Origin of the sequence: Thioalkalicoccus limnaeus (genome assembly GCF_041197575.1) — a bacterium.
GTDB classification, from domain to species: domain Bacteria; phylum Pseudomonadota; class Gammaproteobacteria; order Chromatiales; family Chromatiaceae; genus Thioalkalicoccus; species Thioalkalicoccus limnaeus.
Genome location: NZ_JBDKXB010000003.1, coordinates 114,415 through 172,085, shown reverse-complemented (window position 1 = coordinate 172,085; position 57,671 = coordinate 114,415). Strand labels below are relative to the sequence as shown.

The 57,671-nt window shown below is 66.1% G+C and carries 43 protein-coding genes (1 of these 43 running past the window's edge); 15 read left to right on the top strand and 28 right to left on the bottom strand.

Translation table 11 applies throughout. From position 1 onward, the window contains the following. Positions 1-107 precede the first annotated feature (107 nt). The 4 genes from ABC977_RS03750 to ABC977_RS03735 all read right to left on the bottom strand — a co-directional run bounded on the left by ABC977_RS03750 (position 108) and on the right by ABC977_RS03735 (position 6,365). Positions 108-1,646 (bottom strand): hypothetical protein, encoded by a 1,539-nt coding sequence (locus ABC977_RS03750; RefSeq protein WP_369665899.1) that lies wholly within the window; start codon positions 1,644-1,646, stop codon positions 108-110. A gap of 6 nt (positions 1,647-1,652) precedes the next feature. Beyond that, on the bottom strand, positions 1,653-2,375 hold the full coding sequence (locus ABC977_RS03745; protein WP_369665898.1) for an alpha/beta hydrolase family protein: 723 nt from the start codon (positions 2,373-2,375) through the stop codon (positions 1,653-1,655). 241 nt (positions 2,376-2,616) lie between these two features. Further along, positions 2,617-5,511 (bottom strand): putative bifunctional diguanylate cyclase/phosphodiesterase, encoded by a 2,895-nt coding sequence (locus ABC977_RS03740; RefSeq protein ID WP_369665897.1) that lies wholly within the window; start codon positions 5,509-5,511, stop codon positions 2,617-2,619. After that, complete coding sequence (locus ABC977_RS03735; RefSeq protein WP_369665896.1) at positions 5,508-6,365, bottom strand: transporter substrate-binding domain-containing protein; 858 nt, start codon at positions 6,363-6,365, stop codon at positions 5,508-5,510. Before ABC977_RS03735 ends, ABC977_RS03740 begins: the two co-directional genes overlap by 4 nt. 499 nt (positions 6,366-6,864) lie before the next feature. Here ABC977_RS03735 and ABC977_RS03730 point away from each other — a divergent pair, with 499 nt between their 5' ends. From ABC977_RS03730 to hybE, 5 genes are read left to right on the top strand one after another with little or no spacing between them, the layout of a single operon-like run. Then, on the top strand, positions 6,865-9,633 hold the full coding sequence (locus tag ABC977_RS03730; RefSeq protein WP_369665895.1) for a molybdopterin-dependent oxidoreductase: 2,769 nt from the start codon (positions 6,865-6,867) through the stop codon (positions 9,631-9,633). 15 nt (positions 9,634-9,648) lie between these two features. Continuing rightward, complete coding sequence (locus ABC977_RS03725) at positions 9,649-10,266, top strand: 4Fe-4S dicluster domain-containing protein (protein WP_369665894.1); 618 nt, start codon at positions 9,649-9,651, stop codon at positions 10,264-10,266. 1 nt (position 10,267) lies between these two features. Next, on the top strand, positions 10,268-11,227 hold the full coding sequence (gene nrfD / locus ABC977_RS03720; protein ID WP_369665893.1) for an NrfD/PsrC family molybdoenzyme membrane anchor subunit: 960 nt from the start codon (positions 10,268-10,270) through the stop codon (positions 11,225-11,227). A 49-nt stretch (positions 11,228-11,276) separates the two neighbouring features. Then, positions 11,277-11,861 carry a TorD/DmsD family molecular chaperone gene (locus ABC977_RS03715; RefSeq protein WP_369665892.1) on the top strand — a complete coding sequence of 195 codons (585 nt, stop codon included), beginning with the start codon at positions 11,277-11,279 and terminating at the stop codon, positions 11,859-11,861. Beyond that, a complete protein-coding gene (hybE, locus tag ABC977_RS03710) occupies positions 11,854-12,423 on the top strand; it encodes a [NiFe]-hydrogenase assembly chaperone HybE (protein WP_369665891.1) in 570 nt (189 codons plus the stop codon). Before ABC977_RS03715 ends, hybE begins: the two co-directional genes overlap by 8 nt. A gap of 200 nt (positions 12,424-12,623) precedes the next feature. On the opposite strand, the gene ABC977_RS03705 is transcribed toward hybE, so the two are convergent. The 8 genes from ABC977_RS03705 to fabI all read right to left on the bottom strand — a co-directional run bounded on the left by ABC977_RS03705 (position 12,624) and on the right by fabI (position 24,268). Beyond that, positions 12,624-14,570 carry a hypothetical protein gene (locus tag ABC977_RS03705; protein ID WP_369665890.1) on the bottom strand — a complete coding sequence of 649 codons (1,947 nt, stop codon included), beginning with the start codon at positions 14,568-14,570 and terminating at the stop codon, positions 12,624-12,626. Then, positions 14,561-17,224: a hypothetical protein gene (locus tag ABC977_RS03700; RefSeq protein ID WP_369665889.1), complete on the bottom strand. Its 2,664-nt coding sequence runs from the start codon at positions 17,222-17,224 to the stop codon at positions 14,561-14,563. The genes ABC977_RS03705 and ABC977_RS03700 overlap by 10 nt, the downstream gene beginning before the upstream one ends. A gap of 5 nt (positions 17,225-17,229) precedes the next feature. Then, entirely contained in the window at positions 17,230-19,470 is a 2,241-nt protein-coding gene (locus tag ABC977_RS03695) for an AAA family ATPase (RefSeq protein WP_369665888.1), read from the bottom strand. Between the two features lie 180 nt (positions 19,471-19,650). Beyond that, positions 19,651-20,091, bottom strand: a complete 441-nt coding sequence (locus ABC977_RS03690) for a type II toxin-antitoxin system VapC family toxin (protein ID WP_369665887.1) — start codon at positions 20,089-20,091, stop codon at positions 19,651-19,653. 12 nt (positions 20,092-20,103) lie between these two features. Beyond that, on the bottom strand, positions 20,104-20,337 hold the full coding sequence (locus ABC977_RS03685; protein WP_369665886.1) for an antitoxin: 234 nt from the start codon (positions 20,335-20,337) through the stop codon (positions 20,104-20,106). Positions 20,338-20,864: 527 nt separating this feature from the next. Next, positions 20,865-22,067, bottom strand: coding sequence for an acetate/propionate family kinase (locus ABC977_RS03680; RefSeq protein WP_369665885.1), 1,203 nt, complete (start codon positions 22,065-22,067; stop codon positions 20,865-20,867). Beyond that, a complete protein-coding gene (locus ABC977_RS03675) occupies positions 22,064-23,473 on the bottom strand; it encodes a bifunctional enoyl-CoA hydratase/phosphate acetyltransferase (protein WP_369665884.1) in 1,410 nt (469 codons plus the stop codon). Before ABC977_RS03675 ends, ABC977_RS03680 begins: the two co-directional genes overlap by 4 nt. 3 nt (positions 23,474-23,476) lie before the next feature. Beyond that, positions 23,477-24,268, bottom strand: coding sequence for an enoyl-ACP reductase FabI (fabI, locus tag ABC977_RS03670; RefSeq protein ID WP_369665883.1), 792 nt, complete (start codon positions 24,266-24,268; stop codon positions 23,477-23,479). Between fabI and ABC977_RS03665 the strand changes: the two genes are divergently transcribed. Further along, positions 24,183-24,872, top strand: a complete 690-nt coding sequence (locus ABC977_RS03665) for a cysteine-rich CWC family protein (protein WP_369665882.1) — start codon at positions 24,183-24,185, stop codon at positions 24,870-24,872. The two genes, fabI and ABC977_RS03665, sit on opposite strands and share 86 nt — an antisense overlap. A 198-nt stretch (positions 24,873-25,070) precedes the next feature. Continuing rightward, on the top strand, positions 25,071-26,717 hold the full coding sequence (gene ggt / locus ABC977_RS03660; RefSeq protein ID WP_439849154.1) for a gamma-glutamyltransferase: 1,647 nt from the start codon (positions 25,071-25,073) through the stop codon (positions 26,715-26,717). A 333-nt stretch (positions 26,718-27,050) separates the two neighbouring features. Here the strand turns inward: ggt and ABC977_RS03655 are convergent, their stop codons facing one another. The 5 genes from ABC977_RS03655 to ABC977_RS03635 all read right to left on the bottom strand — a co-directional run bounded on the left by ABC977_RS03655 (position 27,051) and on the right by ABC977_RS03635 (position 32,967). Continuing rightward, positions 27,051-29,054 carry a BCCT family transporter gene (locus ABC977_RS03655; RefSeq protein ID WP_369665880.1) on the bottom strand — a complete coding sequence of 668 codons (2,004 nt, stop codon included), beginning with the start codon at positions 29,052-29,054 and terminating at the stop codon, positions 27,051-27,053. 214 nt (positions 29,055-29,268) lie between these two features. Continuing rightward, the gene (locus ABC977_RS03650) at positions 29,269-30,300 is read right to left on the bottom strand and encodes an ABC transporter permease (RefSeq protein ID WP_369665879.1); all 1,032 of its coding nucleotides are present in this window, start codon (positions 30,298-30,300) and stop codon (positions 29,269-29,271) included. A 3-nt stretch (positions 30,301-30,303) separates the two neighbouring features. Then, complete coding sequence (locus ABC977_RS03645) at positions 30,304-31,185, bottom strand: ABC transporter ATP-binding protein (RefSeq protein ID WP_369665878.1); 882 nt, start codon at positions 31,183-31,185, stop codon at positions 30,304-30,306. Positions 31,186-31,301: 116 nt separating this feature from the next. Then, positions 31,302-31,733 (bottom strand): MaoC family dehydratase, encoded by a 432-nt coding sequence (locus ABC977_RS03640; RefSeq protein ID WP_369665877.1) that lies wholly within the window; start codon positions 31,731-31,733, stop codon positions 31,302-31,304. Between the two features lie 175 nt (positions 31,734-31,908). Then, a complete protein-coding gene (locus tag ABC977_RS03635; RefSeq protein WP_369665876.1) occupies positions 31,909-32,967 on the bottom strand; it encodes a CobW family GTP-binding protein in 1,059 nt (352 codons plus the stop codon). Between the two features lie 208 nt (positions 32,968-33,175). On the opposite strand from ABC977_RS03635, the gene ABC977_RS03630 reads away from it, so the two are divergent. Continuing rightward, positions 33,176-33,871, top strand: a complete 696-nt coding sequence (locus ABC977_RS03630) for a cytochrome b/b6 domain-containing protein (protein WP_369665875.1) — start codon at positions 33,176-33,178, stop codon at positions 33,869-33,871. A 76-nt stretch (positions 33,872-33,947) separates the two neighbouring features. On the opposite strand, the gene ABC977_RS03625 is transcribed toward ABC977_RS03630, so the two are convergent. Then, positions 33,948-34,409, bottom strand: a complete 462-nt coding sequence (locus ABC977_RS03625) for a c-type cytochrome (protein ID WP_369665874.1) — start codon at positions 34,407-34,409, stop codon at positions 33,948-33,950. Between the two features lie 265 nt (positions 34,410-34,674). Between ABC977_RS03625 and ABC977_RS03620 the strand changes: the two genes are divergently transcribed. After that, on the top strand, positions 34,675-35,625 hold the full coding sequence (locus tag ABC977_RS03620) for a 2-dehydropantoate 2-reductase (protein WP_369665873.1): 951 nt from the start codon (positions 34,675-34,677) through the stop codon (positions 35,623-35,625). Between the two features lie 87 nt (positions 35,626-35,712). On the opposite strand, the gene ABC977_RS03615 is transcribed toward ABC977_RS03620, so the two are convergent. From ABC977_RS03615 to ABC977_RS03595, 5 genes are all read right to left on the bottom strand, one after another. Then, complete coding sequence (locus tag ABC977_RS03615; RefSeq protein ID WP_369665872.1) at positions 35,713-35,991, bottom strand: segregation and condensation protein A; 279 nt, start codon at positions 35,989-35,991, stop codon at positions 35,713-35,715. 78 nt (positions 35,992-36,069) lie between these two features. Further along, complete coding sequence (gene ligA, locus ABC977_RS03610; protein WP_369665871.1) at positions 36,070-38,136, bottom strand: NAD-dependent DNA ligase LigA; 2,067 nt, start codon at positions 38,134-38,136, stop codon at positions 36,070-36,072. Beyond that, the gene (locus ABC977_RS03605) at positions 38,133-38,912 is read right to left on the bottom strand and encodes a cell division protein ZipA C-terminal FtsZ-binding domain-containing protein (RefSeq protein WP_369665870.1); all 780 of its coding nucleotides are present in this window, start codon (positions 38,910-38,912) and stop codon (positions 38,133-38,135) included. Before ABC977_RS03605 ends, ligA begins: the two co-directional genes overlap by 4 nt. A gap of 70 nt (positions 38,913-38,982) precedes the next feature. Next, positions 38,983-42,492, bottom strand: coding sequence for a chromosome segregation protein SMC (gene smc, locus ABC977_RS03600; protein WP_369665869.1), 3,510 nt, complete (start codon positions 42,490-42,492; stop codon positions 38,983-38,985). A 358-nt stretch (positions 42,493-42,850) separates the two neighbouring features. Then, the gene (locus tag ABC977_RS03595; RefSeq protein ID WP_369665868.1) at positions 42,851-44,659 is read right to left on the bottom strand and encodes an autotransporter domain-containing protein; all 1,809 of its coding nucleotides are present in this window, start codon (positions 44,657-44,659) and stop codon (positions 42,851-42,853) included. A gap of 402 nt (positions 44,660-45,061) precedes the next feature. On the opposite strand from ABC977_RS03595, the gene ppk2 reads away from it, so the two are divergent. The 6 genes from ppk2 to ABC977_RS03565 all read left to right on the top strand — a co-directional run bounded on the left by ppk2 (position 45,062) and on the right by ABC977_RS03565 (position 50,673). Next, positions 45,062-45,862: a polyphosphate kinase 2 gene (gene ppk2, locus ABC977_RS03590; protein WP_369665867.1), complete on the top strand. Its 801-nt coding sequence runs from the start codon at positions 45,062-45,064 to the stop codon at positions 45,860-45,862. A 355-nt stretch (positions 45,863-46,217) separates the two neighbouring features. Then, a complete protein-coding gene (locus ABC977_RS03585) occupies positions 46,218-46,859 on the top strand; it encodes an FAD-binding oxidoreductase (RefSeq protein WP_369665866.1) in 642 nt (213 codons plus the stop codon). A gap of 213 nt (positions 46,860-47,072) precedes the next feature. Continuing rightward, complete coding sequence (gene katG, locus ABC977_RS03580; protein ID WP_369665865.1) at positions 47,073-49,238, top strand: catalase/peroxidase HPI; 2,166 nt, start codon at positions 47,073-47,075, stop codon at positions 49,236-49,238. Positions 49,239-49,415: 177 nt separating this feature from the next. Then, the gene (locus ABC977_RS03575; protein WP_369665864.1) at positions 49,416-49,868 is read left to right on the top strand and encodes a hypothetical protein; all 453 of its coding nucleotides are present in this window, start codon (positions 49,416-49,418) and stop codon (positions 49,866-49,868) included. Further along, entirely contained in the window at positions 49,853-50,161 is a 309-nt protein-coding gene (locus ABC977_RS03570) for a hypothetical protein (RefSeq protein ID WP_369665863.1), read from the top strand. Before ABC977_RS03575 ends, ABC977_RS03570 begins: the two co-directional genes overlap by 16 nt. A gap of 221 nt (positions 50,162-50,382) precedes the next feature. Continuing rightward, a complete protein-coding gene (locus tag ABC977_RS03565) occupies positions 50,383-50,673 on the top strand; it encodes a hypothetical protein (protein WP_369665862.1) in 291 nt (96 codons plus the stop codon). A gap of 338 nt (positions 50,674-51,011) precedes the next feature. Here the strand turns inward: ABC977_RS03565 and ABC977_RS03560 are convergent, their stop codons facing one another. The 5 genes from ABC977_RS03560 to ABC977_RS03540 all read right to left on the bottom strand — a co-directional run. After that, positions 51,012-51,512 (bottom strand): FecR family protein, encoded by a 501-nt coding sequence (locus ABC977_RS03560; RefSeq protein ID WP_369665861.1) that lies wholly within the window; start codon positions 51,510-51,512, stop codon positions 51,012-51,014. 172 nt (positions 51,513-51,684) lie between these two features. Continuing rightward, positions 51,685-53,076 carry a tetratricopeptide repeat protein gene (locus ABC977_RS03555; protein ID WP_369665860.1) on the bottom strand — a complete coding sequence of 464 codons (1,392 nt, stop codon included), beginning with the start codon at positions 53,074-53,076 and terminating at the stop codon, positions 51,685-51,687. Next, the gene (locus ABC977_RS03550) at positions 53,057-54,616 is read right to left on the bottom strand and encodes a DnaJ domain-containing protein (RefSeq protein WP_369665859.1); all 1,560 of its coding nucleotides are present in this window, start codon (positions 54,614-54,616) and stop codon (positions 53,057-53,059) included. Before ABC977_RS03550 ends, ABC977_RS03555 begins: the two co-directional genes overlap by 20 nt. 12 nt (positions 54,617-54,628) lie before the next feature. After that, positions 54,629-56,950, bottom strand: coding sequence for a GumC family protein (locus ABC977_RS03545; RefSeq protein WP_369665858.1), 2,322 nt, complete (start codon positions 56,948-56,950; stop codon positions 54,629-54,631). 74 nt (positions 56,951-57,024) lie between these two features. Beyond that, positions 57,025-57,671, bottom strand: partial view of a polysaccharide biosynthesis/export family protein gene (locus ABC977_RS03540; protein WP_369665857.1) — the 3' portion only. 133 nt of this gene lie beyond the right edge of the window; 647 of the gene's 780 nt are visible here — the last part of the coding sequence; the start codon falls outside the window, past its right edge; the stop codon is at positions 57,025-57,027.

Here is a 57,671-nt window from a genome sequence, read left to right as displayed (position 1 = left end):
CGCTGCGCCCCTCTTTCGACCCTCGGAGTCCGACCGAGTGCCGAATCGGGCACGGCCGCGACAGCCAGACCCGGCGAGGCAGCCGGCGCCTCCGGCCGCGCCCCCGATCAATGGACCCCGGCGACCGGCTGCATCTCGATATCGCACACGCCACCCACCTGGGCGGTGGCCGCCCGCGGTGCGCCCTGGCAATCCTCGCCGCGATCCCGGATCTGGCAGGTCAGGGTCAGCGGTCGACCGGCGGTCAGCCAGGGGGGCGTGCGCCGATACCGGCCCACCTCGCGGAAACCGCAACCGCTCGGGGTACCGTAAGGCGCGCAGCCGCTCGAACCGCGCAATTGAACCTTGCGCTCGTCGACGATAAAGCCCGGGTAGTTATCCTGAAGACTCACCCGGTCGCGATCGCCGACCTGCTCGAACAGGAACTCCTGAAACGGGTAGCCGCCGGCGGTCTTGTGGCCGACCTGGATCCGGGTGTTCGCGATCAGCGCGAAATCCGACCCCTTGCGCGCGACGGCGCCGGACATGTATTCGACGCGGTCATGGTGCGGAAAACACTTGCCCATCGCCGGCGGATGGTAGTAGTGGCGCAGGCTCGCCAGATCGTTCAGCGGAACGCCCGGGAAGACCTCGCGCAGATCCTGATCCGACCCGTAGAGGATGCGCTCCGCGTCACCCACGCTCTGGCCATAGATGGCCTGTAACCTCCGGTAGTAGCCGGCGCGGGCGTCACTACCGGCACTCAAGTCCTCGCGCAAGAAGCAGGCCGTCAAACCGGAGACCTGGGTCAGGAACTCGTCCCAGATGTTGTACTGGCTGACCGACGAGGAGGCGCCCTGGAAATCGCCAGGAAAACGGCAGCCTTGACGCGACAAGCACTGGCCGCGCGCACGGTTGCGGATCGACAGCACGATGACATTGCGTTCGCAGGCACCATAGGCACTGCAGCCGCGGTCGAGATGACCCTCGAAGATCGCGGTGCGCATCGCGTAGTCGAGGTGCTTGGCACGAGCCAAGGTCTCCTGCGCCCAACGGCTGCGGTGCTCGGCGATGAACGCGTCCCAGGCCCGCTCGAGGGCTTGACGACGCCCCATCAGCTCGTGATTGGCGCGATCGCAGTGCGGTGAATGATGGAAGGTGCGCACGATCTGGTCCAACTCGGTGCCCGCGGTGGCCCGCGGTGTGCCGGCCGAGCGGCCGGCGACCGGAGCGAAGAACGGGGCCTTGTTCAACGCATACAGCTTGCGGACATCGATCACATAGCGCGCATCGGGGCCACAGTGGTGATTGGCGACCAGCCGACCCCGCTGCGCCGCGACCGCCTCGCGGAATCGCTCGGTCGCGGCCGCGGTCGCGTGGCGCGCATCGATGACGACCTCGAAGCCGACGAACGGCGTGCCACTGGCGTCGGTCAGCGGGCGGCCATCGCGGATCACGAGACAAGGGATCACCGAACTGCCCTGCGCCAGGGCTCCGGCCGGGTTGACCGCCCCATCGCGCGCGAAGGACTCGATCCGGTAATAGGGGATCTCGCGCGGCCCGTTGAATTCGTACAGCGTCATCACAGGCGTCGCTGGGATCCTGGCCCAGACGGCCGATGACGCAAGCGACAAGAACAACAACAGCATCAATCCAATCTTTTTCATCGAAGACTACTCTCGACGGGAAGCGACATAGCGACTGGCCCAGGCCGCGATGACCTCGGCGACATATTCGGCATCGGCCGGCTTGGTGATCAAATGATCGGCTTCGTCCAGGGACACGAAACTCTTCGGGTGCCTCGCGGCCTCGAAGATAAGCCGGGCGTGTTCGATCGACACGATCGCATCGGCCGGTGAATGAAAAACGAGCAGCGGACGGCGCAGCCGTACCAGATCGGAGCGCAGGTTCTTCTCGGCGATGTCCGCGACGAACTGACTCGTGATCGTGAAATGGCGGCCGGCCAGATGCACGATCGCCTCGCCCTCCTCGGCGATGGTCGCCAGACTGTCCTGGAACAGATGCTGGATATGGCCGGGGTCGCTCGGTGCCGCGATCGTCACGACGCCACGACACTCGGGGATCGATTTGGCGGCGGCGATCACGGCGGCCCCGCCGAGGCTGTGACCGATCAGAAGCTCCGGGGGATGGCCGGCACGGCGCAGATGGTCGGCCGCGGCGACCAAATCGGCGACATTCGACGAGAAGTTCGTGTTCTCGAAATCCCCTTCGCTGTTGCCAAGACCCGTGAAATCGAACCGCAGCACCGCGATATCGCGCGCCGCGAGCACCCGCGCGATCCGGGTCGCGGCCCCGATCGTCTTAGAACAGGTGAAGCAATGCGCGAACAGCGCAAAGGCCCGAGGCCGGGCCGGGCGTTCGAGCAAACCGGCCAACCGCTCTCCCTGAGGATTGGAAAAATCGAACCTTTGCTGAACCGCTGGCGGCGACATGGTCATCCCCCAATGAAGGCCCCGCGACCGGGCCGCGGCAACGACCTCGCCGCACCGAGCCCAACGCGCAGCGAGGCGCCCATGATCCCATATCGGGCGCCCGCGTGCCTCGAAAACGCCCGTGCTCCGCGCCCGGTGACCGACCGGAAACGGGGCCGACCGATGAGGCGGTGGACCTCTCCGGTCAGGCCCCCCGTGGACTACCCGGATCGGCACCCGCCGCCGCGCCCTTCAGGGGTGCGAGGAAGCGCAGCACGAACTCGTCGGCCGGGACCGGCCGGCTGAACAGGAACCCCTGATAGGCGCCGCACCCACGCGCGCCGAGGAAGGCACGCTGGGCCTCGCTCTCGACGCCTTCGGCCAGAACGTGCAGGCCGAGGTTCTGAGCCATCGCGATGATGGTCGCCGCCAATTGGACGCTGCTGCGATCGTCCGGGATATCCTTGATGAAACTGCGGTCGATCTTCAACTTGTCGATCGGGAAGCGTTTCAGATAGGCCAACGACGAATAGCCGGTCCCGAAGTCGTCGATCGACAGATTGAGCCCCAAGTCCTTCAACGCGAGCAGGAGCCGCTCGGCCTCATCGCCGCGCATGATCAGGCCGGACTCGGTCACCTCGAGCTCCAGGTGGGACGGCGGGAAGCCGGTCTCATCGAGCGTTCGGCGCACCTGAGCGGCGACGCGGCCGCTGCGGACCTCGGTCGCGGACAGGTTGACGGCCAGTACCCCGAGCAGGTGACCGTCATCGAGCCATTGCCGACCCTGACTACAGACGGTGCGTTGCACCCAATCGCCGAGGGGCATGATCAATCCGGTCTCCTCCATGATCGGGATGAAGTCTCCGGGACCGACCACCGTTTCGCCATTCGCTCTCAGGCGCACCAGCGCCTCGGCGCCCAGCACGCGGTTGTCGGCGAGGTTGACGAGAGGCTGGTAGTGCACCTCGAACTGCTCGTGTTTCAGGGCTCGCCGCAAGCGGCCTTCCAACGAAAGCCGGCTACTCGCGGCCAGCGTGAAGGCGTGGGAATAGTAGCGGTGCGTGCCACGCCCCGACCTCTTGGCCTCGTGCATCGCGGCTTCGGCATAGCGAAACAGCTCAGCCGCATCCTGGCTGTCATCCGGGAACAGGGCGATTCCGATGCTCGCCTGGACGAAGACCTCCGCGCCGGTCGACAGCGTGAAAGGGCTGGCCAGCGCCGCGATCAACCGGGCGGCGGCCTGGCCCGGCTCCTCGCCGGTGGCGACCTCCTCGAGCAGGACGACGAACTCGTCGCCCCCCTGGCGGCCCAAGGTGTCGTGGCTTCGCAACTGGCCCTGCAGGCGGCGCGCGACGGCCACCAGCAGCTCATCACCGGCAGCCGGCCCAAGCCCGTCGTTGATCATCTTGAAATGATCGAGATCGGCCAACAGGATCGCGCGCCGCCGACGATCCCGCTGGGCTTGAACGAGCGCGTGCTCGAGCCGGGAACGGATCAATGCGCGATTCGGCAAGTCGGTCAAGGGGTCGAAATGGGTCAAGCTCGCGATACGGTCGGTCGCGGACTTCAGTTCCGTCAGATCCGTGATGACCCAGACATAGTGACCGGTCGCCCCTTCCGATCCATGCACGGTGTCGATCGTCACGAAGAGCGACAGGTTCCCACCATCGCCCCTGCGACTCGCTATCTCGCCCTGCCAAGAGCCGGTGCGCGTCAGCTCCGCTTGAAGCGCGCGGCAGAGACGATCATCCTGGATCTCGGAGCTCCACAGATCCGGCCTGCGGCCGACGATCTCGCCCTCGCGACGACCGGACAGGTGCTCGAAGGCACGATTGGCCGAGACGATCGTGTGACCGCGGTCCGTGATCAGGACCGCGTCCCGCGTGCTTTCGAGGGCCGCAGCGAGCAAGGCGATCCGCTCGGCCTGAACCTTCCGCTCCAGGTCGAGCTCGAACTGGGTCACCGCATAGGAAAGATTGGCGCCGATCGCGCTCAGTTGGCGCCGTTCCTCGCGCTCGTCGACGACCCACGAGGCCGCGGCCAGATGCAGCACGCCTCGCCAGCCATCCCGTCCCACCAGGGGGATCGCCGCGTACCCGCGAAGACCGCGATCCACCAGATCACGCGCCCAACCAGGCAAAGGCGCCACGGCACCGAGATCAGGCACCCGAGCGACCTCGCCCGCTGCCCACGCCTTACGCCACGCCGGCGGCACCTCGGCCAGATCGAGGGGCGACTTCGACCACCGACCCGCGTGCGCGGGGGACGCCGCCACCGGTGGTCCAATGGCGTCCTCTCCAACCCGCGGCGTGATCCAAGCGAGGTCGAAACCGCCGGGGCCAACGCAGACCTCGCAGACCCGCCTGAATAGATCGTCGCGCGAGCGCGACATCACGATCGCCTGATTGATCTCGCTCAAAAAGGCGTGGAGGCGCATCAGACCACGCAGGCGCGTCTCGCTGGCGACCAACGCCACGAAGGACCGATCCCGTCGCCGGTGGGCCTGATAAAGAAGCCCGTAGAGCAACAGCGTCAGCAGGCCGACGAGCAGGATGTTACGCGCGTCCTCGCGATGTTGGGTGGCCCTACGGTCCTTCAACGCGCCCAGGACGTCGCGCTCGAGCGCCGCCGCGGCCTGGTCCAATCGCTGTCGATACGGCGAGAGATCGTGCGCCTGGTAGCGGTCCGGGTCAGCCAGGCGCGCGCGCAAGGCTGCGCCGACCGCCATCAGCGCCTGCTCGAAGGCCTCGGCCTTCGACCGTAGATCAGGCGTCAAACGGACCTCAGCGACGAAACCGGCGAGTTGTCCGTGACCCTCTGTCAGGTCGCGGCTGGCGCTCAGGGCACGCTCCAGCGTCGCGATGACGCGATCGGCCTCGGCGGCCGGGACGCCGGCGAGCATCTGCTCGGCATAGAGCTCCGCCGTCAACACGAAGCGACGCGACTGGGCCAGCCGATCGAGGAGGACGGTGCCCTCGCGCAGCGTCCGATCCCAACCGAAGTGGGAATGAGCCATGAGGCCGATCGTCGCCGTGACGAACAGCGTCAATGGGACCAGTACGGCCGCCAGGCCCAACGAATGGGCGAACCGGTCCTTCATCGTCGCTGATCTCCAGATGGTGGTATCAGGTTGGGCTTGGTGAAGCCGAAAGGCTGAACCAGTGCCAGATGCTCGTCGGTGCCGACGAGGTCGGCCAGGGCTTGGTCCAGCGCATCGCGTAGACGCCGATCGGCATGGCGTACGGCGAAGGCCGGTTGCCCGAGCGGAAGCTCCGCGTCGATGCCGGCCCCTCGCTCCAGCGCGATGATCTGGACGGCGCTGCCGAGAGCCTCGGTCGCTCGCTCCAAAGACAGGACCGAGAGGGCTAGGCTGTCCACGCGGCCGGTCAGAAGGGCCGCGATGGCACTGGACACATCCGGAAGAGACAGGATCCGATTCGTCGGAATTCCGGCACGCAAGGCCGCATCGTATTCGACGGCCCCCGCGAGTACGGCGAGCCGCGCCGACGGCTGCGCCGCGATGTCATGCAGGGTGAACAATCCGAGTGGATTGTCGCCGGACACCAGGAGCCCTGGTTTCAGCCACGCCTTCGGTTGCGTGAACAGGACCCGCTCGGCGCGTTCCGGCGTCACGAAAAAACCCGACGCGATGATATCGATGCGCCCGCTCTCCAATTCGTGGATCAGGTCGGCGAACGGGACATGGATCCACACGACCGGGCCATCGCCGAGCTCCCTCAGAAGGTGGCGCAGCACCTCGGGTGCCTCGCCGGTGACTCGGCCTTCGTCATCGATCATCGCAAAGGGTGGTTCGAGCGCGTAGCCGACGCGCAACGGAACACCCTGTTGATAGCGCGCCAGCGCATCCTCGTCGCCGATATCCGACACACCGAAGACCAGCAGAAGCGTGACCAGGACGACCAGTGAGCCCGCGAGGAAGTAATGACCGGCCATGAAGAGGTGCTCCTTGGGTTCGTCAACGGGCGGACGACACGGCCGGCGTGCCCGGCTGAGTGCGAGGATCCGCACGAAGATCAGGAGTGGACCCGGACCCCGAGGTCTCCCCGGTCAGGCGACGCCGGGCACGTCGTCGGCTTCATTGTGCCACATAAGATCGGTGCGGGATGTGCGGCAGGCGGTGGGCACAGGATTAGCGGCGGGCTATGCACGCGGCGGGTGAGTTTCGCGGCGACCCAGCGCCGAGACCCAAAAGTGTAAGGCCTGAGCCGGGCGGAACCGGAGCCTGCGCCACTCAGCCTGCCAGATACCACCGCGATCAGTAACTTACAAAGATACCAGGAAATTGATCGGGTTTTGATGCAAGTCAACCAATCCTAAGGATTGCGTAGACCGCCCGGCCCTGTCTTGCGTAGTTTCTCGGCCCACCGACTGCTCGACGCGGTACCCGAGCAGCCCCCATCAACGGTCGAACCTCGACCCCGAGGAGGATGCCATGGGCTGGAGCCTTCCACGCCTCTCACGCCGCGCCTTTCTGAAGACCACCGGCTACGGCACGGCCGGATTGAGCCTGCTGTCGCCGGCTGGCGGCTTCGTCGGTCAGGCGGTCGGCCGCGATCAGGTCATCGAGGAGGTGACCTATAACATCTGCAATTTCTGTTCGTCGCTGTGCAACCTGAAGGTCACGACCCACAACCGCAACGGCGACAAACGCATCGTCAAGGTCGATGGCAACCCACATTCGACACTCAATCGCGGCAAACTGTGCGCGCGGGGTCAGGCGGGCCTGCGCCAGACCTACGATAACGACCGCATCAAGACGCCGTTGATCCGCGTCGAGGGCAGCCGGCGCGGCGAATACGCCTTCCGCGCCGCGACCTGGGAAGAGGCCTGGGACTACATCGCGAAAAAGACCCAGGAGCGCGAGATCAAGCCGTGGGAATGGACCATGGTCGGCGGCTGGACCTCCTGCGTCTTCTACATGAACTGGGCGGTGCCCTTCGCGATGGCCAACGAGGTCCCGAACATCATCGCCTCGCCGATGCAGCATTGCGTCACGACCGGCCACCTGGGCACCGACCTGGTGACCGGGAATTTCAATATCCACGACGAGATCCTGCCCGACTTCGACAACGCCAAGTACATCCTCTTCGTCGCCAACAATGCGTCGATCGGCGGCGTGTCGACCTGTCGTATGGTGCGGTTCGCGCAGGGGCGCAAGAACGGCGCCAAGGTCGTCGCGCTCGATCCGCGCTGTTCCGAGACGGCCGCGAAGGCCGATGAATGGATCCGCATCCGCCCAGGGACCGATCTGGCCTTCATGCTGGCGCTCCTGCGGACCCTGATGACCGACAACCTCTACGATGCGCAATTCGTCGAGCGCCATACGAACCTGCCGTTCCTCCTGACCCGCGACGAGCAAGGCGAGTGGCGCCTCGTCACCGACGACGAAGGCCGGCCGATGGTGGTCGCCGACGGCACCAACGATCTGCATGCGCTCCCGGCCTTCCATCACGACAACCGACGCGATATCGCCGGACAGACGATCGTGCCGGCGCTCCGGGCGCCGCAAGGGTTGACGGTCGACGGCCGCCCGGTGGCGACGGTCTTTCAGGCGCAATTGGACGAGATCGCCGAGTGCACGCCCGAGTGGGCGGCCGAGATCACCGGCGTCCCGGCCGAGACCATCGCCCGCATCGCGCGCGAATTCGGCACGACACGCCCGGCGATCGTCGATCCGGGCTGGCATGGGGCACGCTTCGGCAACGTGCTGATGCTGCGCCGCGTCCAGGCGATGGTCCAGACCCTGACCGGCGGCATCGATTCGATCGGCGGCTGGATCAACTCCGGCGAGGTCCATCACAAGGCCGCGCACATGTATCAGGCCTACGAAAAAGGCAAGGAGATCGCCGCGCCGATGGCCGATCTGGCCGGGATGCACTTCGCCAAGATGGTCATCGACGCCGTTTCCAATGGCGACAACTTCTCGCATGGCCGGCCGGGCTGGACCTGGGCCTGGAACGCGCAGGAGAAGGCCGCTGGCCGCTTCAACGTCGCCTTGCCGGTGATGACCGACACCGGTCTGCGCGAGTCGGTCGAGGGCCAGGTACTCTGGCAGGGCGAGCCCTATCTGACGCGCGCGCTGGTCATCAACGCGGCGAATCCGGTCCGCCACTACTACCCGGATACCTATTGGAAGGAGACGCTGAGTCACGAGAACATGGACCTGGTCGTGCTCGTCGATGTGCTGCCATCCGACACGGCCCCGTACGCCGACGTGATCCTGCCGAACAGCACCTACCTCGAACGCAGCGAGCCGACCGTCTACGGCAATGGTGTCAACCACGATCTGGCCGTGACGACCCGTTATGCCGCGATCGATCCGCTCTATGACACCGAGGAGATCGCCGACATCCTGCTGCGGTTGACCGAGATCATCAGCGGCAATACCGACAAGTTCCTCGACTGGGTCGAGATGCTGACCGGCCTCGAGGCGGGACCGGTCAAGGCCGTCCATGCCAGGACCCGCGAAACCCACGAGCGCGGGGCCTTCACGGCCGCGTGCCGCGAGGTGTCGATCAACCAGACCGCGGCGCGCATCGGCACCACGCCGCAACGCCTCGACATGGTCCTGCGCGAGCGTGGCATCTATCTGGAAGAGGACAAGCACGAGGTGCTATCGCACTGGAGCATGCCGCGCCTGATGCCGGTGCCGACACCCTCGGGACGACTCGAGTTCTACAGCGGCCTGCTGCGCTCGCTGCGCGACGCCGGCCACGCGGAACCGAACTTCAACGTGCTCGCTACCTACATCCCGGCCGAGTGCCGCGTCGGCCTGACGATGAGCGATCCATTGCCGCCCGACGAGTTCTACTTCACCTATGGCAAATCGCCGACCGTATCGCATGGTTCGACGAACAGCAACAACCCGGTGCTCTGGGCGATCAACCAGTTCAAGGACGAGATCTACAAGGGCGTCTGGATCCATCCGGAGCGGGCCGAGCGGCTCGGCATCGAACACGGGGACCGCATCTGGCTGACCAACACCAAATCGGGGCAGCGCACCGATGGCCGCGCCTACGTGACCCGCCTCGTGCACCGCGATGCCCTGTTCATCTATTCGTCGTTCGGCGTCGAGAACAAGGCCCTGTCGCGCACGCACGGCGAGGGCACCGCAACCAGTCGCCTGATTCCTTATCAGGTCGAGCCGGTGGTGGCCGGGTTCCGATCCCAGGAATTTACGATCAAAGTCGCCAAGGCCTAGGCGGGAGCAGCGAACATGACCCATTACGCGATGGTGATCGACCTCAACACCTGCGTCGGCTGCAATGCCTGCATGGCGGCCTGTGCGTTGGAGAACCAGACCCCGGTCTGGGACGAACACAAATGGCGGACCTATGTCCACGACAACGAGATCGGCTTCGGCGAAGACACGCACCGGCGTTTCTTCCCGCGCCTGTGCAACCACTGCGACAACCCGCCCTGCATGACGGTCTGTCCGACCGGCGCGACGACCAAGCAACCGAATGGGATCGTCAAGGTCGATCAGAACCTGTGCATGGGCTGTCGCGCCTGCGCGATGGCCTGTCCCTACCACGCGCGCGTCGACGTGACCTATGCGGATGTCCGCCGCGGCCGGGATTTCTACGGCTCCGACTACCGACGACGTCGTCCGAGCGTCGACAAGTGCTCGTTCTGCGACCACCGTGTCGCCAAGGGCCAGGAGCCGGCCTGCGTCGAGACCTGCGTCGGTTCGGCACGCCTGTTCGGTGATCTCGACGAGCCACGCGATCCGGTCGCACGCATGGTGGCCAGCGGGGTGGCCCGGCCGCTGTTGCCCCATATCGGCACGCGTCCGAGCGTCTATTACATCGACGACCTGAGGTGGAGGGGCTGAGATGGACGTCACCATGACCTACGCGACGCAGGGCATCTGGACCTGGTGGATCGCGATCTATCTGTACTTCGGAGGCTTGGGCGCCGCGACACTGGCGGTGACCTTCCTCACCGACATGTATCTCAAACCGCATCGCAAGCTGGTCCTGTGGGGCGCCGGCTCGGGCGTGGTCCTGCTGGCCCTGGGGTCGCTGATGCTGTTCACGCACCTGCTCGACCACCGGGCCGTGATCCACATCCTGAATCCGCTGGTGCTGATCAACCAACCGACGGCCTGGATCGCCTGGGGGACCCAGTTCATCATCTGGATGATGGCCTGGGGCGTGCTGTACGCGCTGCCTTATGTGAGCGAGACCCCAGCCCTACAACGCCTACCGGTCATCCGCCAACTGCTCGCGCAGCGCCTGGTACGGGGCATCGCCGGCCTGGTCGCGCGGCATCGCAAGCTGGTCGGGTGGCTGGCCGTCATCAATGGCGTCGGCGTCGCCGTCTACACCGGGCTCCTGCTGCAATCCTTCCCGGGCGTCGCCCTGTGGGCGAATCCGGGCGTGCCGCTGCTGTTCACAGTGTCGGCCTTCTCGACCGCGATGGCCTTCCTGCTGCTGCTGATGTACACGGTCATCCGGGACGCGGCCGACGATGTCATCCGCGGTCTCTACGAGCGCATCGACCTGGTGCTGATCGCCTCGAAGCTGGTCATCCTCGCCTCGTTGTTCTTCTATCTGCAACGCGGATCCGAGTCGGCGATGCGCTCGTGGGAACTGCTGTGGACCGATCTCGGCTGGCTGATCGGCTTCATCGGATTCGGCCTGCTGGTGCCCTTCTTCCTCGAACTGAGGGGGGTCATCACCGGCTGGGCAACGCGGATGCCGATCATCGCGGCCTCGGTGTTCGGGCTGACCGGCGGCTACCTGTTGCGCCACTACTTCATGTACGCCGGTGTCTATGCCTATCCCTGGTGATCAGGCGCGGGGTCCGGTCGATCCGGACCCCAACGATCCCGCACCCGCGATGAGCCAGACACCCGACCATCTACAGAGGCTCGCGGCGCTGCTCGCCCAGCCGATCGCCGAATCGTTCGGGATCCTGGAGGAGTGGCAACCGGCGGCCCCGTGGCTCGCGCCGGCACGGCGCGAACTGGCGGACCTGTCCCTCGCGAGATGGCAGGGCGAACACACGCGGCTCTTCGTCAACGGCTTCCCGAAAACGCCGTGCCCGCCGTTCGAATCGGCGTACCGCGAGGGACGCATGGGTGGCGAGGTCCGCGCCGACCTGATCGACCTCTATCGCCGCGCCGGACTGACCGCGACCGGCGCCCCAGCGGACTACCTGGGCACCCAGCTCGAATGTACCGCCTATCTGATCGCGCGGATCCAGGACCCAAATGGGGGGGCCGCCGGCGCGTCCGACGCGGAGCCCGGACCGCCGCTGGCCGATCCACCGCAGCAGTTGCTGGCGCATCTGTGGGATCAGCATCTCGCCCTGTGGCTGCCGCGCTTCGCGGCGGACCTACAGGACGCCGCCGACCTGATCCTGTATCGCGAGCTGGGCGGCCAACTCGCGGCCCTGCGCCGGCCCGGACCCGGCGATGCGTGACGACAGCGACCCATCCGGTTGGCAGTTGCTCGCCGCCGACCGCCTCGACGAGGCCAGCCTGACGGCGGCGGTCATCGCGGCGCACCGGCGCATCCTCGATGAACTACGACGCTCGGATCCGCTGCTGAACACGGCCCTCGGTATCGAGGTGCGCGCCTATCGGCCGCTCGATGACTGGCGCGTCCTGCTGCTGCTGACCCCCTGGATGCTCGCGCGGCTCTTCGTCCCGCAACAGCCGCCGCCGATCCCGATCCCGCCAGGCTGGTCGGCGTCGGAACGTCGCGACGCACCCTACCAGGTGCTCGGCCCGGCGCTCGAGATCCGCCTCCTCGATCAGCCGCAACGCGCCCACATCCATCACGACCCGGACCTCGGCCATTACCTGCTGCAACCCCTGTGCCTCGACATGACCCCGTATCGCGACGCCGAGGCCTGCTTCGACGCCTGGGCCGAGGTGATCCGCATCCGCGACGAGAATATGGAGCAGGCCCAGCGCGACTGCCCGCTGCAGCGCGACATCTCCCGCCGCGAGCTCTTCGCCCGGATCCTGCCGAGAGACTGAGTCGCTGCGAATCGATCGTGCTGCGTTCGTTGCCGAGACTGACGCTGGTTTCGAGCCTGTCGCCATCGTGCACGCTTCATCAAGGACAAGCCCCTGACTCCGCCACAACGCAACCCTGACCCCAGTACCGCACTGCGCCCCAGCACGCGAAATCAGCCACTTTCGATTCGGGATCAGCATTTCGGACACGACTGGCTCGGTCAGTATGGGCTGGCCTTGCGATAGCCCATCAGATGGTCGCCTTCAGCCGGAGCATCGCAAGCTTGCCGTTGTAGGCGGAGCACAGCCGCGGGCCACCTGCGCTCCGAAATCGCGCAGCCACAGAGCGCCGCGGCATGGATCTCGATGACCAGCCGGTTCCAGCAGTTGATCGGGCTTTCGGGCAGGGTGGCGTTGATGCGCAGAGCGCGGTCGAATGCGTCGCGGGAAGCCCCCGGCCGGGCAGCGATGCGGTGCTCCAACACGCCGATATCGCGCCAAAGCAGCTCACCGGGATGACCGGCCATGCGCTCGGCTCGGACGCAAAGCTGGCGCAGCATGTGCCCGAGCACATCCTTGGGTGCCCCCGTGCTCAGCAAGGCCGCATCCGCTGCCGCCCGTGCCGCGTAGTGGGAAGCGAAGCGATCATCGCAACGGTCGATCAGCATCCCGGCCAGCGCCAGCGCATCAGCCACCCGCCCTTCCCGCACCGCGTACCAAACGCGATATCCGAGCAGGCGGCATCGATCCGCGTCGGCGAGTCCTTCCCGGTCGATCCCGGTCAATAGCGCCCCGGCCTCGGCAAGTTGCACCGGCTCCCCGACCAGCAACAGCGACCTCACCCACGTCATCCGGGCCTTCAACCAAAGCCGCGACCGGCCGAAGCCAACCCGTCCCGGCGCGCCCTCCAACAGCTCCCAGACGGCACCGTATTGCTCGGTGAGTCGCAGATGGTCGCGAGCGTGGCGCTCTGCCGCGGTGAAGTCGAGCCGAAGCTCTTCGGTCAAGGCGCGAAACACCTGCGCGTCCAGCAGCAGGTGAAACAGGCTCGGATCGGCTGCGACCGCCGCGGTCAGCAGCGACTGCGCCGCCATGACCCGCTCGGCGGTGGACAGGTCGCCCATTTGGTTCGCGACCTGGTGCGTGAGGTTGTTCAGCCGATAGAGCAGTTTCGGCGGGCCATCCGCATTGCGCAATCCGATCTCCATCTGCGCCAGCGCCCTGGCAAGCCGAGGATGATCCCGGGGTGCCCTGTGCGAGCGCCAAAGACGCTCGAGCACGGCCTCCAGCGTCGCCATCGGGCCAGTGGTGCCGCTGGCGAGCACGCGTCGCCACAGACGGGAGAGTGCATCGCGGCGACGTTCGTCGCTGTCGGTGTCCACACCGCAATCGAGCAGCGCCCAGCGAGCCAGAGCCACGACCAGGTCGCCATCGCGCTCGGCGACCCGCGCACGCCGTTCAGGATAGCCCCCCAGACCTTCAAACATCCGCAACCGATCTTGCTCGACCAGTGATCGGAACAGCGCGCCGCTCTCCGGCCGACGCCGGTTGTAGGTTAGATTGGCGATGACGTCGGCAACGGCGAGGCCCGCAGACTCGGCGGCTGGCCAAATGCGCACATGCCGAGCTTCGAGCCGACTCAGCAGCCCGCGCGCGGCGAGCCCGACCTCCACCGCGTCCTCGATGCGCTCGACCACGTCCGCGAGCAGGTCCTCGCGTGTCGACATCGCCGTGCCGGCGCGCTGGCGACGTGCGACGATGATCTGAAGCGGCGCCTCGTCGCGATCCTCCTGCAGCATCGTATCCGCGAGCGCCAGCAGATCGAGCAGCATCAGCCGATAGGTCCGCTCGCTGTCACGCAGTCCCTCACCGCGGGCGTTCTCGACGACCAGCATGCCGGTCAGGACGCCGCACCCACGCGCCGCATCGAGCACGGCGCCGGCGATCTCGATCACCTCCGAATGCGATCGCTGTTGCCGCAAGGCCGTCAGGTGAAGGTTCGCGACCGGACCGATTCGATAGTGCCGCAGAACCGGCTGCAGCGCTGCCGCGAGACGCTTCTCGACCGCTGCGGGCTTGCCGGCAAAAAGCACACCGCTGATGATCCAGGGCGGGCTTTTCGCGAAGTCCCCGGATTCATCGACAAACAGGGTTCGGGTCACGGCCACGGCGGATCTCCCCAGTCGCACGGGTCATCGACTTGATCCGGGCCGGGCGTCTCCTCGGGAATCGACATGTAATCGCCGCAATGGGGGCAGCGGATGTCGTAGGGGTTCAGCGGATGGGTCTCATGGAAGGTCCAATATCCCCCGAGCTTGAACAGATGGGTGCCGCAGCCACCGCTAAAATTCCAAACCAGCATCCGGCCGCAGCCGATGCACCATTGCGCACGTCCGGGATGTTTCGTTTCGAGGGTGCCAGGTGGCGGTTCATGGGTCATCTCTGCACCCCCGCAGGCGGGGCAGATCAGCGGATAGCTCGGCGAACGATTCGTGTAGGCACCGAGGCTGTCTTCGAGTCCTAGATACACATGCATCAGGATCAGGCGAATCAGCGGATCCGTGACGCCCGGCCGCAGCAAGACCGCGCCGTAGCGGTGATCCGGCGGTGCTTGATCCCACGGCTTGCGGCCTTCTGAGTTTGCGACGAGAGGACTACCCCCCAAATGGCAATAGTCGGCTACCCGTGCCGTGGCATCAGGACCGCTGCCGGGGTGCAGAACAAACACCCGATGACCCCCAGGCTCGTGATACCGCTTCTTCCCGATCAGCTCGTCCAACGCCTCGACGAGACTCTGGCCGGCCTCCGCTTCTTCGATCGGCGAAAAAGGTTTGCACTTGGCGTCAACCACCAGGTGCGGATGGAGATTCCCGCCGATCTCGACCCGGCGGTTGCGGGGCAGCACCGTGAGCATGAAGTCCGGGTTCGGGCGTTGCTTCTCCGGGATGCCCTTTCTCGGCAGCCGAAGTTGGTATTCGAGCAGCAGGTCCCGCCCGATAGCGTTTCCTGAAAAACGAAGCGACAGAGTCCCCCGATCGGTGACGCAGCCGAGCAGGCGGTCCCGGAAGTCAGGCGGCGGGACCAAGCGAAAATGCTCACGCAACACCGCCACGATGCGCAGCAGACACCAGCGCTCGTAGACGGCCGGCAAGTCGAGAATGCCCAGGTCTTCCAACCGCAGCAGCCCATCGAGTTGCGAGGCCGTCAATCCGGCCGCTTCCAGCGCGCGCCGATAGAAGGCCAAGGCGCCGCGATAGTCCGGATTCAGCACATAGGTCATCGAGCCGGTGAAGGCCGTGTGCCGCGACTCCTGTATGCCCAAACCACGCGCGCGTCTTTGCAGGGCAGAAACCTGTTGCGTCAGGGGCGTCAATTCGTCCTGGACTCCCGCCCAGATCGCACTTGCGGCGCGCAGGCGCTCAGCCGAACGCCGGGCTTCGGCGAGGTCACGAAGTTGCTCATCGGTATCACTCTTGTTCAAACTGAGCCAAAAATCCCTCTCCGACAAATTCGACCGGCGTGTTTCCAAGTACGTAATTTCTTCTCGGAGCTGTTGCTCCCTATTGGACGAAATCTCGGTCAGATAATGCACGCGCCAAATGCTCCAGGATCGACCTTGCGTGCCGACCCCCCTTCGCTCAACGCTGAAGGTACCATTTAACCTGTAACTGTACCTCTTGTCGAACACCGACTCCAAGGTTCGCAGGTCAACGTTGAAATTCAGACGAATCCCTTCGACCTCGCCATTTTTGGAACGCGCGTTAAACCAGAAACCGGCGATCCCGTATTGCGCGTCGAGCTTCGGTTGGTCGACATTGAAAAAGCTTAGTCTGGCATTGGCGGGCGCCTCCTCGATCAATTGCCCGACTACGTGGCGATAGGTCTTGATATCCCCTTCCCGTTCCTCGATCAATTGGTTAAGTTTCCGGGCATCAACTCGCACTCGTCCCAGCGATGCCTGGAGGTGGGCCGCCCGTTCGTCAGCCCGTTGCGAGCGGCCAAGCAAGTCGCGGGTTGCGCCTTCAGCGCCTGCCAACAACCCCCGGAGCGTGCGCCTCAGCCTGCTGCACATCGCCAACAACTGGCGGTTTTCCGGCGTATCGAAGCTTGGCGCGTGTCCGCGTCCGCTGATCAGCCGCGGCGCACCGCGGACGGCCAGCTCGCGAAAGGTGCCGACGCAGGGGCGGACACGCTCGACAGGCTGTCGCTCGCGGACCTCGCGCAGCTCTCGGTGCGGCTGGTCGAGCGCCCTTCCAGCGTAGCGGATGAATGCTGTGACGGCAGCAAGAAACGCAGGGTCGATGCCTCCGTCACGGCGTTGATCCGTCGCGCGGGTCGGGCTCATCGGATCGAGGATCAACTGCCAGGCGCCGCTGCGAAACTCGTCCAACAGGGTTTCGAATTCCTGCGGGGTGAATCCGGTGGGTGAGATGCGCAGCCGGATCAGGTGGCCACCCACCTGGAGCCGTGCTTCCCCGACGTGGCGGGACAGCGGCGCGTCGTGGTAACCCATTCCTTCCGCCTTTCTCCATTGACCCTTCTCGATCCACCACTCCCGACCGTCGGCTGCGCGGATCGACGTCAGGGCGCAGGGCTCGCCGTTAGCCCTGAGCAGGCAGGGCTCAGCGGTGCCCGGGGGGACTGCTATAGCCAACTGGCCGCACCGGGCACCGTCCACCTTGGGATACGCGGGCAGCTCTGCCACCCAGCCGTCGCCGTCGTAATCGAGAGGGACGGGATCCTGTGCCGCCGCCACTTCGGTGTGGTGTTCCTTCCGCGCCCAAGTGACACGGATGATCCGTAGCTCGCAAGGCGGCTCCATGCCGATCAGGTCCAGTAGTTGTACACGACGTCGTTCTCCTTGGCACGCTCGATCATCGCGGCCAGATCATCGCTGGCGCGGAACAGCAAGGACCCGTCGGGGCTCGAAAGCGGTGCGAGGTCCTCGACCAGGCGATCCCGAAAATGACGCGCAACCGCATCTCGGTTCTGCTCGCCCCGTCCGCGCGCTGACTGCTTGCCATCGAACGAGAACCTGGGAAAGACCTTCTGCCGGAGCAGATTGTTCAGCGCGAGCAGGTCCAAGCCCTCCCCTTCGTCGTATAGATCTTTCAGTTGGTCATGATAGTGAATCGCCTGGCGCAGCGGACGCATGCCAAGCTCGATGCCTAGTGGTGCGAGGAAGTCCCGCCCGTACTCGGTCAATTTCAAGACCAGCCGATCCTCGTGCTGATACGGAGGGTACTCGCCCCGCGGAGGGAAGGCCCTAGCGGGGATGCGAATCCCATGCGTTGGCCGATCCGCTTTGCCAATCTGGTTGGAAACCCGGTCCCAATAATCCAATGGGCTCTGAAACTGGAGCACATGTGCGCGGTCCAGCACCTTCGGAGAAAGGTAATGCGTCGTGTCGTCCATGTTGACGGCGCCGACGAAGCGCACGTTGGCGGGGATCTGGAGCTGAGGGGGCACCGTCAAGGCGCCGCTCAGCATGCGGCGCACACGGGCGTGCAACTGCGCAAAGGATTCGCCATCCCCGAGCCCGAGCCGCTCCGCCAGTTGGGTCATGGTCCGGCCGTCCCCGAGCAAGGCCTCCAGGTCGGCTGAGCCCAGGTTCAGCCCTATGCCGCCGAGCGTTTGCATCAGCACCCGAAGCTCGGTCAGGACGTGGCCGGCCTCGTCGTCCGGATAGAGCGGGATGCTGGGTGCCGCACGGTCCTCCAAGCGTGACAGGAAGTCCACGAAATAGTACTCGACCCGCGCCAGGTTCATCTCGTCCAGGCAGACGATATAGAGGCGTTCCGGGTCGCGACTGGCCTCGAACAGGGCCTCGATAAACGGGGTCTTGGCGTAGGCCCGTTGCAGCGGGTTGTGGAAACCGAGCAGGTCCTCCGCGCTGGTCCAGTTAGGCTTGACCGGAACGATTCTGGCCTCGTTCCCGGTTGCGTCGGCATAGGACTTCACGAGATTAGTCTTGCCTGAACCGGATAGGCCGGAGAGGATGATCAGGTCGCCGGTGCAGAGGAGGGCGTGGAAGTTTGCGAGCAGGTCCCAGGGGTACCCGATGCCGCGGCCAAACAGATAGCGCTGGATGTGTTCGATTGCCTGGGTCGTTTCACCGTCGAATTCCGGCCACTCCTCGCGGGTTTGATCAGGCGTGTTGCCGGCGTCGGGAAAGAGTGCATCCCATTGCGTGTCGGTGATCAATTCCAGTCGGTGCAAGGGCTCGATTTGGGACTTGACATAGGATCGCAACGCAGCGGTCTGGCTCCGTATCTCGCCCACCTCGCGGTCCCGCTTCTTCCGCGCAGCGGCCAGTTCTTGCTCGATCGCATTCAGCTCCCGCCGCAATTCCCGCTCGTGCTCTTCGTAACCGCGGCTAAGCGCCGCCTCGCGATCCCGCGCATCCTTCTCGAGTTGCTCCCGCCGAGCGGCAAAGCCGTCCTCGATTTCTTGCGCTAGGCGTCGCGATTTTGCCTCGGCGTCTGCGACCTCCCGCTGGGCTTGATCCCGCGCCAGCTCGGCCTCTTCGCGCTCGCGTCGGAGCGCATGAAACCGGGTTGCAACATCCGCATGGTCCTGCTTGAGTCGTGCGATATCCTCTCCCAGCTTTGTCAATTCATCGCGTCCCTGAGCGCACTGCGCATCGATATAACCGCGACAGAGTGTCTCCTCGAGGTCGATGCTCCCGTCGTCATTACGATGGACGTGCTCACCCGCAATGCGGGTGAGAGGCTCGATCGATGTCGGGTCGGCGCAGATCAGCAGCGGGTTTTTCCATTTGCTACGCTCGCTTTCGGGCGCAAGAGAAACCTCGACGATGACATAGGTGCCTGATTCGCGCAGATTGGGAGCGACCTTCGACTCGTTGCCAACGAAGACACCTGGTGCTCCTAAATCCGGTTTCGAATAGAGTTCTGCCAAAGGGTATCTCAGCCGTTTGCCGCTCTCGGACCGAACGTCCGTCAACCACCATAGATCCTTTTGGCGTTTCTCCAGCCTCCCGCGAACACGCAGGTCATTGATGCCCCATTGTTCTCTAAGGTAGCGGAGACGCGCCTGGGTATCCATTCGCTCCACCTCAGCAATGGCTCGTATACCAGGTTTTTCCTCTGCCATGCTCTTTTCCCGTTTCGATTTCACTCGCTGTCCTGCGGTTTGCGCGCGCGGCCTGTTCGGACGCTTGTTTCCCCTAGGGGTCGACCATCTTAGATGCGCGGGCATGCATATCGCGCGAAATCCCAGCCATTGTTACGTTTCTGACGCGCCAGGCGCCTTATTACCGGTGCTCAGCCAATTCTCGAGAGAGAGCCCGGGCACCCGACGAAACTCGGTCTCGTTGGCGGTGACCAGGATCAACCCGTGGGCCAGGGCATGGGCCGCGATTAGCAGGTCGTTGGCGCCGATCGACGTGCCCACGCGCTCCAGCAAGCGGCGGATCTCGCCGTAACGCCGGTCCGCGGGCTCGTCGAAAGGCAGAATGTCGAGCGCCGCCAGCACAGTCTCGAGTCGGGCCGTCAATCGCTCGGAACCCTTCTTGGCTGCGCCGAAACGCAGCTCCGCAGCGACGATGATGCTGGTGCAGACCCGTTTATCGCCGCGGGCGGCGATGCCATCGCGGATGCAGCCGGCCGGCCGACGTACGAGATCGGAGACGATGTTCGTGTCGAGCCGATACGCGGGCTTCGGCATCGCGGGGAGCCGCTAGAGCTCGGTCGGCTCCGGCGCCGGGTCCTGGATGTCCGGGAAGGTGTGATCGATGAGGTCAAGGGTCGCCAGCACGGCGAGCAGTTTCGACGGCGGGACGGGCTCGATGATGAGGCGGTCGCCGTCCTTGCGGATCAGCACTTCCTGACCGGGCAGCTCGAAGTCCCGCGAGATGCGAATCGCTTGAGTGGTGCCATTGGTGAGAAGCTTAGCGCGGCGTGGTGCGTTCATGGGTCCGGACCGGCTCGGTATAGATCACGGCATAGGTTAGCACGGGGCACACACGGCAACGCGAGGCGTGACGGGTTCGAGAGGGCCGTCGACCCCGCGGGCTGATCTTCAGGGGGCCTTCCGGGCAAGGTTGTCGTGTCGATGCCGGGAGGTTCCGTCTCAGTCAACCGTCACTGCCCCAAGCCTGCGACGGCCAGGGCCGTGGCCTTCCTGCGGCTGAAGCCGCATCTACAACGCACCTGCACCGCGCATCAGGACCCGTTGTGGGGGCACGCCAATGGCGTCGTCTCGTTCGGGTTTAGCAAGCCCACGGAAAAAGGGATGGCCCCGGGGTTGTCGGATTACGGCACGCTTCGAGCGCCATACCGGATACTTCGGGTTCCGAGTTGACGCGCCTAACTCGCCCGGCTGGGGCCACCCCGTAGCATGAAATCCCTCTCGACCTGGGCCAATCACCTGGCATTCGGCGGTGTTTTTTACGTTAAGCCAAATGGTATTTTATCTCGCGGGAGTTGCCTTACGCGCGTTCAGTCCTCGGCATCGGCGCCGATCAGCTCACGTGTGTAGAAGGCGATCATCCGTTCCTCGTCGGTCGGGATGACCCAGGCCCCGATCCGGCTGCCTGCGGCGCTGATCGTCATCTCGTGGCGCGCATTCGTTTGCGCATCCAATTCGAGCCCCAGCCAACGGCAGCCAGCGCCGATCGCCGCGCGCACCGCAGACGCTCGCTCGCCGATGCCGCCGGAAAAGACGAGATGATCCAATCCTCCGAGAGTAGCCGCCAACGCGCCGATCTCGCGGACAACACGGTACACGAACAACTCGATGGCCTCGCGCGCGCCCGCCTCGTCGCTGGCGAGCAGGACCCGCATATCGGCGCTGAGGCCCGACACGCCGAGCAGACCCGATTCGCGGTACAGGATCTCGCCGACCCGCTCGGCGCTCAGACCCTCTTGCGTCAACAGATGCAGCACCAAGCCAGGATCCAGATAACCGCAGCGGGTCCCCATCGGCAGGCCATCGAGGGTCGAGAAGCCCATGCTGGAGGCGACGCTGCCGCCATCGAGCGCCGCGCACAGGCTGGCACCCTGGCCCAAATGGGCCATCACGACTCGGCCGGTCGCGGACCGGCCGAGTCGTTGCGCCAATCTCCGGCTGAGATAATCGTAGGACAGCCCGTGAAAACCATAGCGGATCAGGCCCGCATCAGTGAGACGGCGCGGCAGCGCGAAGGATCGGGCGACCGCCGGTTGCTTGGCATGATAGGCGGTATCGAAGCAGGCGACCTGCGGCACGGCGGGCCACCGCCTCGTGAACAGCCGCACAGGGGCAAGACCATGCGGTTGGTGCAGCGGCGCCAATGGTGTCAAAGCCGCAAGGCGGGCCAGCACGCGATCATCGAGGCGCTCCGGTGCGGCGAAATCTCGTCCGCCATGAACGATCCGATGACCAATGCCCCGCAGCGGCATGGGATCCGCCCGCGCCTCGAGCCAGCCGAGCAGCCAGTCGAGCGCACGGGACTGATCGACGCTGCCCGTTGGCGTCTCGTCGATCAGAGTAACGCCGCCGCCATCCTCGACGCGAAAGCGGACGGCTTCGCCACCGAGGCCGGCGAGGTGCCCCCGGTAACGCGCCGCGAGCGCTTCCAGCCCCGTGCCGCCGGTCTCACCGAAGACCGCGAAGCGCAGGCTCGACGAGCCGCTGTTGATGACGAGCCAATCGCCAGTCACCGCCCGACCTTCTGCTGGTGGTCGGCCAGCAGCAAGGCCAGCGCACACGAGGCCATGCGGGTGATCGCGTCATCGGCGCGGCTGGTCAGCACGATCGGCACGCGCGCCCCGACCACGAGGCCGGCCCCGGTCGCATCGGCCAGATAGGTCAACTGTTTGACCAGCATGTTGGCCGCCTCCAGATCGGGGGCGACCAGGATGTCGGCGCGCCCGGCCACCTCCGAGACGATGCCCTTGGCCGCCGCCGCGGTCTCCGAGACGGCATTGTCGAAGGCTAGCGGGCCATCGAGCCAGGCCCCTTGAATCTGGCCGCGTTCAGCCATCTTGCACAGGGCCGCGGCCTCGATCGTCGAGCGGATCTTCGGGTTGACCGTCTCGATCGCCGACAGGATCGCGACGCGCGGCCGGTCGTTGCCGACCGCATGGACCAGATCGATCGCGTTCTGCACGATGTCGATCTTTTCCTCGAGGCTCGGGTCGATGTTGATCGCCGCATCGGTGATGAACAGCGGCCGGGGATAGGTGGGCACATCGAAGGCGCTGACATGACTGATGCGGCGCTCGGTGCGCAGGCCCGAGTCGCGCCGTACCACCTCGCGCAGCAGTTCGTCCGAATGCAGCGACCCCTTCATCAAGGCCGCGACGGCGCCGCTGCGCGCGAGGGCGACCGCCTCGGCGGCCGCGGCATGGCTGTGCGGCACCGAAACGAGCCGGTACGGCGAGATGTCGAGCTCGGCCTCTTCGGCTGCCTGGCGAATCCGCTCCTCGGGACCGACCAGCGTCGGCACGATCAAGCCCGCCTGCGCAGCCTCGATCGCGCCGAGCAGCGCCGGCCCGTCGACCGGGTGCACGATGGCCATCGGCACAGGCGCCGGGCGGGTCGCCGCCGCCAGGAGCTCATGCAGCTGCGCCCGCTCGGCCATCCGCACGCGCGGCAGCACCGTGCGTGCGCGCCGGATCTTTTCGGTCGGCGCCAGGACCTCGGCGACGCCCTCGATGACCTTGCGGCCATCCTGATTCGTGCAGAGGCAATCGAAGGTCACCCGTTTCTTCTCGGGATCCTTGTCACGAACCTGGACCTTGACCTCGAGGACATCGCCGAGACCGACCGGGGCGCGGAAACGCAAAGTCTGGCCGAGATAGATGGTACCGGGCCCGGGCATCTCGGTGCCGAGCACGGTCGAGATCAGGGCGCCGCCCCACATGCCGTGGGCGATGACCTCCTGGAAACGGCTGCTCTTCGCGAAATCCTCGTCGACATGCGCCGGGTTCACGTCGCCGGACATGACCGCGAACAGCTTGATGTCGTCCATCGTGAGGCGTCGCTCGAGGCTCGCGCTGTCGCCGATCTGCAGTTCGTCGAAGGTACGATTCTCGATGAAGCTCTTGGCGTCGGAATGGGTCATGGCTCAGGCCCTCACGTTGAGGCCGGCATCGACGTAGAGCGTGCTACCGGTCAAGGCACGACCCGCGTCGGCGGCGAGAAAGACGGCGGTGTGGCCGACGTCGTCGATCCCGGCGAGACGTCGCAGCGGTGCGCGCTCGGCGGCGCTTTTGAGCAGGCGATCGAAATGCGCGATGCCGGATGCCGCGCGGGTCGGGATCGGACCCGGCGAGATCGCATGGACACGGATCCCCTGCGGACCCAGCTCGGCCGCCAGGTAACGCACCGCCGACTCCAGCGCGGCCTTGACCGGCCCCATCAGGTTGTAGTGATCGACGACCTTCTCGGCCCCGTAGTAGGACAGGGTGATCAGGGTGCCACCCTCCTTCATCAGGGGCTCGGCATATCGCGCCAGACGCAGGAACGAGTGGCACGAGATGTCCATGGCCAGCGCAAAGCCGTCGCGTGAGCTGTCGACGACGCGCCCGTGCAGGTCGTCCTTCGGCGCGAACGCCATCGAATGGACCAGGACATCGAGCCGGCCCCAGCGCGCCGCGACCCGCTCGAACAGCGCTGCGACCTGATCCTCGTGCTGGACATCGCACAGGAGCGCCTCGGCCCCGCCCAATGCGGCCGCCAGTGGCTGAACGTGCTTGTCGGCCTTCGGGTGCCCATAGCTCAGCAGGAGCTCGGCGCCCGCGTCGTGCATCGCGCTGGCGCAGCCGTAGGCGATGCTGTCGGCATTCGCCAACCCGGTGACGAGCGCGGTGCGGCCGCGCAGGGAAAAGGGATCTCGACGGGAGGTTTCGGTGATCACTGGCTATCTCCTTTCGTATCGCGTTGACAGGTCATGTTGGCCTGGTTTGGAAACCATGCGCGACCGCTCTTGCTGCGGCGCAGCAAGAGGAGACCACGGCAACGGCAAAAGGTGCCCGATGAGCCCGCTAACGACGCTGGCCCGCAAGCTTCGTCCCACTCGGACGAGGCCCGGCCGCGGGGCGCGCCGCCGGATCATGGCTCGAGGACCGCTCCAGACGAACCTGGACACTCTCGGCCCCTCTGCTCGCGACAGCCTTCGCGATTGGCCAACCTTGAACAAGGAACCTGTGGCCTACAGGTTCAGTGGCAGCTACTCTGGAGTCGAGGCTCCACTCATCCCCAGTGAACAAGGTGACACCATGCGCGATCGGACAAGGCCCGATGACATCACTCCCGGACCGAAGCGCTGTGCCCGCTGCGGGGCGTCGTTCCTATGCAAGGTCGATGACCTACCGCACTGTCAATGCGTTGGCGTTGCCCTGCCACAAGATCTCCTTGGAGAGCTCGCCCAATCGTACAGCGATTGTCTCTGCTCCCGCTGCCTGAAGGAGCTCTCGGGTCGTCAACGCGAGGGCGACGTGGCGCTGGCCGGCGGCGATTGAAGGGGCGTCTTGAAATATTCAAGGTGTCCGCGCGGGGCAGGGCTGTTCCACCATCTGTCGTGGCGGGGACGCGTTGTGAGGATGGCGTGGGCGACCCGTCCTCCCGATCAGGCGCCCCCCCTCGACGGCGCTAAGCGACCCCGGCTGCTTGCTGATCGATGGCTACGGTCGCTAACGTCGGTCGTCATCGTCGGTTGGATATTGATAGGGCCCGCACTGCTGCGGGCCGATCCTGTGCCCCACGGGATCGCGACGCCGCATCCGCTGGCGACCGCCGCCGGTGTCGCGATCCTGGCCGATGGAGGGAACGCCTTCGACGCGGCAGTCGCCGTCAGCGCCGTCTTGGCCGTCGTCGAGCCCTATGGCTCCGGGCTCGGTGGCGGGGGTTTCTGGCTCCTACACGACGCATCCGAAGGGCGCGACATCCTGATTGACGGGCGCGAACGTGCCCCGGCCGCGGCCACCGCGCAGATGTTCATCGGACCCGATGGCGAGGTCGACCGCGACCGCGTTTCGGCCGGCCCTCTGGCCGCCGCGATTCCGGGCACCCCGGCCGCACTCGACCACATCGCCCACCGCTACGGCGAGCTGACCATGGCCCGGGCGCTCGAACCGGCGATCCGCCTAGCACGCGATGGATTCCCGGTCGACGAGCGTTACCGGTCGCTCGCGGGTTTTCGCTTGGCGGCACTGCGCGCGAATCCCGAGGCCGCGGCCATATTGCTGCGCGATGGCGAGGTGCCCGAGGTCGGAACACGGATCCGGCAACCGGCGCTGGCCGCCACGCTGGAGCGATTGGCCCGGTCGGGCCACGACGGCTTCTACGATGGCGAGGTCGCGCGGCGGCTCGTCGCCGGCGTGCGCGCGGCCGGCGGTCTGTGGACGCGAGAGGATCTGCGCGCCTACGAGATCGTCGGGCGCGAACCGATTACCGCGAGCTACCGCGGGATGCGCCTGGTGTCGGCACCACCACCGTCGTCGGGCGGTATCGCGCTGACACAAATCTTGCAGATCCTCGAGCTCTACCAGCTATCGGACGTCGACGAGGCGGAACGCGTGCATCTGATCGTCGAAGCGATGCGCCGCGCCTATCATGACCGCGCACGGTTCCTCGGCGACGCCGATTTCGTCGCGATCCCCATCGATCGCCTCCTCGCCGCCGATTATGCAGCCGGCCTCGCGGCCTCGATCCGCCGCGACCGGGCGACACCGAGCGAGCTCTTCCCGGGCCCGGACAGACCTTCCGGTGGCCAGGATACGACCCACTTCTCGATCATCGACCGGCACGGTCATCGGGTGGCCGCGACGCTGTCGCTGAATTATCCGTTCGGCGCCGGCTTCATGCCGGAGGGAACGGGTGTGCTGCTGAACAACCACATGGACGACTTCACGGTCGCGCCGGGACAGCCGAACGCGTACGGCCTGATCCAGAGCTCGGCCAATCGCATCGAGCCCGGAAAGCGCATGCTCTCGAGCATGTCGCCGACCTTCGTCGAACAGGATGGCCGGATCGCCGTGATCGGCACCCCCGGTGGCAGCCGGATCATCAGCACAGTCCTGCTCGCCGCCCTCGCCTTCGAGGCGGGCGGCTCCGCGACAGACCTGGTGGCCGCACCGAGGTTCCACCACCAGTTTCTGCCGGATCGGCTGGAGTATGAACCAGACGGCTTGTCGGAGGCGCTGCGCGAGGCGCTGGTCGCACGCGGACACCAATTGCGGGTCGCCGACCGGCCATGGGGCAACAGCCAGGCCGTCGTGATCGAGCCCGATGGAGTCTTCACGGCCGCCGCCGATCCACGCGGCATCGGCACCATCTCGGTAGCAGGCCAACTCGAACGCCCGTGACTCGCGGCACCCGTATCCGTGATCCTGGCACCGATGACCCCGAGGCGTTTCGAGCCAAAAGGTCACACTGACCGACGAGCGCGCGGCCTTCGCTTAACCGCACTGGTGCTTGGCTCGCACCGATCCATGTCGGCATCCGCGTGCGCTGCTGCCCCAGCCAGCCGATCATTGGGCATACATCGCGACCCATATCTGGCCCGCCATGCTGAAGCGGTCCGATTGATCGGGCTCGCCCCCCTGATTTCTCTCAGTGGAAACGCGCTGATCGGCGAATCGTTCCGATGTCAGTTCCGGATCCTTGATGGCTGGATCTCGGCAATCGATACCCTGTTTTCAGGAGCGCACGCTGTGCAGGAAATGCATGTGCCGCTCGTACTGATCGAGCACGTCGCCGATGATGTCTTGACGACTCCAGCCCATGACGTCGTAGTCCTGCCCCCCCTCGCGCAGATGCACCTCGGCGCGGAAGTATTGCAGGGCCTCGGCCCGGCGGCGGCGGGTATCGCGCAGGACGAAGCTGGGCGCCTCGTAGGGCCGCGGACGGACCGAGTAGTAGAAGTCGATCTCGTCGCCATGACGGACCTCGACCCAAACGCGGCCGTCTTCCCCCTCGCCGACCCCGGCGTCGAGATGCATCGTCCGCAACTCGTCGGCGACTTCGGTCAACGCCGGCCGCACGACCTCCCGAATGAACTGCACCGTCTCCGCGTGCCGCGGCTGGTGCACCAGCGTGCGCAGACGATGGCGCCAGTTGACCGGGGCCTGCGGGCCCGTGGGGGTGACCCGGGCCTCGCGCAGACTCGATTGCTTGATACCCTCGATCCGCAGCGCGCGCAACAGGCCCCAACACATCAGGATCATCACGATCGTGAAGGGCAAGGCACTGGCGATCGTCGCCGTCTGCAACGCGGCCAAACCGCCGGCGATCAAGAGCGCGGCGGCCACCACGCCCTCGACGATGGCCCAGAAGATCCGCTGCCAAACCGGAGACTCGTCATGCCCACCCGAGGTCAGGATGTCCACGACCAGGGAACCCGAATCGGACGAGGTGACGAAGAAGGTCACGACCATCAGCGTCGCCACCAGCGCGGTCAGCCCCGACAAAGGGAGATACTCGAAGAACTGAAACAGCGCCACCGAGGTATCGGCCGCGACGGCGTCCGCAAGTTCGTCGATCCCCTGGATCATGATCATGTGCAGCGCGGTATCGCCAAAGAAGGTCATCCAGATGAAGGTGAAGCCGACCGGCACGAACAGGACGCCGACGACGAACTCGCGGATCGTCCGCCCGCGCGAGACACGGGCGATGAACATACCGACAAAGGGCGCCCAGGCGATCCACCAGCCCCAATAGAACAGAGTCCAGCCGCCGATCCACGAGGTTGGCTCGTAGGCATAGAGATTGAACGTCATCTCGAACAGACTGGACAGGTACATGCCGGTGTTCTGAACCAGCGTCTGCAACAGGAACACCGTCGGTCCGGCGACCAGCACGAAGGCCAGCAGCGCGACCGCGAGGATCATGTTGAGGATTGACAAACGGCGGATTCCCGCATCCAGGCCCAGGGCCACCGACAGGGTCGCGATGCCCGTGATGACGGTGATCAGCAGGACCTGGACACCGATGTTGGTCGGGACATCGAACAGATAGTTGATCCCTGCGTTGATCTGGATGACCCCGAAGCCGAGCGAGGTCGCGACACCGAACAGGGTCCCGAGCACGGCGAAGGTGTCGACCGCATGACCCACCGGGCCGTAGATCCTCTCGCCGATCAGCGGATAGAGCGACGAGCGAATGGTCAGCGGGAGATCGTGCCGAAAGGCGAAATAGGCCAGCGACATGGCCACGACCGCATAGATGGCCCAGGCGTGGACGCCCCAGTGGAAGAAGGTGATGCGCATCGCCTGGCGCGCGGCCTCGGCGACCTCCGGTTCGCCGACCGGCGGCGCGACGAAGTGCATCACCGGCTCGGCAACCCCGAAGAACATCAACCCGATGCCCATGCCGGCCGAAAAGAGCATCGCGAACCAGGACCCGTAGCTGTAATCCGGCTGTGTGTGTTCGCGGCCCAGCTTGATCCGCCCGAGGCCGGACACGGCCAACACGACCACGAACACGACGAAGCCGGCTACGGCAAGGACATAGAACCACCCGGCCGACTCGATCACCCACCCCTGGATCGCGCTGAACAGCGGTTCGGCGACCTCGGTCGCCAGCGTCGCGAAGAGCACGAGCATCGACATCAATACCGCCGAGGTGATGAAGACCGGCGGATTCCATTGGATCCAGGGTCGCGATTCGGCAACCGAGGTGGTCGGCTGATGGTGATCGTTCATATGCAAACCTCGTATGACACGGCCTGTTGGGCCAACGGGCCGGGGCCAAGCCAGGTCGACGTGCCCGTCGTCGACAGGTCGGCTGTATTCGATACCGAGGTCCGTGTCGTCACCCAGACTGCCATGGAAATGCGGGTCTGCGCTGGTCGCGACTCGAACTTGGTCTCGGTTCGAGCGGGACGATCAGTCAGCTGGCGGGATTCGGTTGGCCGACCTACTCCCAGCGAAAGAGTCGCGCGGCGATCGCGAGTAGGCCCAGCGCCAGTGTCGTCAACAGCGCGATCTGCGGCCAGACCTCGGCGATCCCGGCACCATCGATCATGATCAGGCGCGCCCCATCGACGAGATGGGTCAGGGGCAAGGCCTGCGAGACGGCCTGGGCCGCGGGGCTAGTGCCGTCCATCGAGAACCAGACCCCCGATAGCAAGAGCATCGGCCAGGTGATCAGATTCAGCACCCCGTCGGCCAGTTCCTCGGTACGCAGGCGCGCGGCGACCATCAGGCCGAGACTGATCATGCACAGCGCACCGGCCGTGTAGATCAGCACCAAGGCCAGATACGAGCCACGCATCGGGAAGTCGAGCAGCCACTGCGCCCCGACGTAGACGACCAGGCTCGCCGCGAGCACCACGAACAGCCGCGACAGGACCTGGGCGCTCAAGAACTCGAAGGGGCTGAGCGGGGTCGCCTTCAGTCGGCGCAGCACGCCGTTCTTGCGATAACGCACCACGACCCAGCCGACGCCCCAGAGGCTGCTGAACATGATGTTCATCGCGAGGATGCCCGGGAGTACCCAATCGGCATAACGCAGGGCCTCGCCGGTCACGGCCTGGCGCTGCGGCCCGCCAACCGGCTCGAATTCATCGAAGGACCCAGCGCCGAGCAACAGGCGCTCGGCAAGATACCCTTTGGCCGAATTGACATTGACCCAGTAGACCGGCGCCGCGCGCAGATCGAGCAGCAGGTCGAGCTGATGGCGCTCGACCTTGAGTTGACCCGCGGACGGATCCGCGACAGGGACGAACGAGACGTGGCGCAGTTCGAGAAAGGATGCCGCGACGCTCGCCCGGTCCGGGGCGTCGCCGATGACGCCGATCTTGAACACATCCGCCGCGTCGCCGCGGAAGATGAACGCGAAACCCACGATCATCAGGATCGGCATCAGGATGTTCCAGGCCAGCCCCGCGGTGTCCCGATAGAACTCCCGATTGCGGGCGACGAAGATGGCCAGGATCCGGTGCCACATGGCCTAGCCCCTCAGTGTGTGTCCGGTGAGCTTCAGGAAGAGGTCTTCGAGGTTCGGGGTCTGTACCTTGAGCTCGTTGAGATTCGCACCGATGCGTTCGAGGTGTTCGAGCAGTGGCGCCACCTCGTCGACGAAGAGCTCGATGGCGCCGTCACGCGCCTCGGCCCGATCGGGCAACGGCGTCGCCGTCGGCCAGGCCGCCGCCGGGAGCCGGATCACCGCGGCCGGAAAGTGCTGCCGCACCAGCTCTAGCGGAGCGCCCTGGGCGATGATCTGGCCGTGATCGACGATCGCGATCTCGTCGCACAACCGCTGGGCCTCTTCCATATAGTGGGTCGTCAACAGGATCGTCTTGCCGCGACGCCGTACCGTCTCGATCAAGCCCCAGAAATTGCGCCGTGACTGCGGGTCGAGCCCGGTCGTCGGCTCGTCGAGGAACACCAGCGCCGGGTCGTTGACCAGCGCGATCGCCAACAAGAGCCGCTGGCGCTGCCCCCCCGACAGCCGGCGCGTGTCCCGGTCGAGCAACTCCGCCAGATTGCACATCTGGATCAGCTCGTCGCGATCGGCCGTGCGCCGATACAGACTCGCGAACATCGCCAGCGACTCGCGCACCGTCTGGAAATCCTGCAGCGCGGTCGCCTGGAACTGGATGCCGATCGCCTGCCGGTAGTCGCGATCCAGTGGACGCCCCTGATACAGGATGGATCCGGACGTCGGCGACTGGATGCCCTCGAGCATCTCGAGCGTCGTCGTCTTGCCGGCGCCGTTCGGCCCAAGGAGACCGAAACACTGCCCGCGACGGACGGAAAAGCTCACCCCATCCACCGCGCGTACGCCGGGGTAGAGCCGTATCAGGTCGCGGGCTTCGATCAGGGTGTCCACAACCGCGCATTATACACGCGCACCGAGCAAGGCCGGCGAACCTCGCCCAAGTCCCACACCCGGCCAGGAAATCCTGAAGCGCTATCGACGGAAAGGGAGCGACAGTCGGGACGGGTTCACGGCTGCTCGCGCGACGCCTGCCCTTCCCACCAACGTCGATAGGCCTCGTCCGGCGGGAGGATCTTGGCCTTCGCGCTGGTGATGCGCGTACCATCCGTGCTGTCGACGGCGACATCGACCTCGACGATTCCGGCCCGGATCCGGGTGATCTCCAGCGTGACCTGGATCCGGTCGCCGGGACATACGGGTTGACGCAATCGCTCGGGCGTAAAGGTCAGGCCGAGGGAACCATCACCGGGAAAGCGGGTACCGAAGAGGCCAGACACAGTGGTCTGTATCAGGCCACCGGGGACGACGATGTCGGGAATGCCGGGGAAACGGACGCGGGCCGCGGCCAAGTCGCGATGAATGGCATTGCCGTCACCGGTCAGGGCGCAATATTGCACCACCTGTTCATGGCTGAAGGACAGATCAACGACGTGCCTCATGCCCACCTCGAGCATCGCAGCCGTCAAGCATTCGGTCGATGACACCACAAGGCCTCCTTCGCAAGACAAAGCGGCCGATTATCGCTGAAAACCGAATCCTTGTGGCAAACAGACCGGCGTCGCCCGAGGCCCTGCCAAGACGCGACGCGCGTTGCGACAGTCTCCTGTGCAGGCGTTAGACAAGGTCGAGCCCATCACCACCGACCAGTCCGCGCAGTCGCGCATCGAGATCGGGCCAGTCGAGACGGGTTCGATGAACGATCTCCAAACGGCTTTCGTGACGCGGCCTGGTCGCTTCGTCGCGACCCTCACCCTCGGCCCGATCGACCAACAGCCAACCCTCGGTCGTGTGAACGACGCCCTTGACCCGCTCGGCCACGAGCGCGGCGAGCAGATCACGAAAGCCATTCGCATCGAGGCACATGCGACCATCGAGCAACCAACCGCCGCTGGCGTAACCCTCTCCGGCACCCTCGACGAACCACCAGCCGGCTCCGTCGCTTCCGGGCTTCACTGGTAGGGCAACAGGCAAGGGATCAGGCGCCCGTTGCGGATCCTGACCAGCAGCGGCCAACCCGGATCGTTCCTCGAGAAAGCGATGCGCCTCCGGAAACAGGGCCCGCCGCGCAGCGGACCGCGGCCAATCCAGCCAGGCGGTTTCGATGCGACCATGCTCGACGATCGCTATCTTGGATTTTGCCGGCTTGATGCCGCGCACGAGACGCAAGAAGGCTTCGCGGTCGACGTCATGATAGTGATCAGCCTTGTTCGCGACCAGGATGTCGCTGAGATGGATCTGGTCCTGGAACGAAGGATGGTCCAGATACCGCGGGTCGCGCAGGTGCCGGGCATCCAGAAGGCCAATGGTCGCCCGCAGATCGAGGACGCGACGATAGGGCTCGGAAGTCAGTTGCTCGATCAGGCGTGCCGGATGACCGAGTCCAGACGGCTCGATCAGTAGCCGATCCGGGCGCGCGTCGCGCAGCAGCCGGTTCAGACCCGCGGTCAAGGCGACGCTGGCCACGCAGCACAGGCACCCGCCGGCGACCTCGCGGATCGCCACGCCCTCTTCATCGAGCAAGGCCCCATCGACCCCGATCTGGCCGAACTCGTTCACCAGGACCGCCCAGCGTTCCCCAGACGGCCGCCGTCCGAGCAGGTGGCGCACCGCGGTCGTCTTGCCAACGCCGAGAAAGCCGACGATCAGGTTTACCGGGACATCTTCGATCGTCATCACGAGAATCCTACGCTGACCCGCGTCTTGGGCCTCGTCGCGGACGCGTGTATCCAGTCACGCGGTGGCGCGGGAAGCGGCCGGGCCGTTGCCGCGAACGCTTTGCACCCACTGGCTTCTTGGGGGAAACTAACGGCGACGCACCCGGTATTCAACATCCGAACTGGACCAGTTTACCCAGGACAACCCTCAGAGGTACGGGGACAAGATGCGAGAGAATCGAATTCTACTGTGGGATCTCCCGACGCGCGCCTTCCACTGGCTGCTCTTCGTGCTCGTGGTCGCGGCGATCTTGACCGCTTTACAGGGCGGCAATCTGATGCGCTGGCATGGCCTGATCGGCCAGACGATCATCGGACTCATCGCGTTCCGGCTCGCCTGGGGCCTGTTCGGGTCCACCTACGCGCGGTTTCGTAACTTCGTCCGCGGTCCTTCGACGATCCTCGGTTACCTCCGCGGCCAATGGCAAGGCGTCGGACACAATCCCTTGGGGGCCTTATCGGTCCTGGTGCTGATCGGGGTACTCTTGTTCCAGGCCGTGATCGGCCTCTTCACCTATGACGACATCGCCTTCCGCGGCCCTTTCAACGCATTGGTCTCGCGCGAAACCAGCGCGGTGCTCACCAGCCTGCACCGCGACGGGCTCTGGTGGATCGTCGGCCTGGCCGGGTTGCATGTGTTGGCGGTCTTGTATTATGCGATCGTTCGCCGCGACGATTTAGTACGGCCCATGGTAACCGGGTATAAGGTCGTCGCGGACCCGCAAGCGAAATCAGCCACCGGCGGTGGAAAATGGGCTTTCCTGATCGCGGCCTTCTTCGGGGTGGTCGTCGCCTGGATGGCCGCTGGTGGGCCGATGACGGTGTTGGCGCCGCCGCCGGCCCCTGTCATCGCGCCCTGGTAGGCCGGCTGGTTCGGAAACTAGACCGAGGCCGCCCCAAGGGCGGCCCGTGGGCTGTGTAGCGAATGATTCCAGTCGGTCAGTCGGCGCGATACTTGTCGTGGCACGCCTTGCAGGCCGCGCCGACATCGCCGAACGCCTGGCTGACGGCACGCTGGTCGCCGTTCGCGGCAACCGCGGCCAGGTTGTTGGCGGCCGCGTTGAAGTTGCGAGCCAGGGTCCCGACGTCCTCCATGTTCTGGAAGAACTCGGGCTTGACGAAAGTCCTGACGTTGCCGACATCACGCTCGGTACCGGGACCGTAAAGGGCACCCATCCCGGAGTTCGCGATCGCCGCGATCGCGTTGGCGGCGCCGACGACCTGGTCATGGTTGTAATCCCGATCGAGGTTGGCCTTGATCTTACCCATGTTCCAGCTCATGAAACTGTAGCCGGCTTGGCGGAACTTGATCTGATCCTCCGGCGAGACCTGAGCCATGGCTGTCGTAGCTACCGAGGCGGCGAGGATGGCGATGGTCGTTCGAAATAGGGTCTTCGTCATGGATTATCTTCCTTCTTGAAAGTGTTACAAGCAATGAGGTTAACACAGATCAGCGACCGGCCGTGCGGCATGGCGAGCTTGCGCACGGCGCGGTGTGCGGCCGATTGCGGCCCAGGGACCTCAAGGGACCCGGGAGCATCGGACGGCCATCGGCGCGGTTCGTTCCCGACCGCCAGCCACACAATGGGATTTCACACACAGGATTCAAGCGAATGGCGCGATCAGGCTGGCCCGACCAGCCTTGCCAACGAACCAGCGTTAGACGATGACACAAACACCCGTTAGCCCCACCCGGCCAAGCTTCACGATCCTCGGCACCGGCGCCCTGGGCGGATTCTATGGATCCCGCTTGCTCGTCGGCGGCGCGGATGTCCGGTTCATCGCCCGCAGCGACCTCGCGGTCATCCGGCGCGATGGGTTGCGCATCGACTCGCCGCTCGGCGATCGAGTCCACTGTCCGGTCGCGGTCTACGCCGACAGGGATCCGATCCCGCGCAGCGATGTCGTGGTCATCGCGCTGAAGACGACCGAAAACCATCGCCTCGCGGAACTCCTAAGGCCGTTGGTCCATCAAGGGACGATCCTGCTGAACTTGCAGAACGGCTTGACGATGGAAGAGGAACTGGCCGCCGCCTTCCCGATGGCGCGCATCCTCGGCGGCGTCTGTTTCCTGTGCTCGAACAAGGTCGGCCCCGGCCACATCGTACACCTCGATTACGGGGCGGTCGGGCTCGCCCCGTTCGACGAGCGTGACCGCGGGCTCCTCGAACCCCTGATCGCGGCCTTTGCGGCCGGCGGCATCAAGGCCGAAGCCCTCCCCTCCCTCCAGCTCGCCCGCTGGCGCAAGCTGGCCTGGAACATCCCGTTCAACGGGCTATCGGTGTTGCTCGGGGCTGACACCGATGAACTGATTGGCGACCCGGTCGCGCGCCGGCTGGCCGAGCGGCTGATCGGCGAAGTCGCCGAGGCGGCCGCGGCCTGCGGGTGTCCGTTCGCCGAGGGCTTCGTCACCACGCTGCTCGACCAGACCGAGAAGATGACGCCATACGCGCCGAGCATGCACCTGGACTACCTCGCCAAGCGCGCGCTCGAGATCGAGTACATGTATCGCCGACCGCTGCGCGAAGCCGCCCGCAAGGGTCGGGAACTCCCGGCGATCGCGACGATCGCCGACCAACTGACCTACCTCGATCGACGAAACCGCGCTACCGACTAGCGGCGCACCGACGATGGGCGAGCGCACCGCTAGGCTGGCTCGCCCGGCCCCAGGGGACCGCGATTCCGCGACGGGCGCGCGGCGTTGTCAGTCGGATCGCCTTTTCCCGCCAAGGCCGGCGATCGGAACCACGGTCGCCGTCGGCTTCGCATCGGCATAGTAGGGCCGCTCACCGCCGCGCCCCTGTTGGTCGGCGAGTTCCTTTTCGCGCGCGGCGATCAGCGCGAAACACTGCCGGACGTCTTCGATCGTGCCCGCCGACAGTGGATGGCGCTGCCCAGGCGCCGGAGTCACATCCCGGATCACCGCACCCAGGGTCTGGCGCATCGCGATCAGGATCTGTTGTTCTGTGGTCAATTCGGCCATCGCATATCCCCGTCGTTAGTTAAGGCACGCCGCGCCATCGCGGAAGCAGCTGCAAGCATCCCAGCCTTGCCCTAGTCACTAGTCGCCAATGGGGGCGCTCGATGGCCTTTTCAGCGACTCGTCATGGGCCCGCGGGTCCTCGATCAGCGCGGCCAACCCGGCCTCGTCGAGGATCGGCCGCTCGAGCGCCCTGGCCCGTTCGAGCTTGGAGCCAGCGTCCTGCCCGGCGATCACATAATCGGTCCTCGATGAGACACTGCCGGCTACCTTGGCGCCGAGCGCCTCGAGTTCGGCCTTGATCGCATCGCGCGGCCGGCTCAGGGTGCCTGTGATGACGAAGGTCAGGCCGACCAATGGGTGCGCCGTCGGCTGGGTGGGCACCACGCGCGGCCAATGAATCCCAGCCTCCCGCAGCCGCTCGATCACCTCGCGGTTGTGCGGTTGGGCGAAGAAGGTGACGATGTGGGTCGCGACGACCGAACCGATCCCATGGATCGCCTCGATCTCCGCCGGCTGCGCCGCGAGCAGCGCGTCGAGGTCGCCGAAGTGCGCCGCCAGTAGGGCCGCGGTCGCTTCCCCGACCTCGCGGATGCCGAGGCCATGGATGAACCGGGCGAGGGTCGTCTCTTTGCTGCGTTCGAGTGCCTCGATCAGATTCTGCGCCGACTTCGGCCCCATTCGATCGAGACCGGCCAAGGTCTCGACCGCCAGACCGTAGAGATCCGCCGGATCCCGCACCAGGCCCCGCTCGACGAGTTGTTCGACCAGCTTGTCGCCGAGCCCTTCGATGTCGAGCGCGCGGCGCGACGCGAAATGCTTGATCGCCTCCTTGCGCTGGGCCGCGCAATAGAGCCCGCCGGAACAACGCGCGACGACCTCGCCATCGGGACGCACGACATCCGAGCCACACACCGGACACTGGGTCGGCGGCACGACCGGTGCTGCCGTGTCGGGACGCCGCTCGAGAAGGACCCGCACCACCTCGGGGATCACGTCACCGGCGCGCCGAACATAGACGGTATCGCCGACATGCACATCCTTGCGCCGCACCTCGTCCATGTTGTGCAAGGTCGCATTGGCGACGGTGACGCCGCCGACGGCGACCGGCTCCAAGCGCGCGACTGGCGTCACGGCACCGGTCCGGCCGACCTGGAACTCGACCGCCAGGATTCGGGTCAAGGCCTCCTGGGCCGGATATTTGAACGCAACCGCCCAGCGCGGTTCGCGCGTCACGAAGCCGAGACGCGCCTGCGCGGCCAGATCGTCGACCTTGAAGACGACGCCATCGATGTCGTACGGCAGGTCGTCGCGACGCTCGGCCAGCCGGCGATGATAGGCCAGGCATTCGTCGACCCCCTGGACCACCAGGGATTCCGGGGACACGGGCAGGCCCCAACCGCGCAACACCGCGAGCAGATCGCTGTGCGTCGCGGCCGGTAGCTCGCCGTCCCAGGCACCGACGCCATAGCAGAAGATGTTCAATGGACGTTGCGCGGTGACCCGCGGGTCCAGTTGCCGCAGGCTCCCGGCGGCGGCGTTGCGCGGGTTCTTGAAGGTTCGAGCACCGGCGGCGCGCAGGCGTTCGTTCAGTGCATCGAAGGCCGCGCGCGGCAGGAAGACCTCGCCGCGTACCTCGAACAGCGCCGGCCAGCCGTCGCCTTGCAAGCGCAACGGGACGGCCCGGATGGTCCGCACCTGGGCCGTGACATCCTCGCCGCGCTGCCCATCGCCGCGCGTGGCGCCGCGCACGAACGAGCCGTCCTCGTAAAGCAGGCTGATCGCCAGCCCATCCACCTTGGGTTCCGCGACATAGGCGACCGCCGCGACCCCGAGCCCGCGCCGCACCCGATCGTCGAAGGCCCGCATCTCGGTCTCGTCCATCGCGTTCTGCAGCGATAGCATCGCGACCCGATGGGCGACCTCGGTGAAGGCCGCGCGCGGCGCGGCGCCGACGCGTTGCGTCGGCGAGTCGGTGGCGATCAGATCCGGATGCGCCGCCTCGAGCTCGGCCAGTTCGCGGAACAAGCGGTCGTACTCGACATCCGGGATCTCCGGGTCATCGAGGACGTAGTAACGGTAGTTGTGATGATGCAGCTCACGGCGCAGCGCCTCGATCCGCGCTGCGACGTCCAGCGCCGCGGTCACGGCGCATCGGCCTCGCTTTCGCGCGCCACCTGGCGGGCCAGCACCCGCGCACGCAAGGTCTCCTCCTTCGCGGCGGTGAAGGGATTGCGCGTCTCGTCGCGGATCTCGGCCTTGAGCTCCTCGGCCAAACAACGCGCCGTCGCGACCATCTCATCGATCACGGCGAGATCGCCCGCATCGCCCTCGAGGCTCGCGAACAGAACCACACCGGGCGTCTCGAAACCGTCCATCGCCCCGAACGGAAAGGTCCCGGGCTTGACCAGATTCGCTACCCGAAACAGCGTGTGCTGTTCGTTTTCGTCTCCCAGATAACAATGGAAGACATCCATCTCGCCCGGTTCGAGACCGCAGGCCGAGGCCGCCGCCACCACCGCCGCGCCGTCGAAGCGACCATTGTCCCGCGCGATCAGGCTGATCTGCACGATCAAGGGTTGGCTGAGATCCGGCTCGGGTTCGGGTACGGGTTCCGGCTCGGGAGCGGACGCGCGCGGGACCGGCCGCGGCTTGACCGTGGCCAGACGCTTGTCCGGTCGCGCCAGACCCACGCGTTCGACAAGGCTTTCGGTGCGTGGTTCGTCGGGTTCGGTCCGCCGGGCCCCAGCGGGCGAGGAATCCCAGACATCGACGTCCGGGTCGCGCCGACTGTCCCAATGGACCGGGTCGTCGAATTCGTCATCATCGTCCGCGCGGGCCCGTCGACGCTCCCAGAGGTAAAGGGCGACGATCAGCATCACACCAACGACGATCAGGATCAGGCGCAAGGTGTTGGCGTCCATTCGGATGTCTTCATAGGCAAGTGGATGATGATGGAGCGTCGAGTATAACAGCGCCTCGGCGATGGGTCCGCTAGGAGGCGGCGGCCAATCGCGTCGCCTCCGCCACATCGACCGAGACCAGGCGTGACACGCCGGGTTCGTGCATGGTGACACCAAGCAGGTGCTCGGCCACCTCCATCGTCACCTTGTTGTGGGTGATGAAGATGAACTGTACCTGACTCGACATGGCCCGCAACAGATCGCAGAAGCGTCCGACATTGGCCTCGTCGAGCGGCGCGTCGACCTCGTCGAGCATACAGAAAGGTGCCGGGTTGAGCTGAAAGATCGCAAATACCAGGGCCACCGCGGTCAGCGCCTTCTCGCCGCCGGACAGCAGATGGATGCTGCTGTTGCGCTTGCCCGGCGGCCGCGCCATGACGGTCACGCCGGTCTCCAGCAGGTCCTCGCCGGTCAGTTCGAGATAGGCCTGGCCGCCGCCGAACAGCCGCGGAAAGAGCCCGGCGAAGCCCTCGTTGACCCGATCATAGGTCTCCTTGAAACGGTGCCGCGTCTCGCGGTCGATCTTGCGGATCGCCTGCTCGAGCGTATCCAGCGAACGCTGGATATCCGACTGCTGCGCATCCAGGTACCGAAGGCGCTCCGACTGTTCCTTGAACTCGTCGATCGCGGCGAGGTTGATGGCCCCTAGCCGCTGGATCCGCGCCGCGAGCTTGGTCAGCTCATCCTGCCAGGCCGCCTCGGTCGCCGTCGGCTCGAGCCCGTCCAGCAGCGCCGCGGCCGTCATGCCCTGGCCCGTCAACTGTTCCTCCAGCGTGCGCCGCCGGACCAGGCGTTCCTGACGGGCCAGACGCAACCCATCGAGCGCCCTACCCTGCTCGCCGGTCGCCTGTTCGATGCGCTGCCGCTCCTGCTCCAGCGACCGCACATCGGCATCGATCCCTTCGAGGCGCCCACGCGCACTTCGCAGCTCCTGTTCGACCTCGAGCCGCCGCGCAAGCTCGTCGGCCAGCTGCGCCTCTTGTTCGGTGAGAGGTTCACAGGTCTCTTCGATCGCCTGCTCGAGCTGCTGTCGTCGCTCAGTCAACTGGTCGCGCTGATCGTGCGCGCGGCGCAGGTTGCGCTCGGTCGCCTCCTGTTCGGCGCGCTGGGTCTCGACCGCGATCTTGCGCTGCTGCACCTGCTCCCGGTGGACCCGCTCGGTCGCCCGGGCAGCCGCGACGGCCTCCCGCCGGGCCTCGCGCTGCGCGGCCAGCGTCTCGCGCTGCTCGGCGAGATCTCCGAGGCGCTCGAGCAGGTCATGCAGGGCCTCGCGAGCCGTTTCGATCTCGTCGCGCAACTCGGCGCGCCGCTCGACCAGTTCGCGCCGCTCGCCGTCCAAGGCCGTGCGACGCTCGGTCAGATGCTCGAGGCGGGCGCGGCGCGCGGCCAGGTCCGCCTGCCGCCGGGACAGGTCGCGGTTCGCGGCCGCGATCTCCGCGAGCACCTCGTCGCGTTCGGCGACGAGGCGGCGGCGATCCTCCCCCAGACGCTCCTGTTCGGCGATCAGCATCGCCAAGTCCGCCTCGGCCGCGGCGATCTCGCCCTCGAGGACTTTGAGGGCCTCGCCGCGCGCGAGGACCCCGGCCAGCGTCGGGTCTTTCGCCGCCCGGCACAACCAATCGGCACCGATCAGGACCCCATCCCGGGTCACCAACCGCTCGCCCGGCGCCAGATCGTGGCGCACCGCCAGCGCCGTATCCAGGTCATCGACGACACGCACCGACCCCAACAGATGGTGCAGCGGCCAGCGGCAGCGCAGACGGGCCAGCAGGCTGTCGTCGCGGGTCGCGGTCCCGCCCGCGCGCGCAGGCGCCGCCGTGTCGAACAGGGCCACCGCGCCGACATCCCCCGCGCTGCGGCCAACGGTATCGAACGACGCCGTGCAGTGGGCGCGGAGCTGTTCACCGAGCACGGCCTCGACGGCCGGCTCCCAGCCCGGCTCGACCTCCAGGTGATCGAGCAGACGGGGCGCCTCGGCCAGCCCCTGCGCGTCGAGCCACGCCCGCGAGGCCGCATCCGGCTCCCCGCGCGCCGCCTCCTGCAAGGCGACCAGCGACGCCTGGCGACCACGGGCCTCCTGCAGCCGGGTTCGGGCCTGATCCAGGCGGGGTTGCAGCGCCGTCGTCCGCTGCTCGGCCGCGGCCAACAGGCGGTCCAGTTCCTGGCGCCGTGCCTCGGCCACCGCAACGCCCTCGCGCTGCTCTTGCTCACGGCCCGCCAGATCCTGGACCTCCTGCTCCAGGACCTGGGTATCGAGACGTCGGTGCTCCTCGTCGAGCCGGATCGCACGGCGCTCGTCCTGGGCCATGGCTTGATCCAAGTGATTGATCCGCGCACGCACGACCTGCGCCTGCTCGGCCGGGGCTGCCGCCTCGCGGTTGAAGGCATCCCACTGCACCTCGCCGTCTTGAAGCTCGGCCTCGGTCGCCGCCACCAGCGCGAGGGCCGAGGCCAGCTCGGCCTCCGCCCGGGCCAGGGCCGGGGCATCCTCGGCAAGCCGCGCCGCCAAATCGGCCAAGCGCGCCTCGTCACGCGACAGGTGTTCGGTCGCCTCGGCCAGTTCGCGCCGCACGCGATCGCGCTCCGCCTCGTGGCGCGCCCGTGCCTCCTTCGCGAACTGAATCGCCTGCTCGACCCGCGCGATCGCGGCACCGGCCGCGTAAAAACGGCCCTGGACCTCGTTGAAGGCCTCCGAGGCCGCCGTGTAGGCGAGGCGTTGCGCCTCGATCTCGGCCTCGATCGCGCGCTGACGGGCCACGGCCGCCGCGAACTCGACCTCCAGGCCGCCGATCGCGCGATCCTGCTCGCCGATCTCGCGGTCGAGGACCTGCCATCGCAACGCGATCAGTTCGGCCTCGCGCTGGCGTTCCTCGGTCTTCAGGCGCCGATAGCGCTCGGCCGTCGCGGCCTGGCGCTCCAGATGCTGCAACTGTTTCGCGACCTCGTCGCGCAGGTCGTTGAGCCGGTCGAGGTTCTCGCGGGTGTGCCGAATCCGTGTCTCGGTCTCGCGCCGCCGCTCCTTGTACTTCGAGATACCGGCCGCCTCCTCGAGAAACAGCCGCAGGTCCTCGGGGCGCGCCTCGATCAGCCGCGAGATCATGCCCTGCTCGATGATCGAATAGCTGCGCGGGCCAAGCCCGGTGCCGAGGAACAGGTCCTGGACGTCGCGACGCCGACAGCGCGAGCCGTTCAGGAAATAGGTCGATTGCCCGTCGCGCGAGACCTGCCGCTTGACCGCGATCTGGTTGAAGCGGGCGTATTCACCGCCGATACCGCCGTCGCTGTTGTCGAACAGCAACTCGATGCTGGCGGTACCGACCGGCTTGCGGCTGCTCGAGCCGTTGAAGATGACATCGGCCATCGATTCGCCGCGCAGCATCTTGGCCGAGCTCTCGCCCATGACCCACCGCACCGCGTCGATGACGTTCGACTTGCCGCAGCCGTTCGGTCCGACCACGCCGACCAGATTGCTCGAAAAGGGCACCATCGTCGGGTCGACGAAGGACTTGAAGCCCGCCAGCTTGATCTTCTCCAATCGCATCGTGTAACGATACCGAAAAGGGCTTCACCGCACCAACCGAGGCGATCGGGCACGCACCGGCGCGGTCTCGTGGCGGAATGCCGCCCGAACCCGAGGCCGGATGCGGGCCGCGACCGATCCGGATCGCGAGCCGGCGGCGCCGGGGAGGACACGCGGCCGCCGTCACGGATCCGACTCAGGCAACTCCCGACCATTCGCGAACCAGGCCTACGCGGCTCTCACGCGGCTGCCGTTTGAGGCACCGTAAGTGCGGCTTCAGCCCCACGAAGGCGGTGGCCGTCTGGGCATATGGCGTTGCGGCTGAAGCCGCACCTACACCGGGCACCTACGCCGAGTACCTTATCCCGCAGAAGTTGCTTCACAAGGGTACACCGAGCGTCGCGGTGACCCGTGTGTCCTCGAGCGCATCGCGGCCCGGCACCGTGTCGACATTGAGATCGATCCAGGCCCGATCGCCCAGTCGGCCGAGCACACCGAGGTTCAGGCTCGCGTAGGTCTCGATCGGTCCATCGGTGCTCCATCCAAACGAGGCAAGGCTCGCGGAACCACGTTGGCGGATCGTGCGCGATCCGGCATCGAAATCGTGATTGACCAGCGCTGCGGCATAGGGCTGCCAGGCGCCGATCTGGTACCTTCCCTGCCAGCCGCCCGATAACAGGGTCGTGTGTCGCTCTTGCAGCTCGTAGGAGAGGTTCGTCGACAGGCTGCCATCGGTCGCGCGTTCATCGAACTCGGTGACGTTGACGCGCTGGTGCAACAGACTCACGACCGGCCCATGGGCCAGGCCCTGGTGCTCGAAGCTGTAATGCGTCTGAGCACCCAGCGCGAAGCGCGAACCATCGGTGCGGCCACGTAGCGTGCGGGTCGCCGTGCCGAGCGGCACATGACGGTGGCTCTTGAAGTCCAATGTCGCGAACGACAGCAGACCCATCACCGACCAGGCCTCGCGGCGATACGCGCCATAGAGGCTCAGCGAGTAATCCTCGAGCTCATAGCCGCCGGCGCGTCCCCAATCCGGATCCGTGTGATTGAACGACAAGGCCGCACCGGCCATGACCTCGTCGCTCTGGCGCCGCTCCAACCCGACCGACAGGGTCCGCGGCGACCCATCGCTGCGATTGACGTCCGTCTGGCCACCTCCAGCGCTGACCCACCCGGTGAGACGACCGACCGGGGCCGCCCGCAGGTTCTGATCGGCGCTTCGCCATAGTTGCCGCGACAGCGCGATCTGGTTTCGCACCGGCTGCTCGGAGAGTTGCCCGATAAAAGCCGGCCCCGCCAACACGGCTTCGACGTACTCGGCGATCACGCGATGCGCGCCGGTCGTCGGGTGGACACCATCGGCAAACACCCATCGCTGGTCGGCACCCGCGGCCACCAGGTTGGCCTCGGTACAGACCAGCGATGGCGTGGCTCCGCAGGCTGGCTGGGTTGCGTTGTCGAACCCGAACCGAACCGGATCGGCCTGTACCTCGCTCAGCAGACGGAAGACATCCAGGGCCACCACCTCGGTCCCATTCGCGGCCAGGCCGCGAAACAAGACTTGGTTGTAGCCGCTCGACAGCGCGGTCAACCCGGCAGCACCTTCTGGGCCTTGGACCAAGCCGGCCGGCGTGGCCCCGATATCCGGCAGATTCAGGACCAGGATCCGGCCCGCCCCGGCCGCGGCGAGGCGCCCGATCTCGCCAGCCGCCTCGTTGGCCGTCTGTTGGATGTAGGTCGCCGCGGCAGCTGGCGTCGCCGCGATATGAAAGATGTCGTTGGCACCGGCCCACACGACGTGCATCGCGTCGGGCCGCGCCACGCCCCCGCCGGCCGCCAGGTAGGCATCGATCTGAACACGGAGCGGCGGTGCCTGGTTGGTCGGCGGGGCATCCGGGAAGCCCGGTGCCGAGGTCACCCGGGCTCCCCCGGTCGCGAAATTGAGACCGCCTTGGTTCGCCGGTCTCGCCACCGACCCACGTCCGGCCGCGAAGACCTCGCTCCACACCGGACCCGGATTCGTCGTGAAGCGCCCGGTGCCCGGCGGCAGGGCCGGCGCAAAGGCGCCCGAATCGGTCAAGCTGTCTCCGAAGAACAGGATATCGCCGGCCATCGCCATCGCCATCGGCGTCGGCACCATGCCACCTACGCAGATCAAGCTCGCCAAGACCAGAGGTCGAGTCATCGGGACTCCTCGAAAGCGCTGTTGATTGGACGGGTTGGGCAGGCGCCAGCGGCACCTCGCAGCGCGCACCGACTGACGGTCAAGCCAGGATATCCGTGGCCGCACCACCCCCTCTATAGGGTATTCGGGATCAGCTTGAACGGATGGTCGGGTTCGCGGCGAGCGACTGCCTTCCGCCGTTTCGGCAACGCGTTGGAGAGTTTGCCAGACAATGGCGAGATTGTGCACCATCGGCCTGGAACCCATCGCATCGACGTGTCCGAAACGGCCCGATTCGTCTAGGCTTTCCATACGTCATGAGCCAGACACTGGAGTCCCCCGCCGATGCCCTTACCCCGACCTTTCGACGGCGCTGTCAGTCACTACCTTGCCAACGAGGCCCCCGACGCGGTACGCGAGGCGATGGAGGCCGGCGGCAAACGCGACATACTGGACGCCAGCTACCCCTACGACCGCTGGATGAAAAAACGCGACTACGAGGCCGAGCTCGCGCCGTTACAGATCGAACTTGCCAAGTGCCAGCACTGGATCCGGGAGAGCGGCGCGCGGCTGGTCGTCGTCTTCGAAGGCCGCGACGGTGCCGGCAAGGGCGGTGCGATCGGCCGCGTGACCATGAACCTGAACCCCCGCATCGCGCGCATCGTGGCTCTCTCCACGCCCACCGAGCGCGAACGAAGGCAGTGGTACTTCCAGCGCTACATCGCGCACCTGCCATCCGCCGGCGAAATGACCCTATTCGACCGGAGTTGGTACAACCGCGGTGTCATCGAGAAGGTCTTTGGCTTCTGCGGCGCTGAGGAGCGCGCGCGCTTCTTCGCCCAGCTCCCCGGCGTGGAACAGACCCTGATCAGCGAGGGCATCATCCTGGTCAAGCTGTGGCTCGACGTCGGCCGGGCCGAGCAGCTTCGGCGCCTGCTGCGGCGCGAGACCGACCCCCTGCGCCACTGGAAACTCAGCCGCATCGACGTCGAGGGCTTAGCCCTCTGGGACGCCTACTCCGAGGCCATCGCCGAGACCTTCCGGGCCAGCCATACGAGCATCGCGCCCTGGACGGTGATCCGCGGCGACGACAAGTACCGCGCCCGGCTCACCGCGATCCGAGCCATCCTGGGCGCCGTCGATTACGACGGCAAGGACGGCAACGTCGTCGGCCAGGTGGACCCGAAGATCTGCGGCGGCCCGGAGATCTGGCTGCCCGGCTGAGCCTTACCCCTCTCCCGTGAAGGCGAGGGCAAGTTCCACCGAAGTGCCTTGTGTTGGGGCTCGGATCGCCTCACGTTGAAGAGTGACCCGGCGGGGCCACGGCGCACACGCCATCCCTCCGCGGTGTCGCACCGGTCGAATACCCGTTCTCGCACCGCTTTGGGATCCCGCTCCAAGATTTTCTATACTTGGCAATGGGAAATCGACGAGCGGGGGCTTGCTGGGGTGTGAGGGTCAGGACTCGTCGAATCAGGCCGTCGAGCGACGAGACCAAGGCGTGGAGCGCCCGGCGGGCACCCGACCATTCGAGGAGAGACAACGGAAAACAGCCATGACTCACCAAGTGACGTTACTGATGTCCGGCTTTGTCACTCATGACGTCAAGCGATTCATCGTCACTCGCCCCGACGGGTTCGAGTTCGAGCCGGGAGAAGGGGTGGAACTGGCCATCGATCACCCCGACTGGCGGGAGGAGGGCCGGCCCTTTACACCAACCTCGCTGCGTGACGACCGGGTGCTGGAGTTCATCATCAAGGCCTACCCGGCGCACCGAGGCGTGACCCAGGCGCTCCACGGGTTGGAACCGGGCGCACCTCTGTTGATGTCGGACCCATTTGGCAGCATCCGCTACAAGGGCCCAGGCGTATTTATCGCCGGCGGCGCGGGCATCACCCCGTTCCTCGCGATTCTGCGGCAACTGGGCCGCGAGCAACGCCTGGCCGACCACAGCCTGTTGTTTTCCAATAAGACACCTGCAGACGTGATCGACGAGAAGGAGTTGCGATACATGCTCGGTGACCGGTGCGTCCTGACCTGCACCGACGAGCAGGCCGCGGGCTACGCGCACCAGCGCATCGATCGTGATTTTCTCGCCGCACAAGTCCGCGACTTCCGCCAGCATTTCTATGTCTGCGGCCCCCCACAGTTCAACGTGTCGGTGAATGACGCACTCAGGGGCCTTGGGGCAACACCCGATCTGCTCGTGTTCGACTCCTGAGCAGCAGCCCAGTCGAACCGCCCTCGCCGTCCACCGGTGGGCGCGAGCGGCACATCCGTGGACCCATGTCGCCTCGAGGGGGGCCAAGAACACCGAACCAAACAACAGCCGAACACGAACAGGCAAGGCTTCCGCGGCACGTCGAGTTTTCGCCGGCTCTGCGGGGGATGCTCAACGAAGTTCCATCACACGAAGCGAGGAGTTGAGACAGAGATGAGTACGAATGCGACGAATACAGGAGGCAAATGCCCCGTCCTGCACGGTGGGGCCACGTCGACCAGCATGTCGAACATGGAGTGGTGGCCGAGCGCCCTGAACCTCGACATCCTGCATCAGCATGACACCAAGACCAATCCGCTGGGGCCGGAATTCAGCTATCGCGAAGAACTCAAAAAGCTCGACGTGGAGGCGTTGAAGAAGGACCTGCGGGCACTGATGACGGAGAGCCAGGACTGGTGGCCCGCCGACTGGGGCCACTACGGCGGCCTGATGATCCGCATGGCCTGGCACGCGGCCGGCACCTACCGCATCGCCGATGGGCGTGGCGGCGGCGGGACCGGGAACCAGCGCTTCGCGCCGATCAACTCGTGGCCGGACAACGCCAACCTCGACAAGGCGCGGCGCCTGCTTTGGCCCATCAAGAAGAAATACGGCAACAAGCTCAGTTGGGCCGACCTGATCATCCTGGCCGGAAACATGGCCTATGAGTCCATGGGCTTCAAGACCTTCGGTTTCGGCTTTGGCCGCGCGGACATCTGGCACCCAGAGAAGGATGTCTACTGGGGATCCGAGAAGGAGTGGCTGGCGCCCAACCGCTATGAAGCCGAGAGCGGTGAGCCGCTGGAGAACCCGCTAGCCGCAGTGCAGATGGGGCTCATCTATGTGAACCCGGAAGGGGTCAACGGCAAGCCGGACCCCCTACGCACGGCACAGGACGTCCGCCTGACCTTCGCCCGGATGGCAATGAACGACGAGGAGACGGTCGCGTTGACGGCGGGCGGCCACACGGTCGGGAAGTGCCACGGTAATGGCGACGCCGGCCTGCTGGGCCCGAGTCCAGAAGGCACCGATGTCGAGGATCAGGGCCTCGGCTGGCTGAACAAGACCAAGCGGGGCATCGGCCGGGATACGGTCACCAGCGGCCTCGAAGGCGCCTGGACCACCCATCCCACCCGGTGGGACAACGGCTATTTCCATCTGCTCCTCAACTACGAGTGGGAATTGAAGAAGAGCCCGGCCGGTGCCTGGCAGTGGGAGCCGATCGACATCAAGGAGGAAGACAAGCCGGTCGATGTCGAGGACCCTTCGATCCGCCACAATCCGATCATGACCGATGCGGACATGGCGATGAAGATGGACCCGATCTATCGGCCGATCTCGGAGCGCTTCCATAAGGATCCCGCCTATTTCGCGGAGGTGTTCGCGCGGGCCTGGTTCAAGTTGACCCACCGGGACATGGGGCCGAAGGCTCGCTACATCGGCCCCGACGTGCCGAGCGAAGACCTGATCTGGCAGGATCCGGTGCCCGCCGGCCGCACCGACTATGACGTGGCAGCGGTAAAGGCGAAGATCGCGGCCAGCGGCCTCGCGATCGGCGAGATGGTCGCAACGGCCTGGGACAGCGCCCGCACCTTCCGCGGCTCCGACATGCGCGGCGGCGCCAACGGGGCACGCATCCGTCTGGCACCACAGAAGGACTGGGAGGGCAACGAGCCCGCCCGCCTAGCCAAGGTGCTAGCGGTTCTGGAAGGCATTGCGGCGCAGACCGGAGCCAGCGTCGCGGACGTCATCGTTCTGGCCGGGAACGTCGGAATCGAGCAGGCGGCGAAGGCAGCGGGCTTCGATGTCACGGTGCCCTTCGCGCCGGGCCGCGGCGATGCCACGGACGAGATGACCGATGCCACCTCCTTCGACCCGTTGGAACCGCTCGCCGACGGCTACCGCAACTGGATGAAGAAGGACTACGTCGTCACCGCCGAGGAATTGATGCTCGACCGCACGCAACTCCTCGGGTTGACCGCACATGAGATGACGGTCCTCGTCGGCGGCATGCGCGTCCTGGGTACGAACTACGGCGGCACCCGCCATGGCGTGTTCACGGACCGCGAAGGGGTCCTCAGCAATGACTTCTTCGTCAACCTGACCGACATGGGCTACACCTGGAATCCGGTCGCCAACAACCTGTATGAGATTCGGGACCGCCAGACCGGGGACGTCAGATGGACGGCCACCCGGGTCGATCTCGTCTTCGGGTCCAACTCGATCCTGCGCGCCTACGCCGAAGTCTATGCGCAGGATGACGGTCACGAGAAATTCGTGCAGGACTTCATCGCGGCCTGGACGAAAGTCATGAACGCGGATCGCTTTGATCTAGCCTGACGCGCGGCTCTCGCTTCCGCGCCGCTAGTCATCGCGGCGTGGAAGCGGAGTGGCGAACGACGCAGGTCAAGGACCCGGCCTGCGGGTCGACAGGAGGCATGGGGATCAGCCCACCCTTGGCTCCCCGTGACGCAATCGCCGACGGCAAGAGGGCGGGAAACCAGGAGCGGACCTCAGATGACTGGACCATCCATCGAACTCGTGCAGGCAACACCGCCACCCGGGCCGATCCCAGACCAGCGCCCGGGCCGCCTGCTGGTATTCCTGTCCACCTTTGTCTTGGCGGCGACCCTGGGCCTCGCGGCCAACTACCTGCGATCGCCGGTTTTCGAGACCTCGGCGACGGTGTTGACCGTCAAACCCAAGGGCGTCGACGAGACCAGCGCGGATGCTGATCTCGAGCACGTCGCGATCCAGCGTCGGCTGCTGCTCGGCGATGAGGTCCTGGCGGCCGTGGCCGACCGCCTGCAATCAGCGGACCACACCGGCGAGTCTCCGATGGACATGGGTAGACTTCGGGAAATGCTCACCGTCCGGTCGGTGTCCGACACCAACCTCGTGGAGCTAAGCGCCGAGGGCGGCACACCAGAACTGCTGCGGGACGCCGTCAACCAATGGGCCGACGCCTAAGTGACCCTGCGCGCATCGCCGAGCTAACCGGACGCACCACGGCCGAACTACAAGGGGAACAATCCCGCCTCGGCAAACGTCTCGCCGCCACCCGCGCCGAGCTGGAGCGGTTTCGCGAACGCCACGACATCGTCAGCATGGAACGCGAAGAGAACCTGGTGCCGGCCCGGCTGAACGGCTTGACCGCGTCGCTGAATCGTGCGCGGGAGCGCGAGACGGATGCCCAGGCGCAGCTCGACGCGCTGCGTAGCGCGATCGCCCAGGGTCGACCCGTGGTGCCGGACCACGAGTAGGCTCGGCCGGCCGCATTGCAGTCCGACGCCCGCGGGGTGCGTGAGCGATTGGAGCAGCTGCAGGAGCGTTATACCGATCGGTACATCGAAAGCGACCCGGACCTGAGGGACCTGCCGGTGCAGTTGGCGACGCTCGAAACACAGGCCAGTACCTCGTCTCGGTCGGCCAGGCTCAGGCCACGATCGATGCGGAGCACGCGCTGCTGTCGGCGTCGGAGGCCGTGCGCTCCCTCGAGGCGGAGCTGGCTGGACATCGCGCCCAGGTCGCCGAGTTCACCAACCGCTTTGCCGAACACCGGGCCCTGGAGCAGGAGCTGGCGAGGCTCGAGGAACTCTACACGACCCAACAGGAGCGGTTCGCTCGGATCGAGATGACCAATCGCGAGCAGTTTCCACCCCTCGAGGTGATCGACTACGCACCGCTGCCGCTCGCGCCGATGCGCCCGGCCTATACCCGGGATGCCGGGATCGTGCTCGAGGCAGCGCTGGTTCTGGCGTTGTTCTTCGCCTGACTGGTGGACTATCTGACCCGTACGCCGCGGCCTGATAGGGCGACGACCGGGGTGCGGCTCTTGGGAGGATCGTCGGGCGATTATCTTCCGGCACCGGGCCGCGAGCCCGAGGTCCAGGCACTCGATGGGCCTAGGACACCGCCGCGCATCGATACGCGAACGCGGTGGCCGAAGCCCAATCGGACCAGGACTGGACCGACGAGGCGCTGCGGGCCGATCTGCAGATCGCGGCAGCGACGCGGGTCTGATGGATCCGGCCGGAGCGACACCCGATGCAGGTCTGTACCGATGAGACTTGGGACGCACCCGTCGACCCAGATCAGGCCCCGATCACGGGATCATGGACTGATCGGTCGCGGGCTGGAGCCGCCATCATCAGCAAGCGCCGCCACGGCGACGATCCCTGCCACGACAGGTGGCACCCACACCAGCGAGCCAGCCTGGGGCGCTTCCAACTGAGCCAACGTCACGTCGCCGGTCGAGATCGATGGACCCGTCGCGATCGCAGAGCGAGGATCGACCTTGTATTGCCCCACCGCCTGCGATGCACAGGTGCTGACGGCCGGAACGACCAACAACTCGTCGTCCTGCAACGCATACTGGCAGCCGTCGGCGAACAGAACCAAGGCGTTTCCACCCTCGAGGACCAGGAGACGGTCACCCTCTCGCAGCGGTATCCCCTCCCGGCCGACGACATACTGGGCGCCTTGATTGACGACGGCGGTGCCGGTAATGCGCGCCAGCTCGCCGACCGGCTCGGAAGCGGAGACCGACGAGCCGAACCCGACGGCCGTTGTCAACGCAGCGACCAACAAAGAAATCCGCGAGCTCCGGTGCATCGATTAGGCTCCTTTGATTGAAGAACGAGTCCGAGAAACCCCTCTATTGAACCATAGCAGATCCGGCGGTTTATTTCCATTGACGATTCAGTGGCGACAACGGGATGCTGGATCCGCGCGCGGGTGACTTATCGGCTCAAACCGCGGGCCCATTCTTACGCCGGCATCACGGCTACTCGCGATCCTGCTGATCATCAGCTTCGACCGACGGCGACTCATCCGGCGAGGAGTCCGCATCGGTGTCCATGCCGTCCCCGTCGGCACCGACCTGGTTTCGCATTCGGGCCACGGCGCCGAGCTGCGAGACGCGGCGAAGGCTCATTCCATCGAACCAGACATCGCCGTCGAGCCGATGCTCGAACGGCCGTCGCCCCGTGGAGACGAGACGGATCTCCTGCAAACCGCAGCCATCGGGCACCGCTAACTCGAACGAAAAGGTCCGCCAGTCACCGGAACCGAGAAAACGCTCGCTCTCGCCCAGGCGCGTCCGGCTCGGTTGCACGCAGTCCAGTTGCCAACGCAGACCACCGATCGTCGTCAGGCTGTCCAAACGAACCTGCCCGGAGACCCGGTAGTAACCGGGGTCCAGGAACAGCGTCTGGTAGAGATGCCGATAGGCCTGTTCACGCTGGCGAAAGCGCAACTGCAGCGCGCGCGCGCCCTCGACGCCATAGGTCGGCGCGAACCGGACCTCGACACGCGCCGAGCGCGGGGTTTGCCAACCGAATCCGGATTGCGTCGGTTCCAACTCGAAGCCACCGTCGAACAGCAGACCCAAATGGCGCCGCTGGGACTCCGTCAACCCATTGACCCAGACCAGATAGGCCTCCGCGATCAACCCATCGCGCTGTAAACGCGCGACATAGGCCTCGCGCTCGGCCGATGACGGTGGCATCCGCAGGGCCTCACGACGCAGCCCATACAGCGCACGAACCGTCTCGACCGAGATCGCCCGCCGCGCGACCTGGGCAAAAAACGCCTCCCACCAGGGCGGTGGATCCAAGGCCAGTGGCCGGATCGCATAGCGCGTCTCGGGCTCCTCGAGCAGGGTCAGCAAGACTGCGAAGACGGCCTGGCGACGCGCCGGGTCCGCCTCGACCGCGAGCGACCAATGACGCACCGCTCGCGCCAGATCGCCCCGAGTGGCCCAATAGACCGCCGCCTCGTTCCGGATGGCCGGACTCGCGGGCGCCAGCCTGATCGCCTGGCGAACCAAGGCGTCGGCCAGATCCAGATCACCGTCGGCCTGCGCGAAACGAGCGAGCGCCAACAACGGACGCGGGTTGACCGGGTTCTGTCGGTAGACCTCCTCCAATCGCCTGCGCGCCGCCACCGGATCATCCGGCAACTCGGCCATCACTTGGTTGAAGTTCGTCGGCGCGTGGTGCAAGGCCCATGGATAGGCGAGCGCCGTCGTGTCACCGCGCTTCTGCGCCTCGCGGATCGCCGCGTGATCGGTCACGGCCTTTTCCAGCATCATCCAGCCGAGCAACAGGCCGAGCAGCAGGAGTACCGCACGGCGCAGGCCGATCGACACTAGACCGCTAGCGCGGCTCGACATCATAGAACATCCTCGCAATCCGATAGCCATCACCATCCCAGACCAGATCGAAACGGATCCCTCCTTGGCCGTGACGCCACCGACCGCTCCCCCCGGTGCGGCTGCCGACCGACACCCGACCCTCGCCGATCGCCCGCTCGGCGTCGATCGAATGCCAGCGCAACGCCCCGATCTCGAGGCGGCGATCCGGCACGCGGCGAAAGAAATCCGCATAGATGGAGCGGATCAACGCATGACCGCGCCCCTCGTTGACGTCGGCGTGCGGCACGAACAGGCCGACGAAGCCGTCGAGATCGCCATCGCGGTAAGTCGACACGAAGCGCGAAATCACGCGGTCACGGTCGGCGGCCCGCGCGACCGCTGGATCCGTCATGACCCCGCGCTCCCCCGGTTCGTGCACGGGGCGGTGTGCCGGCTGTGGTGGTGGCCGCGGTTCTGGTCGCGGCACAGGGGGCATCGCCTGCTTTGGAGATTCGGGCATCGACTGGAGAGGCTCTCGCGACACGGCGGTCGCCGGGCGTTCAGCCGACGCCTCCGGTACCGGATCTCGGCGCAGCAGCGGGACAGCTTGGAGCGGCGGCTCCCCGGCCTGAGGCGGCGATGGCGCCACCCGGGCTGGCATCACGGCCAATATGTCGGCGGGCGCCCGTGGACCGGCCGCCTGATCGAGCCGAGGCCCGGGGACCGGCGGTGGCTGGGTCTCGGCCACCATCACCACGGGCGGCCGCGGCACCACGCCGTCGTCACGACCAGGCGGCACGTCCGCCGCCACCGGATCGCCCATCGGCGTGGGATCCAGATCCAGGCTTGGTGCGGCCAGATCGACCGCCCGAAGGCGGTCGCCGACCAGATAGGCTGGACCCGGTACCGGTTGTGCCGCACGCTCCGGATTCATTCGGATGCCCGACTCCCGGCTCGGCCAGAACAGCCAAGCCATGATCGCAACCGAGGTGCCGAGGAGCAGGATACCCAGTACGGCCGATCGCGTGTTCGACCCATACGCCCCGGCGGCCCCCTGAAGCTGGGCGGGCAACCCCGGGCCTGGCCGGAAGGCGGCCATCGGCAAGGGTCTGGCACCCGGACCCGCCCGGCCTTGCGCCGCCAGATCGGCATCATAACGACGCTTGCGTTCGGGATCACGGAGGGTCCAGTGGGCCTGATTCAGCCGGGCCATCTCGACCGCGTCGCGGTCTGGGTCCGGCGGTGCGCGATCGGGATGAAACAGCCGAGCCAGCAGGTAGTAATGGCGCCGGATCGCATCCGGCTCGGCCCCATGGGACAGGCCCAGGACTCGGTAGTGGTCGGCATCGGGCACCAGCAGGACATGGCGGACAAAGAACCGCACGGCCTCCTCGAGGCCGTGCGGTTCACAGCGCAAACGCCGTGCGGCCTTGGCAAGATTGGACGGAACCAGTGCGACACCCAGCTCGGCCAACAGACCTTCGAACGCCGCTGGCAGCGGCCGTCGCGCGTCGGCGAGCCGTGGGTAGCGCAACGGGGCTCGATGATAGTCGAGCGCCACCAGTAACAGCACCGGCGTCATCGCGGAACGCTGTCACGCCTGGCTTTGATCGGCGACGCGCGCCGGGCTGTCCGACCGGTTCCCATACGCATAGCTGTAATGATAGGCGTAGTCGTAGCCGTAGCCGTAGCCGTAGCCGTAGCCGGATCCGACGCGCCCGACCTTTTGCAGCAGCGCGCCGAGCATCCTTGCATTGGCCGTGCTCAGCCGCTTCGCCGCCCCCTCGAGCAGGCCCTTACGGGTGGCGCCGGGTTCGACGACGAAGACGGTCGCCCGCGCCAGGTTTGCGAGCACCAGCGCGTCGGCCAACCCGATCACGGGCGGACTGTCGAGGATCACGTGATCGAAGCGCTCGGTGCCAAGACGCAGCAGGTCCAGCATCTTGGCGTCCGACAGCAGTTCGACCGGGTTTGGTGGCAAGGGGCCGCTGGTGATCGTGAACAGCCGGGGGACCTCGGTCGGCTGCGCGATATCGGCCGGCTGGATGTCCCCAGCCAGGTAGTTGGTGAGTCCGATCGTGTTCGCCAGCGAAAAGGCGCGGTGCAGCGACGGATTGCGCAGATCGGCGTCGATCAGCAGGACCTTGCTGCCGGACTGGGCAAAGGCGATCGCGGTGTTGACGGCCGCCGTCGTCTTGCCTTCTCCGGGGCTTGCACTGGTGAAATGGAGCACCTTCGGCGCCCCGTCGGCGGTCGAGAAGACCAGCGAGGTGCGCAACGAACGCGCCGATTCGGCGAGCGGCCCTTGAGGTTCGCGAAAGGTCTGCAAGGCCGGGTTCCCGCCGTCGCCCGATGCGGCCAGGCCTTGGGCCAGCGGAAAGACCCCGAGGACCGGCGCCCCGAGGCGCCGTTCGACATCATCGCCGGTCTTGACCGTGTCGTCGAGCGTCTCGAACAGGAAGGCCAGCAACACGCCGCCGAGCAGACCGATCGCCAAGGCCAACGCCAGATTTCGGGTCAGACTCGGCTTGTAGGCACCACGTGGGACCTGCGCGCGATCGACGATCGAGATGTTATTGGTGCCGATGCCGGCCACCACGCCGATCTCTTTCATCCGTTGCAGCAACCCATCGTAAAGTTCGCGGTTGGTATCGACCTCGCGTCTCAACGTCTGATAGTCGCTGCTGCGATCCTGCAGCGCGAGGACCTCATCCTTGATCTCCTGCAACCGCTGCGTCAGTGTCGCCTCCTGCCGGATCTTCGCCTGATAAGTGGCCTGGACCGCCCCGACGATCGCTTGCGTCTCGCGTTCGATCGACTGGTCGATCTCGGCCATCTGGCGCTGCAATTGCTGCATCGTCGGATATCCCGGCTGGAACACCTTGAGGCCTTCCTGGTACTCGATCTCGAGGTCGGTTCGGCGGCTCTTCAGCCTGTCGATCACGCCGCTGGCCAGCACCTTCGCCGAAGTCGCCCCGCCCTGCTGCAGGATCTCCGCATACTCGGCCTCGGCCTGGATACGCTCGGCCTGCGCCCGCGTCAGTTGCGAGCTCATCTCGCCGAGCTGTTGCAGCAGCGTCGACAGACGATCGTCGAGGTTCACGATCTCGCGTTCGCGCGCATACTGGATCAGATGCCGCTCGGAATCCTCGAGGCTCGCGCGGACCTGCTGCAACTGTTCATCGAGAAAGGTCTTCGCGTAGGCCGAGGCATCGAACCGCCGTTCGAGATTCATGTTGATGAAGTTCTCGGCCACGGCATTGGCGACAGCCGCGGCCTCGATCGGGTCGGGACTGTCGTAGTGGATGCGCACCAGCCGCGAATTGCGCACCGGTGCGACCGTCAATTGGCGCAGCAACGCCTCCGCCAGATTCGACGTCGGAGGATCCCTGCCCGCCTCGGCGGCGGTCTCCTCGGAGGCCGCGGCACCGGCAATCCAGCCGCGAACCGAGCGTTTGAGCTCCCCGAAGAAGGAGGCCGTCTCGGCCGTCGCGGCCGGCTGCATACCCAACTGATCGACGACCCGTTGAGCCAACGCGCGGCTGCGCAGCAGCTCGTACTGGGTCTGGTAGAAGTCGGTCGTATTACGCGCCTCCTCGGCGGTCACATTCTGGAACTCGAGGACGCGACCCTCCTCGCGATCGATCTGCAACAGCAGCGTTGCGCGGTAGATCGGCGTCGACAGAAAGGTGACAAGGACCGTGGCGACGATCGTCAGGGCGAGCACCGCGAACAGGGTCCAGCGCCGGCGCACCAGGATGTGCCAGTACTCGCGCAGGTCGATCGTGTCGTCATCCGCCGGCTCCGACCTCGGCAGGTATGGCTCGGTGACCCGCTGCAGGGCCTGTGGTCCCGGGCGCGGTGCGAGCGGCTCGATCGGATCGGGCGGGTTCTTCGTCAGGTCTGTACGGGTCATCGAAGGGACCGATTCAAGAGAGGGAAAGCCTGCTCCGCAGCATCGCTGCACAGTGCCACGCGTGTTCTGATGGATCAGTAAACCGGGATCGGACTCACGAGCCCGCGAATCGATCCGGTGATGGTGCGCAAGAGTACCAAGCCGCCGGCCTGGGGGACCACCACGCGGTCATCGGCGATCAATGGCGGATCACGCAGCTCGCCACGTTGTATCTGGGCCAGATTGATCACGTAGGCCTGCATCCTGTCATCCGCTTGCGGGCGGAACAAGACCACGCTTTGATCCTTGGCGACATCGGATAGACCCTGGGCCATCGCAACGGCCTGCAACAGCGTCATCCGGGATTGGATCGGATAGACACCGGGCCGCCGGACCGCGCCGGTCACCGTGATGTTCTGGTTCGCGAACTCCTCGACGAAGACGCTGACCTGCGGGTTTCGCAGGTAATCGCGTCCGAGCGCGTCGGCGATCCGGTCCTGGGCCTCGCTCGGCGTGAGCCCACCGACCTGGACGGGTCCGACGAGCGGCATCAAGATCAGCCCGTCTTCGTTGACCCGGTATCGGCGCGAGAAGTCGGCCACCTGAAAGACATCGACCTGGAGCAGGTCGAATGGGCCGATTCGATAGGTGGCTCTAGGGCCCGGATCCGGCGGCAAACCCTCGACAACCGGGATCAGGTCGCCGCCGGCGGAGCCAGCATCGGGTCCGGCTGCCCCCGTGG

Coding starts and splice junctions, on each gene's coding strand:
- smc (WP_369665869.1), bottom strand. CDS start 42,492: ATGCGATTGGAGAAGATCAAGCTGGCGGGCTTCAAGTCCTTCGTCGAC.
- ABC977_RS03695 (WP_369665888.1), bottom strand. CDS start 19,470: ATGGATACCCAGGCGCGTCTCCGCTACCTTAGAGAACAATGGGGCATC.
- ABC977_RS03545 (WP_369665858.1), bottom strand. CDS start 56,950: ATGACCCGTACAGACCTGACGAAGAACCCGCCCGATCCGATCGAGCCG.
- ABC977_RS03685 (WP_369665886.1), bottom strand. CDS start 20,337: ATGAACGCACCACGCCGCGCTAAGCTTCTCACCAATGGCACCACTCAA.
- ABC977_RS03555 (WP_369665860.1), bottom strand. CDS start 53,076: ATGATGTCGAGCCGCGCTAGCGGTCTAGTGTCGATCGGCCTGCGCCGT.
- ABC977_RS03635 (WP_369665876.1), bottom strand. CDS start 32,967: ATGACGATCGAAGATGTCCCGGTAAACCTGATCGTCGGCTTTCTCGGC.
- ABC977_RS03560 (WP_369665861.1), bottom strand. CDS start 51,512: ATGCACCGGAGCTCGCGGATTTCTTTGTTGGTCGCTGCGTTGACAACG.
- ABC977_RS03715 (WP_369665892.1), top strand. CDS start 11,277: ATGAGCCAGACACCCGACCATCTACAGAGGCTCGCGGCGCTGCTCGCC.
- hybE (WP_369665891.1), top strand. CDS start 11,854: ATGCGTGACGACAGCGACCCATCCGGTTGGCAGTTGCTCGCCGCCGAC.
- ABC977_RS03730 (WP_369665895.1), top strand. CDS start 6,865: ATGGGCTGGAGCCTTCCACGCCTCTCACGCCGCGCCTTTCTGAAGACC.
- ABC977_RS03735 (WP_369665896.1), bottom strand. CDS start 6,365: ATGGCCGGTCATTACTTCCTCGCGGGCTCACTGGTCGTCCTGGTCACG.
- ABC977_RS03700 (WP_369665889.1), bottom strand. CDS start 17,224: ATGGAGCCGCCTTGCGAGCTACGGATCATCCGTGTCACTTGGGCGCGG.
- ABC977_RS03625 (WP_369665874.1), bottom strand. CDS start 34,409: ATGACGAAGACCCTATTTCGAACGACCATCGCCATCCTCGCCGCCTCG.
- ABC977_RS03675 (WP_369665884.1), bottom strand. CDS start 23,473: ATGACCCATTCCGACGCCAAGAGCTTCATCGAGAATCGTACCTTCGAC.
- ABC977_RS03740 (WP_369665897.1), bottom strand. CDS start 5,511: ATGAAGGACCGGTTCGCCCATTCGTTGGGCCTGGCGGCCGTACTGGTC.
- ABC977_RS03650 (WP_369665879.1), bottom strand. CDS start 30,300: ATGTGGCACCGGATCCTGGCCATCTTCGTCGCCCGCAATCGGGAGTTC.
- ABC977_RS03620 (WP_369665873.1), top strand. CDS start 34,675: ATGACACAAACACCCGTTAGCCCCACCCGGCCAAGCTTCACGATCCTC.
- ABC977_RS03640 (WP_369665877.1), bottom strand. CDS start 31,733: ATGAGGCACGTCGTTGATCTGTCCTTCAGCCATGAACAGGTGGTGCAA.
- ppk2 (WP_369665867.1), top strand. CDS start 45,062: ATGGAGGCCGGCGGCAAACGCGACATACTGGACGCCAGCTACCCCTAC.
- ABC977_RS03550 (WP_369665859.1), bottom strand. CDS start 54,616: ATGACGCCGGTGCTGTTACTGGTGGCGCTCGACTATCATCGAGCCCCG.
- ABC977_RS03585 (WP_369665866.1), top strand. CDS start 46,218: ATGTCCGGCTTTGTCACTCATGACGTCAAGCGATTCATCGTCACTCGC.
- ABC977_RS03575 (WP_369665864.1), top strand. CDS start 49,416: ATGACTGGACCATCCATCGAACTCGTGCAGGCAACACCGCCACCCGGG.
- ABC977_RS03690 (WP_369665887.1), bottom strand. CDS start 20,091: ATGCCGAAGCCCGCGTATCGGCTCGACACGAACATCGTCTCCGATCTC.
- ABC977_RS03570 (WP_369665863.1), top strand. CDS start 49,853: ATGGGCCGACGCCTAAGTGACCCTGCGCGCATCGCCGAGCTAACCGGA.
- ABC977_RS03630 (WP_369665875.1), top strand. CDS start 33,176: ATGCGAGAGAATCGAATTCTACTGTGGGATCTCCCGACGCGCGCCTTC.
- ABC977_RS03605 (WP_369665870.1), bottom strand. CDS start 38,912: ATGGACGCCAACACCTTGCGCCTGATCCTGATCGTCGTTGGTGTGATG.
- katG (WP_369665865.1), top strand. CDS start 47,073: ATGAGTACGAATGCGACGAATACAGGAGGCAAATGCCCCGTCCTGCAC.
- ABC977_RS03725 (WP_369665894.1), top strand. CDS start 9,649: ATGACCCATTACGCGATGGTGATCGACCTCAACACCTGCGTCGGCTGC.
- nrfD (WP_369665893.1), top strand. CDS start 10,268: ATGGACGTCACCATGACCTACGCGACGCAGGGCATCTGGACCTGGTGG.
- ABC977_RS03595 (WP_369665868.1), bottom strand. CDS start 44,659: ATGACTCGACCTCTGGTCTTGGCGAGCTTGATCTGCGTAGGTGGCATG.
- ABC977_RS03655 (WP_369665880.1), bottom strand. CDS start 29,054: ATGAACGATCACCATCAGCCGACCACCTCGGTTGCCGAATCGCGACCC.
- ABC977_RS03665 (WP_369665882.1), top strand. CDS start 24,183: ATGCTGTCGGCATTCGCCAACCCGGTGACGAGCGCGGTGCGGCCGCGC.
- ABC977_RS03615 (WP_369665872.1), bottom strand. CDS start 35,991: ATGGCCGAATTGACCACAGAACAACAGATCCTGATCGCGATGCGCCAG.
- ABC977_RS03750 (WP_369665899.1), bottom strand. CDS start 1,646: ATGAAAAAGATTGGATTGATGCTGTTGTTGTTCTTGTCGCTTGCGTCA.